The sequence below is a fragment of the Microbacterium pseudoresistens genome (genome assembly GCF_013409745.1).
GTDB classification, from domain to species: Bacteria; Actinomycetota; Actinomycetes; order Actinomycetales; family Microbacteriaceae; genus Microbacterium; species Microbacterium pseudoresistens.
The window spans coordinates 56,703-112,912 of record NZ_JACCBH010000001.1; the positions used below are offsets into that span (position 1 = coordinate 56,703).

The 56,210-nt window shown below is 70.4% G+C and carries 52 protein-coding genes and 2 riboswitches (2 of these 54 cut by a window edge); of the genes, 24 read left to right on the plus strand and 28 right to left on the minus strand.

What is annotated here, in order from left to right; genetic code table 11:
* Nucleotides 1–212 carry the final stretch of a phosphotransferase gene (locus BKA02_RS00275; protein WP_179430191.1) on the plus strand. Its footprint begins 1,171 nt before the window's first position, so only the last 212 of its 1,383 coding nucleotides appear in the window; the start codon falls outside the window, past its left edge; its stop codon occupies nt 210–212.
* Here BKA02_RS00275 and BKA02_RS00280 read toward each other — a convergent pair.
* Both BKA02_RS00280 and BKA02_RS00285 read right to left on the minus strand, forming a co-directional pair.
* Nucleotides 158–3,652, minus strand: coding sequence for an ATP-dependent helicase (locus BKA02_RS00280; RefSeq protein ID WP_179430193.1), 3,495 nt, complete (start codon nt 3,650–3,652; stop codon nt 158–160). The two genes, BKA02_RS00275 and BKA02_RS00280, sit on opposite strands and share 55 nt — an antisense overlap.
* Entirely contained in the window at nt 3,649–6,891 is a 3,243-nt protein-coding gene (locus BKA02_RS00285) for an ATP-dependent helicase (protein WP_179430195.1), read from the minus strand. Before BKA02_RS00285 ends, BKA02_RS00280 begins: the two co-directional genes overlap by 4 nt.
* Before the next feature lie 131 nt (nt 6,892–7,022).
* Between BKA02_RS00285 and BKA02_RS00290 the strand changes: the two genes are divergently transcribed.
* Both BKA02_RS00290 and BKA02_RS00295 read left to right on the plus strand, forming a co-directional pair.
* Nucleotides 7,023–7,247: a DUF3107 family protein gene (locus BKA02_RS00290; RefSeq protein ID WP_179430197.1), complete on the plus strand. Its 225-nt coding sequence runs from the start codon at nt 7,023–7,025 to the stop codon at nt 7,245–7,247.
* Between the two features lie 6 nt (nt 7,248–7,253).
* Nucleotides 7,254–7,541, plus strand: coding sequence for a hypothetical protein (locus tag BKA02_RS00295; RefSeq protein WP_179430199.1), 288 nt, complete (start codon nt 7,254–7,256; stop codon nt 7,539–7,541).
* Between the two features lie 36 nt (nt 7,542–7,577).
* Here the strand turns inward: BKA02_RS00295 and BKA02_RS00300 are convergent, their stop codons facing one another.
* A complete protein-coding gene (locus tag BKA02_RS00300; protein ID WP_179430201.1) occupies nt 7,578–8,288 on the minus strand; it encodes a ferritin-like fold-containing protein in 711 nt (236 codons plus the stop codon).
* Nucleotides 8,289–8,479: 191 nt separating this feature from the next.
* Here BKA02_RS00300 and BKA02_RS00305 point away from each other — a divergent pair, with 191 nt between their 5' ends.
* Entirely contained in the window at nt 8,480–9,994 is a 1,515-nt protein-coding gene (locus BKA02_RS00305) for a DEAD/DEAH box helicase (protein WP_179430203.1), read from the plus strand.
* Nucleotides 9,995–10,058: 64 nt separating this feature from the next.
* On the opposite strand, the gene BKA02_RS00310 is transcribed toward BKA02_RS00305, so the two are convergent.
* Entirely contained in the window at nt 10,059–10,946 is an 888-nt protein-coding gene (locus BKA02_RS00310) for a PHP domain-containing protein (protein ID WP_179430205.1), read from the minus strand.
* Nucleotides 10,947–11,036: 90 nt separating this feature from the next.
* On the opposite strand from BKA02_RS00310, the gene BKA02_RS00315 reads away from it, so the two are divergent.
* On the plus strand, nt 11,037–12,062 hold the full coding sequence (locus tag BKA02_RS00315; protein WP_179430207.1) for an endonuclease/exonuclease/phosphatase family protein: 1,026 nt from the start codon (nt 11,037–11,039) through the stop codon (nt 12,060–12,062).
* Between the two features lie 42 nt (nt 12,063–12,104).
* Here BKA02_RS00315 and BKA02_RS00320 read toward each other — a convergent pair whose 3' ends face one another.
* Nucleotides 12,105–12,494, minus strand: a complete 390-nt coding sequence (locus BKA02_RS00320; RefSeq protein WP_179430209.1) for a DUF3054 domain-containing protein — start codon at nt 12,492–12,494, stop codon at nt 12,105–12,107.
* A 62-nt stretch (nt 12,495–12,556) separates the two neighbouring features.
* On the opposite strand from BKA02_RS00320, the gene BKA02_RS00325 reads away from it, so the two are divergent.
* From BKA02_RS00325 to BKA02_RS00335, 3 genes are read left to right on the plus strand one after another with little or no spacing between them, the layout of a single operon-like run.
* Entirely contained in the window at nt 12,557–14,035 is a 1,479-nt protein-coding gene (locus BKA02_RS00325) for an aminopeptidase P family protein (protein ID WP_179430211.1), read from the plus strand.
* Nucleotides 14,036–14,044: 9 nt separating this feature from the next.
* The gene (locus tag BKA02_RS00330) at nt 14,045–14,947 is read left to right on the plus strand and encodes a phosphotransferase (protein ID WP_179430213.1); all 903 of its coding nucleotides are present in this window, start codon (nt 14,045–14,047) and stop codon (nt 14,945–14,947) included.
* Nucleotides 14,944–15,552 (plus strand): YdcF family protein, encoded by a 609-nt coding sequence (locus BKA02_RS00335; RefSeq protein ID WP_179430215.1) that lies wholly within the window; start codon nt 14,944–14,946, stop codon nt 15,550–15,552. Before BKA02_RS00330 ends, BKA02_RS00335 begins: the two co-directional genes overlap by 4 nt.
* A 39-nt stretch (nt 15,553–15,591) precedes the next feature.
* On the opposite strand, the gene BKA02_RS00340 is transcribed toward BKA02_RS00335, so the two are convergent.
* The gene (locus tag BKA02_RS00340; protein ID WP_179430217.1) at nt 15,592–16,287 is read right to left on the minus strand and encodes an alpha/beta hydrolase family protein; all 696 of its coding nucleotides are present in this window, start codon (nt 16,285–16,287) and stop codon (nt 15,592–15,594) included.
* Between the two features lie 10 nt (nt 16,288–16,297).
* Entirely contained in the window at nt 16,298–17,194 is an 897-nt protein-coding gene (locus BKA02_RS00345) for a YflT domain-containing protein (protein ID WP_179430219.1), read from the minus strand.
* Nucleotides 17,195–17,293: 99 nt separating this feature from the next.
* Between BKA02_RS00345 and BKA02_RS00350 the strand changes: the two genes are divergently transcribed.
* Genes BKA02_RS00350 through BKA02_RS00360 form a run of 3 tightly spaced genes read left to right on the plus strand, consistent with a single transcriptional unit; the run spans nt 17,294 to nt 20,252 of the window.
* Nucleotides 17,294–18,562, plus strand: coding sequence for a magnesium transporter MgtE N-terminal domain-containing protein (locus BKA02_RS00350; RefSeq protein WP_179430221.1), 1,269 nt, complete (start codon nt 17,294–17,296; stop codon nt 18,560–18,562).
* Nucleotides 18,562–19,089 (plus strand): DUF1003 domain-containing protein, encoded by a 528-nt coding sequence (locus BKA02_RS00355; RefSeq protein WP_179430223.1) that lies wholly within the window; start codon nt 18,562–18,564, stop codon nt 19,087–19,089. The genes BKA02_RS00350 and BKA02_RS00355 overlap by 1 nt, the downstream gene beginning before the upstream one ends.
* On the plus strand, nt 19,086–20,252 hold the full coding sequence (locus BKA02_RS00360; protein ID WP_179430225.1) for a P-loop NTPase: 1,167 nt from the start codon (nt 19,086–19,088) through the stop codon (nt 20,250–20,252). The genes BKA02_RS00355 and BKA02_RS00360 overlap by 4 nt, the downstream gene beginning before the upstream one ends.
* 2 nt (nt 20,253–20,254) lie before the next feature.
* Here BKA02_RS00360 and BKA02_RS00365 read toward each other — a convergent pair whose 3' ends face one another.
* On the minus strand, nt 20,255–20,626 hold the full coding sequence (locus tag BKA02_RS00365; RefSeq protein WP_179430227.1) for a twin-arginine translocase TatA/TatE family subunit: 372 nt from the start codon (nt 20,624–20,626) through the stop codon (nt 20,255–20,257).
* Between the two features lie 110 nt (nt 20,627–20,736).
* Here BKA02_RS00365 and BKA02_RS00370 point away from each other — a divergent pair, with 110 nt between their 5' ends.
* The gene (locus BKA02_RS00370) at nt 20,737–21,384 is read left to right on the plus strand and encodes an O-methyltransferase (protein WP_179430229.1); all 648 of its coding nucleotides are present in this window, start codon (nt 20,737–20,739) and stop codon (nt 21,382–21,384) included.
* Between the two features lie 58 nt (nt 21,385–21,442).
* Here BKA02_RS00370 and BKA02_RS00375 read toward each other — a convergent pair whose 3' ends face one another.
* The 3 genes from BKA02_RS00375 to dapE all read right to left on the minus strand — a co-directional run bounded on the left by BKA02_RS00375 (nt 21,443) and on the right by dapE (nt 23,995).
* A complete protein-coding gene (locus BKA02_RS00375; RefSeq protein WP_179430231.1) occupies nt 21,443–21,616 on the minus strand; it encodes a DUF3117 domain-containing protein in 174 nt (57 codons plus the stop codon).
* 74 nt (nt 21,617–21,690) lie between these two features.
* Nucleotides 21,691–22,899 carry a hypothetical protein gene (locus BKA02_RS00380; protein WP_179430233.1) on the minus strand — a complete coding sequence of 403 codons (1,209 nt, stop codon included), beginning with the start codon at nt 22,897–22,899 and terminating at the stop codon, nt 21,691–21,693.
* A 1-nt stretch (nt 22,900) separates the two neighbouring features.
* Complete coding sequence (gene dapE / locus BKA02_RS00385; protein ID WP_179430235.1) at nt 22,901–23,995, minus strand: succinyl-diaminopimelate desuccinylase; 1,095 nt, start codon at nt 23,993–23,995, stop codon at nt 22,901–22,903.
* A gap of 73 nt (nt 23,996–24,068) precedes the next feature.
* On the opposite strand from dapE, the gene dapD reads away from it, so the two are divergent.
* Nucleotides 24,069–25,010 carry a 2,3,4,5-tetrahydropyridine-2,6-dicarboxylate N-succinyltransferase gene (gene dapD, locus BKA02_RS00390; protein ID WP_179430237.1) on the plus strand — a complete coding sequence of 314 codons (942 nt, stop codon included), beginning with the start codon at nt 24,069–24,071 and terminating at the stop codon, nt 25,008–25,010.
* A gap of 209 nt (nt 25,011–25,219) precedes the next feature.
* The gene (locus tag BKA02_RS00395) at nt 25,220–26,566 is read left to right on the plus strand and encodes a DEAD/DEAH box helicase (RefSeq protein WP_246285943.1); all 1,347 of its coding nucleotides are present in this window, start codon (nt 25,220–25,222) and stop codon (nt 26,564–26,566) included.
* A gap of 6 nt (nt 26,567–26,572) precedes the next feature.
* On the opposite strand, the gene BKA02_RS00400 is transcribed toward BKA02_RS00395, so the two are convergent.
* From BKA02_RS00400 to BKA02_RS00425, 6 genes are all read right to left on the minus strand, one after another.
* The gene (locus BKA02_RS00400) at nt 26,573–27,868 is read right to left on the minus strand and encodes a citrate synthase (RefSeq protein WP_179430241.1); all 1,296 of its coding nucleotides are present in this window, start codon (nt 27,866–27,868) and stop codon (nt 26,573–26,575) included.
* A gap of 244 nt (nt 27,869–28,112) precedes the next feature.
* Nucleotides 28,113–29,222 (minus strand): succinyldiaminopimelate transaminase, encoded by a 1,110-nt coding sequence (gene dapC / locus BKA02_RS00405; protein WP_179430243.1) that lies wholly within the window; start codon nt 29,220–29,222, stop codon nt 28,113–28,115.
* A 3-nt stretch (nt 29,223–29,225) separates the two neighbouring features.
* Nucleotides 29,226–29,546: a ferredoxin gene (fdxA, locus tag BKA02_RS00410; RefSeq protein ID WP_179430245.1), complete on the minus strand. Its 321-nt coding sequence runs from the start codon at nt 29,544–29,546 to the stop codon at nt 29,226–29,228.
* A 9-nt stretch (nt 29,547–29,555) separates the two neighbouring features.
* Complete coding sequence (locus tag BKA02_RS00415) at nt 29,556–29,993, minus strand: histidinol dehydrogenase (protein WP_179430247.1); 438 nt, start codon at nt 29,991–29,993, stop codon at nt 29,556–29,558.
* A gap of 28 nt (nt 29,994–30,021) precedes the next feature.
* Nucleotides 30,022–30,336 (minus strand): AzlD domain-containing protein, encoded by a 315-nt coding sequence (locus tag BKA02_RS00420; RefSeq protein WP_179430249.1) that lies wholly within the window; start codon nt 30,334–30,336, stop codon nt 30,022–30,024.
* Nucleotides 30,333–31,085 carry an AzlC family ABC transporter permease gene (locus BKA02_RS00425; protein ID WP_179430251.1) on the minus strand — a complete coding sequence of 251 codons (753 nt, stop codon included), beginning with the start codon at nt 31,083–31,085 and terminating at the stop codon, nt 30,333–30,335. The genes BKA02_RS00420 and BKA02_RS00425 overlap by 4 nt, the downstream gene beginning before the upstream one ends.
* A 65-nt stretch (nt 31,086–31,150) precedes the next feature.
* On the opposite strand from BKA02_RS00425, the gene BKA02_RS00430 reads away from it, so the two are divergent.
* On the plus strand, nt 31,151–31,708 hold the full coding sequence (locus BKA02_RS00430; RefSeq protein WP_179430253.1) for a helix-turn-helix domain-containing protein: 558 nt from the start codon (nt 31,151–31,153) through the stop codon (nt 31,706–31,708).
* A 30-nt stretch (nt 31,709–31,738) separates the two neighbouring features.
* Here the strand turns inward: BKA02_RS00430 and typA are convergent, their stop codons facing one another.
* Nucleotides 31,739–33,649 (minus strand): translational GTPase TypA, encoded by a 1,911-nt coding sequence (typA, locus tag BKA02_RS00435; protein WP_179430255.1) that lies wholly within the window; start codon nt 33,647–33,649, stop codon nt 31,739–31,741.
* 138 nt (nt 33,650–33,787) lie between these two features.
* Between typA and BKA02_RS00440 the strand changes: the two genes are divergently transcribed.
* Nucleotides 33,788–34,582 carry a CPBP family intramembrane glutamic endopeptidase gene (locus BKA02_RS00440; protein ID WP_179430257.1) on the plus strand — a complete coding sequence of 265 codons (795 nt, stop codon included), beginning with the start codon at nt 33,788–33,790 and terminating at the stop codon, nt 34,580–34,582.
* Between the two features lie 120 nt (nt 34,583–34,702).
* Here BKA02_RS00440 and BKA02_RS00445 read toward each other — a convergent pair whose 3' ends face one another.
* The 9 genes from BKA02_RS00445 to gcvT form a co-directional block, all read right to left on the minus strand.
* Complete coding sequence (locus BKA02_RS00445) at nt 34,703–35,281, minus strand: PH domain-containing protein (protein WP_179430259.1); 579 nt, start codon at nt 35,279–35,281, stop codon at nt 34,703–34,705.
* Nucleotides 35,282–35,297: 16 nt separating this feature from the next.
* Nucleotides 35,298–35,846 (minus strand): PH domain-containing protein, encoded by a 549-nt coding sequence (locus BKA02_RS00450; RefSeq protein WP_179430261.1) that lies wholly within the window; start codon nt 35,844–35,846, stop codon nt 35,298–35,300.
* Nucleotides 35,843–37,495: an ABC transporter ATP-binding protein gene (locus BKA02_RS00455; protein ID WP_179430263.1), complete on the minus strand. Its 1,653-nt coding sequence runs from the start codon at nt 37,493–37,495 to the stop codon at nt 35,843–35,845. Before BKA02_RS00455 ends, BKA02_RS00450 begins: the two co-directional genes overlap by 4 nt.
* Nucleotides 37,492–38,436 carry an ABC transporter permease gene (locus BKA02_RS00460; RefSeq protein WP_179430265.1) on the minus strand — a complete coding sequence of 315 codons (945 nt, stop codon included), beginning with the start codon at nt 38,434–38,436 and terminating at the stop codon, nt 37,492–37,494. The genes BKA02_RS00455 and BKA02_RS00460 overlap by 4 nt, the downstream gene beginning before the upstream one ends.
* Complete coding sequence (locus BKA02_RS00465; RefSeq protein WP_179430267.1) at nt 38,423–39,355, minus strand: ABC transporter permease subunit; 933 nt, start codon at nt 39,353–39,355, stop codon at nt 38,423–38,425. The genes BKA02_RS00460 and BKA02_RS00465 overlap by 14 nt, the downstream gene beginning before the upstream one ends.
* Nucleotides 39,356–39,433: 78 nt before the next feature.
* Nucleotides 39,434–41,059: an ABC transporter substrate-binding protein gene (locus BKA02_RS00470; RefSeq protein WP_179430269.1), complete on the minus strand. Its 1,626-nt coding sequence runs from the start codon at nt 41,057–41,059 to the stop codon at nt 39,434–39,436.
* Between the two features lie 176 nt (nt 41,060–41,235).
* Nucleotides 41,236–44,100 (minus strand): aminomethyl-transferring glycine dehydrogenase, encoded by a 2,865-nt coding sequence (gene gcvP, locus BKA02_RS00475; RefSeq protein WP_218844600.1) that lies wholly within the window; start codon nt 44,098–44,100, stop codon nt 41,236–41,238.
* 56 nt (nt 44,101–44,156) lie between these two features.
* A complete protein-coding gene (gene gcvH / locus BKA02_RS00480; RefSeq protein WP_179430273.1) occupies nt 44,157–44,534 on the minus strand; it encodes a glycine cleavage system protein GcvH in 378 nt (125 codons plus the stop codon).
* Nucleotides 44,531–45,649 carry a glycine cleavage system aminomethyltransferase GcvT gene (gcvT, locus tag BKA02_RS00485; protein ID WP_179430275.1) on the minus strand — a complete coding sequence of 373 codons (1,119 nt, stop codon included), beginning with the start codon at nt 45,647–45,649 and terminating at the stop codon, nt 44,531–44,533. The genes gcvH and gcvT overlap by 4 nt, the downstream gene beginning before the upstream one ends.
* Nucleotides 45,650–45,703: 54 nt before the next feature.
* Nucleotides 45,704–45,802: riboswitch (glycine riboswitch) on the minus strand.
* A riboswitch (glycine riboswitch) is annotated at nt 45,803–45,896 on the minus strand.
* 111 nt (nt 45,897–46,007) lie between these two features.
* On the opposite strand from gcvT, the gene BKA02_RS00490 reads away from it, so the two are divergent.
* From BKA02_RS00490 to BKA02_RS00510, 5 genes are read left to right on the plus strand one after another with little or no spacing between them, the layout of a single operon-like run.
* A complete protein-coding gene (locus tag BKA02_RS00490) occupies nt 46,008–46,730 on the plus strand; it encodes an NUDIX hydrolase (protein WP_179430276.1) in 723 nt (240 codons plus the stop codon).
* A complete protein-coding gene (nadA, locus tag BKA02_RS00495) occupies nt 46,727–48,082 on the plus strand; it encodes a quinolinate synthase NadA (protein WP_179430278.1) in 1,356 nt (451 codons plus the stop codon). The genes BKA02_RS00490 and nadA overlap by 4 nt, the downstream gene beginning before the upstream one ends.
* Nucleotides 48,082–49,587, plus strand: a complete 1,506-nt coding sequence (gene nadB, locus BKA02_RS00500; RefSeq protein WP_246285944.1) for an L-aspartate oxidase — start codon at nt 48,082–48,084, stop codon at nt 49,585–49,587. The genes nadA and nadB overlap by 1 nt, the downstream gene beginning before the upstream one ends.
* On the plus strand, nt 49,584–50,435 hold the full coding sequence (gene nadC / locus BKA02_RS00505; RefSeq protein WP_179430280.1) for a carboxylating nicotinate-nucleotide diphosphorylase: 852 nt from the start codon (nt 49,584–49,586) through the stop codon (nt 50,433–50,435). Before nadB ends, nadC begins: the two co-directional genes overlap by 4 nt.
* Before the next feature lie 6 nt (nt 50,436–50,441).
* Nucleotides 50,442–51,602: a cysteine desulfurase family protein gene (locus tag BKA02_RS00510; protein WP_179430282.1), complete on the plus strand. Its 1,161-nt coding sequence runs from the start codon at nt 50,442–50,444 to the stop codon at nt 51,600–51,602.
* Between the two features lie 73 nt (nt 51,603–51,675).
* Here the strand turns inward: BKA02_RS00510 and BKA02_RS00515 are convergent, their stop codons facing one another.
* Nucleotides 51,676–53,721 carry an ABC transporter ATP-binding protein gene (locus BKA02_RS00515; protein ID WP_218844602.1) on the minus strand — a complete coding sequence of 682 codons (2,046 nt, stop codon included), beginning with the start codon at nt 53,719–53,721 and terminating at the stop codon, nt 51,676–51,678.
* Between the two features lie 184 nt (nt 53,722–53,905).
* Here BKA02_RS00515 and BKA02_RS00520 point away from each other — a divergent pair, with 184 nt between their 5' ends.
* The 3 genes from BKA02_RS00520 to BKA02_RS00530 all read left to right on the plus strand — a co-directional run.
* On the plus strand, nt 53,906–55,423 hold the full coding sequence (locus tag BKA02_RS00520; RefSeq protein WP_179430286.1) for an MDR family MFS transporter: 1,518 nt from the start codon (nt 53,906–53,908) through the stop codon (nt 55,421–55,423).
* A 297-nt stretch (nt 55,424–55,720) separates the two neighbouring features.
* Entirely contained in the window at nt 55,721–56,020 is a 300-nt protein-coding gene (locus BKA02_RS00525) for a Fe-S cluster assembly protein HesB (RefSeq protein ID WP_179430288.1), read from the plus strand.
* A 108-nt stretch (nt 56,021–56,128) separates the two neighbouring features.
* Nucleotides 56,129–56,210, plus strand: the 5' end (the start) of a protein-coding gene (locus BKA02_RS00530) for a hypothetical protein (RefSeq protein WP_179430290.1). Its footprint extends 569 nt past the window's final position; 82 of the gene's 651 nt are visible here — the first part of the coding sequence; its start codon is at nt 56,129–56,131; the stop codon falls past the right edge of the window.

Genomic DNA, 56,210 nt, shown 5'->3' on the forward strand with positions numbered 1-56,210 from the left:
GCGAGAGCGCGCTCGGCGATGCCGAAGCCTGGGAGGACCCGGATGCCACCGGCCCGATCGATCTGCCCCGTCCCGGGTCCGACGGCGCGCCCGACGAGCCGTCGACGACCGCTCCCGCCGGGGGCGAGCACGATCATGCCGCCGACGCGGAAGAGGCTCAGCGCGCCGCGCGCGCGGCGTTCCAGCGCTGGAGCAGTTCCTCCTCCGAGTAGCCGCGCTCGTCGCGGATGACGAGGTCGTCGGCGACGTAGTAGAGCGCGACGTCGATCTCATCCATCGGCACGCCGTGGCGACGGTGGTACGCGAGCCGGTACAGCGCGAGCTGCAGCATCCGTTCCTCGCGTTCGGCGGCCGTCGCCGGGGGACGCCCGGTCTTCCAGTCGACGATCTCGATCCGCCCGTCGCGATCGGCCCGTCGGTACACCGCATCGAGCTTGCAGATCACGATGCGACCGGCCCCGTCGTCACCGGGAAGGGCGAAGTCGATCTCGGTCTCCACGGCGATCGGTTGCAGCGACGCCCATTCCGATCGTTCGAAGATCGCGCGGAGCCGGTCGAGGTCGGCGGCGTCGTGCGCCGAGACCTCGTCGGCGGACGGGTCGTCGTCGAGCTCCCACAGCGCGTCGTCGGTCGATCCCCCCGCACCGATCAGACCGGACCGGTGCTCCACCCACGCGTGAAACAGCGTGCCCAGCCGGGTCTGGCGGTACGGACGCTCGGGCATGGGGCGCGCGAGCGAGCGCACCGTGCCCGTGAAGTCGGTCACGTAGTCCTTGAAGCGCGAGGCCGGCACGCGCGTGGGCGCGTCGAGCGCTTGTCCGCGACGCCGCGACTCCCGCTCGGCGAGGAGACACACCAGTTCGGGCGACGGATCCGCGGGCGCCCGGCCCTGCGCCGCGCGCACCGCGTCGGCGGCCGAGAGCACGCGAGACCGTCGCGCGCCGAGCGGATCCATCGGCCAGGAGCGGGTCAGCGCGGTGCCCTCGTACGGATTCTCGTGAGGATCCACGTCGGCGATCGGATTCAGACCCCACGCTTCGATGGCGTCGCGCAGGTAGGGGCTGGGCACGCGCGGCTTCTTCTGCCCGGCCCAGTGCGCACCGGAGAGCAACAGATCGTTGCGGGCGCGGGTGATGGCGACGTAGGCGAGGCGACGCTCCTCCTGGCGCTGATAGTCGCGATAGTCGTCGCGGAACCGGGTGAGGGCGCCGCCCGCCGGGTGCGCTTTCGTCTTGCCCGCCGCGAGCGCGTCGCGGGCAGCCTTGGCCCGTTTCGCCGGGTTTTCGCCGGCGGCGGCCATCGCCGCCTCCGGGTCCCAGTCGAAGCGCGGCAGCGCGTCCCGGTCGCCGCGCAGCGGGAAGGGCACGACGCCGAACCCGAACCAGCCGGCAGTGTCGCTCGCCCGGCCAGGCAGTTCGTCCTCCACGAGCCGGACGACCGCCACCGCATCCCATTCCAGCCCTTTCGAGCCGTGGATCGTGAGCAGCTGCACGACTCCGGGCTCGGGCGGCTCGGGGCGCGGCATGAGCTCGTCGGTGCTCTCCGCCTTGTCGAGCCAGGCCAGCAGGCTGCCGACCGTGCCTCGCTCGTCGGCGGAGAGGAAGGCACGCACCTCGTCGCCGAACGCGCGCAGCTGGGTGGCAGCGACCCGGGCGGAGCCGCGCGTCTCGTTCACGGCGAGCTCGATGTCCAGGCGCAGCTCCGACTCGATGAGTCGGAGCAGATCGGGAATGGGCTGACCCGCGGCTCGTCGAAGGCGCTCCAGCATCTCTCCCGCGTCGCGGATGCGCGCGCGCCCCTCGGGGCTGATCGCCTCGACGATCCGGTAGTCGTCGCGCACGGCGCGCACCACGTCGACGGCGTCGATGATCGACACGGCCTCGTCCGCGCCGCGCGACGAGCGCACTCGCGCACGCACCTCGTCGGGCAGCGGCGCGAAGGCGCCGTCCCGTTCGGACAGCGCGACGGCGAGGTCGTACAGCGCTGCCATGTCGCCGAGCCCCACCGCGAAGCGCGGGCCGACGAGCAGCCGGATGAGCGCGGATCCCGCGGTCGGGTCGTGGATGACGCGCAGCGTCGAGACGACGTCGACGACCTCGGGAGTCGAGAGCAGTCCGCCCAATCCCAGGATGCGGTGGGGCACGCCGCGGCGCGCCAGGGCCGCCGCGAAGGTCTGCATGTGCTTCTTCGCGCGGAACAGGATCGCCCCGGTGTGCGGGTCGGCCGGATCCGGACCGGACTCGTGCGCTGCGCGGACCCCCGCGAACCAGTCGGCGACCTGTTCGGCCTCGTCGTCGACAGTGAGCGGGAAGCGCACACCCACCCGGCCGTCGGCGGCGCCGGGACGCGGCTCCAGCTCCGGCACGTCCAGGCCGGGGCGATGCAGCGGGACGAGCACGCGGTTGGCGGCGTCGAGGATGCGCCGGTCGTTGCGCCAGCTCGTCATCAGGCTGAACATGCGCACCGCATCGAGGTCGCCGTCCGAGAACACGCGACGGAACGCATAGAGGTTGTCGGCGCTCGCGCCGCGCCATCCGTAGATCGACTGGTGCGGGTCCCCCACCGCCATCACGCTGCGGCCGTCCGCGTCGGCACCGCCGAACAGCGCCGCGAGGAACCGGGTCTGGATCACGGAGGTGTCCTGGTACTCGTCGAGCAGCACGACGCGGTGCTGCTCGCGCAGCTCGGCACGCACCGACGGGGCTGACTCGACGATGTCGAAGGCGCCCGAGACCTGGTCGGCGAAATCGAGCACTCCCCGGCGGTCCTTCTCGGCGATGTACTCGCGCACCAGTTCGACGAGCACGGGCATGGTGAGCAGATTCGTCGCGGCGGTCTCGACCGGCGCACTCGTGCGGTACGGCTCGAAGGCGTCGGCCTGGGCGGTGGTCAGCCGCACCATGGCGTCGAGGTCGACCCGGTGATCGAGCACGTCGGCCGCCAGGCGCTGCACGGCGTCGACCACCCCGCCGAACGAGCGGTCGATCTCTTCCAGACCCGGCAGATCCGCCCGGAGCACCACGGCGCGGGCGATCAGCCACGAGGCGGACTGGCTGAGCATCGCCATCTCCGGGTCGCGTCCAATCCGGGCCGCGTGCTCGCGCACGATGCCGTCGGCGAAGGCGTTGTAGGTGGACACCCGCGGGCGGCGGAGCAGTTCGTCCGCGCTGCGCGGCGTGCCCGGTGTCCATCCGGTGCCCAGGCGCGCGGCGAGTTCATCGAGCACTCGGGTGCGCACGAGGGTGCGCGGGGCGCCGGCGGCAGCCGCATCCACCCGCGCGAGCGCGCCGTCGGCGATGATCGCGGACAGGTGCGGAAGAAGGCCCCGGCGGTCGAACTCGTCGATGAGGGCGAGACGTGCGCCGATCCGCTCGGCCAGTTCGCCCGCGGCCTTGCGCGTGAACGTGAGCCCGAGGATCTCGTCACGCGCCACATGCCCGTTCGCGACGAGCCACACCACCCGGCCCGCCATCGTCTCGGTCTTTCCGCTTCCCGCGCCGGCGACGACGAGAGCGGGCCCCGGCGGCGCCTCGATCACCCGCTGCTGCGCCGTCGTGGGCGGGTGCTGGCCGAGGGCCGCCGCGATATCGGTCGCGGAGATGTCGTGCGACCCGTCCCAGAACGAGGCGGTCTGCGCATCGACGAGGCTCATGCGCTGGCCGCCGGGACGGTGTGGATGCGGCAGGCCGGCACCCAGTGCGGAGTGTCGGTGCAGTGCGTGTCGACCTGGGCGATGAAGGGGCTCGCCGCCATTCCGCGGCCGGCCTCGGCGACCCGGCGCAGGAACTCGCTCCTGGCCTCCGCGTCGAGGGTGTGCTGGTGGGCCACGCGGTACTCGCTCTTGCTCGTGGTCCGCGAGACGAGCACCAGGCGCGCGCCGGCCAGCCGATCCGCGTCCGCGCCCTCGATCAGCCCCAGCGCGACGGCGATCTGGTACGCCGCGAGCTGGGCGTGATCGCTCACGGCAGCCTCGGTCTCGGGCTCGTGCTTTCCCGTCTTCAGGTCGACGACGACCACACGCTCCCCCTCGTCGTCCGCGTCCGGGGCGTCGAGCATCGTCCGCCAGGTCTGCCCGCGCGCGTCGGCGTGCTCTCCGCTCCCGCGGGGGTACGCTTCGACGCGGTCGATGATCCCGCTGACGATCGCCGCGCCCGCCTGAGCCTCCTCGTCGGGCAGCGTCCGCGCCTCATCGATGTCGACCGCGAAGCGGAAGGGCGTCTCCGCCGCGATGACACGACCGCCCTCGTGCGCCACCTCGGCGAGGTAGCCGTGCAGCCGCTCGACCAGTGTGTCGGCGCGCTGGCGCTCCTTGCGGCCGACCCATTCCGCCTCGAAGTCGAGCTCCGGCCAGCGCTCGGCCACGATCGCCCGCATCGCCTCGAGGTCGCCGTCGGGGACGCGCTCCAGAGCCTCGTGAACGATCGTGCCGATCCCGGCCGACGGCGGCAACACGGTGTCTCCGCCGAGGGCGGAGACCGCCCAGTTCAGCCCGCACTCCTCGAAGGACTCCAGCTTCGACGGCGAGACCTTCACGCTCCTGTGCGCGAGGTCGCGCAGCGGCGCATCGCCACTCGGCTCGACCATCCCGTACCACTGCTCCGGCGCAGCGCCGGGAACCCCCTCTCGGGCCAGGATGGCGAGCTGCCCCGCCGCCTCGGCGCGCTGCTGCGGATCCGTCGACACGGTCAGCACGCGGCGGTGCCCGGCGACGAGTCCGCGCAGCGTGAGCGGATGCGCGCGGCGCCCCTCATCGAGCGGCTCGGGATCGGGGAGGAAGGCGAAGAACGGGCTCGGCGTGTGGTCGTCATCGTCCACGGCGGTGACCAGCAGCCGCTCTCGCGTGCGCGAGATCGCACGCACGAACAGCCGCAGCTCGTCGTGCAGGGCGGCTCGTCGCCGATCGACGGCGCCGTGCTCGTGCTCCGGCTCGCCCGCGCGCGCCGCCTCGATCGCTCCCGCGAGCCGCCAGGTCTCGAGCAGGCTCCCGCGCAGCCGCACGTTCGGCCACACGCCGTCCTGCACCCCGGCCACGACGACGGCGTCGAACTGCGTCCCCAGCGCGCCGGCCGGGGTCAGCAGCGTCACCAGCCCAGGGCGCTCCGGGGCCGACAGCGAATCCTCCGGGACCTCGCTGTCGAGCACGTCGTGGATGAACATCTCGGGCCCGTTCTCCGGTGCGCGCTCGACCGCGCGCTTGGCCGCGTCGAACAGGGCGACGAGGGCATCGAGCGCCTGCCCCGTCTGGGCGCCTCCGGGCCCCGCCGCCGTCTCGCGCCACACCGTCGCCAGCCGGCGCCCGTCGGGCCCGCGCGAGGCGTCCCACACCCGCCAGAGCAGGTCGTGGATCGTCTCGCCCCGCGCCGCGGCCGCGGCGACGTCGCGAAGAGTGGTGCCGAAGCGATCCGCCGTCCGCGCCTCCGCCGTGTCGAGGAGCGTCAGCTGCGCAGGCTCGGCGAGCGCATCGCGCAGCAGCTCGCGGGCCGGGCGCGCACCGCCCTCGGCGAGATGCCGATGCCGGAGCCGGGCCCTGAGCCGACGCAGACCGATGCCGTCGAGTCCGCCGAACGGCGTGCGCAGCGCCTCGGCGAGCGCATCCGGCTCCCGTTCGGCGGGGGGCGTCAGCGCGAGACGCACGATGCCGAGGATCTCGCGCACCACGCCCTCGTCGCCCAGCGGCTTCTGCACTCCGGCGGCGCGCGTGGGCACCTCTCGGGCCGCGAGCTCGACCGCCAGCTGCGTCACCTGGCGCGTGTCGTGGGCGATGACGGCCATGCGGTCCCACGGCACGCCGTGCACGAGGTGCCATTCGCGCAGGGCGCCGGCGATGCGATCGATCTCCTCGTGCGGCGAGCCGGCATGGCAGACGGCGATCGGCGGGTCTGCGGGGCCGGACTCCGCGGCGGATCCGGAGGCCCCCGCCGCGAGCATCGGGGCGCGGCGGTGCTCCACCCTGCCTCCGGCGCCGATCGCCTGGGTCACGGTGCGCGTCAGCGCCGTCAGGGCCGCGTTCTGGCGGTGCGGTTCGTCGAGCACGTGCACCTCGCCCAACATGGCGGCCAGGCGGGCGAACAGTTCCGGCGCCGCGCCACGGAACGCGCCGGAGGAGATGTCGGGGTCGCCATAGGCGACGACGGCGACCCCGCGTGCACGCAGTGCCGCGACGACGGCCAGTCCGCCTGCCGTGAGCTCCTGCGCATCGTCGACGAGCACGGCCCGCAGCCGGCCGAGAGGTCCGAGGCGCGCGGGGCCGGCCGAGCGCAGGATCGCGGCGGACTCCGCGAGCAGATCGGCGGCGTCGCGGTGCGTCGAGCGGGCTCCGTCGAGAACGCGGCGGTAGTCGCGGATGAACGAGGCCACCGCCTGCCATGCCGGGCGCGGGGATCGGCTCAGCTCGGCGGGCGAGACGCCCAGCTCGGTGCACTCCGAGAGGAAGGCGCGCAGCTCGGAGCGGAACACGCGAGACGAACGGACCGGAGCGGCGAGATCGTCGGGCCAGCGCGATGCGCCGTGCTCCTCGTCGATCGCATCGCCGGCAAGGATATCGCCGAGCAGGCGGTCCTGATCGGCGCCGGTCAGCAGCGCGGGCGGCTCCTGCCCGTCGGCCACCATCGCGCCGCGGACCACCTGGAACGCGAAGGATCCGAGCGACCGCGCCAGTGGCCCGGGAGTGGCCGACTCGATCCGGACGCCCAGCACATCCCGCAGCGCGGTCGCTGCCTGCCTGCTGGGGGTGAGCACGAGCAGCTCATCGGGCGGGAGGCCCGCACCGATCAGCCGGGCCACTCGTTCGACGAGAGCATGGGTCTTGCCCGTGCCGGGGCCGCCGATCACCGTGCCCGAGGCCGCCACGGGGAGCAGGACGGCGTCGCGCTGTCGGAGGTCTTCGGGCATGTCGTCCACGCTATCCGCCGCGGCCGACATCGCTCTCCGCGAACGCGGCGCATTCGGGGCCGCGCCCCGGTCTCCGTGTCACCCGCCCGCGATAGAGTTGCCGGAGTCATCGACCTGCAAGGAGTGCACGCGTGGAAATCCGCATCGGCATCATCAACACCGGCCGCGAACTGAGCTTCGAGACCAGCACCGGCGCCGACGAGGTGCGCAGCCAGGTCACCGCCGCACTCGACCAGAACGCCAGCCACGTCACGTTCTCGGACGTCAAGGGCAACTCGTACATCGTCCCCACCGCCAACCTCGGCTACGTCGAACTCGGCACCGAGGAATCGCGTCGCGTGGGCTTCGTGGCCTGACCGGCGATGTACATCCTCCTGGCGCTCATCGCCGCGTGCGCCCTCGGCGTCGCGGTGCACTATCTCATGCGCGGCCGTGAGCTGCGCGGGGTCGCGCTCGTGCCCGCCGTATCGACGGCGGTCGCGGCGGCCGGCTACGCGATCGGGCAGTGGGCGGGCCTCGGCGAAGACAACGCATGGCTCTGGCTGATCTCGGTCGGCGGCGGCATCGTGGCCGGCGTGGTCGTCGCGGTCGCCGTCAGCACCGCGCGCGCCCGGTCCGATGAACGGCTCAGGGCGTCGCTGGGCATCTGAGCCCGGAACGGCAGAGGACCAGACGAGGGCTCCGCGTCAGGACGCCAGACCCATCGCGTCCATCCGGCGCGCGTGGGCGCCCATGAGCTCGGCGAAGACCGGCTCGAGCTGCTCGTCGTCCTCTCCCGGCCGGCTCTCGCGCAGCGCCGCGCGTGCGACGAGCAGCGTGTCGCCGACGAGGCGGCGCCCCCACATCGACAGGAGGGATCGCCACTCCTCGTCGCTGGAGATCGTCGCCTGGATGATGTCGACGATCTCGTCGCGCTGCACGTCGGCGCCGAGGATCGCCACGACGCGGGCGCCGATGTCTCCATAGCTCGACGCCAGGGCGCAGTAGAAGTCGTCGAGCATGCCCGACGTGAGATGCACGGCGAGCAGCGTCTCACGCGGGCGCACACCGATCGTCTTGCCGCGGAACGCGTCGAGCTGTTCGCGGAACGGCAGCATCACGTCGGTGGGGTCGCCGGAGCGCTCGCGGATGATCGCGACGATGCCGCGATGCTTGTCGAGCGCGGCCCCCGCGGCGCGCGAGAGCGCCTCCTTCTCGGCGAGCTCGGGCGTCGCGCGGATGAGCCGGGTCAGCGTCTCGAAATATCCCAGCTGCAGGTACGCAGCCTGGCCGAGGAAGGTGTCGAGTTCGGGGGCGAGCTCGGCGAAGTCGACGCGCGTCGCACCGCCCTCGTCCCCGCGCGAGCGCAACGTGAACGTCCGCGACGGCTTCTTGCGCTGCCAGAACCACCTCACCACCCGCTCAGCCTACTCGGGAGGCCTGGGCGCCGCGGAGCATCCCGGAACGGCTGGGGGACGGCTCTCCGGTAGGCTGGGGATGCTCCGGCATCGGATCGGGGCCCCGCGCCTGTGCATGGAGAAACGGCGTGGATCCATCATCGAGGCGGGCCCCTCGATCCTCGACGGGCCGCCGGACAGGCAGTACTGCAGTGACGACTTTCGCCGAACTCGGCATCGATCAGGACATCGTCGACGCCCTCGCGGCCAAGGGCATCGTGGACGCGTTCCCCATCCAGGAGCAGACGATCCCGCTGGGCCTTCCCGGTCAGGACATCATCGGCCAGGCCAAGACCGGCACCGGCAAGACCTTCGGATTCGGCATCCCCGTCGTGCAGCGCCTCGGCCTGAACCCGGAGCCCGGCGTGAAGGCGCTCATCGTCGTGCCGACCCGCGAGCTCGCTGTGCAGGTGTACGAAGACATCGACCTGCTCACCTCAGGCCGCTCGACCAGCGTGGTCGCCATCTACGGAGGCAAGGCGTACGAGGGCCAGATCGAGCAGCTCAAGGCTGGCGCGCAGATCGTCGTCGGCACCCCTGGTCGCCTCATCGACCTCGCCGGCCAGCGTCTGCTCGACCTCTCGCACGCGACAGAGGTCGTGCTCGACGAGGCCGACAAGATGCTCGATCTCGGCTTCCTCCCCGACATCGAGAAGATCTTCGCCAAGGTTCCCGCGATCCGCCACACGCAGCTGTTCTCGGCGACGATGCCCGGCCCGATCGTCACACTCGCGCGCCGCTTCATGTCGAGCCCGATCCACATCCGCGCGAACGACCCCGACGAGGGGCTCACGCAGGCGAACATCCGCCATCTCGTGTACCGGGCGCACTCGCTCGACAAGGACGAGGTCATCTCGCGCATCCTGCAGGCCGAGGGCCGCGGCAAGACCGTGATCTTCACCCGCACCAAGCGCGCCGCGCAGCGTCTGGTGGACGAGCTCGGCGACCGCGGTTTCAGCGTCGGCGGCGTGCACGGCGACATGGGCCAGGAGCAGCGCGAGCGCTCGATGGCCGCGTTCAAGGCGGGTAAGCGCGACGTGCTCGTCGCCACCGACGTCGCCGCCCGCGGCATCGACGTCGACGACGTCACGCACGTGATCAACCACACCATCCCCGACGATGAGAAGACCTACCTGCACCGCGCGGGGCGCACGGGCCGTGCGGGCAAGACGGGCATCGCCGTGACGTTCGTGGACTGGGAGGACCTGCACAAGTGGGCCCTCATCAACCGCGCACTCGACTTCGGCCAGCCCGAGCCGATCGAGACCTACTCGTCGAGCCCGCACCTGTACACCGACCTCGACATCCCCGAGGGCACCAAGGGCCGGCTGAACACGGCTCCCAAGACGCAGAGCACCAAGACCCGCCGTCCGGAGAAGGCCGCCGACGCCGCGGAGAAGCAGGGAGATGGAGGAACGACTCGCCGCCGTCGCCGCCGTCGCCGCGCGGAAGATGCCGAGCACGTCGGCGCGAGCTTCGTCGAGGGATCCGACAAGGGCTCTTCCGACGACGCGCAGAACGCCGCCGACCGGGATGCCGACGGGGCCGGCACGCACGACGGCCAGGGCGCCGAGCACCACGACGGCAAGTCGGCTCCTCAGCGCCGCCGCCGACGTCGCCGTCGCGGCAACGGGTCAGGCGCGGCCGGGGCCCCCGCCGGAGCCTGAGCCTCGCGAAAGCGCTGAACCTCGCGGAGACAGGGTCATCGCGAACCCGGCCGCACCGGGTCGCTCAGCCGTAGACCGGTGAGCTCCCCCGCCCGCGGTCGATGATCCGTTGCACCATCTCGTCGTCGGTCGTGTTCTCACCCGGCAGGTTGGGCTTGCCCGTGCCGTGGTAATCGCTGGATCCGGTGATGATGAGGTCGTGCTCGGCGGCGAAGGAGCGCAGCCGGCGCTTGCCCGCGGCGGTGTTCTCACGGTGCTCGATCTCGACGCCGCCCAGGCCCGCCTCGACGAGGTCGGTGAACAGCCGCTCCGATCCGCTGGCTCGCCCGGAGGTGAGGGGATGCGCGATCACCGCCACGCCGCCCGCGGCGACCACCAGCCGCACGGCGTCGCGCGGATCCGGCGCGTAGTGAGGCTCGTAGTATCCCGCCCTCGGGTGCAGGATGCCGTCGAAGGCCTCGCTCCGATCGGCGACGATCCCGCGGGCGACGAGCGCGTCGGCGATGTGCGGGCGGCCGATCGTCGCATCCCCCGTGGTCTGCGCGAGCACGTCGTCCCAGCTGAGCGCGTGGTCGCGAGAGATGCTGCGGACGATCCGTTCGGCGCGCCCGGCCCGGTCGTCGCGGATGCGGGCGAGCTCACGTCCGAGCGCGTCATCGGCCGGATCGAAGAGATATGCCAGCACGTGCACGCTTCGCCAGCCGTCGCGCGTGGACAGCTCCATGCCGGGGATGAGCGTCATCCCGAGTCGGCGCGTGGCGCCGGCCGCCTCATCCCATCCGCTCGTCGTGTCGTGATCGGTCAGCGCCATGGTGCGAACACCCGCCTCGAAAGCCGACTGCACGACGTCGGCCGGGGTCTGCGTGCCGTCCGAACGGTTCGAGTGCAGGTGCAGATCGCTCGGCCCGTGAAAGCGCCGCCGCGCCGTCGTACTCCCCGCCACGGTGTCCATGACTCCCGAGCGTAGCGAGCCCGACGCTCCCGGCGTGTCCATCACGCCGGGCCAGATCCCTCACAGGCGGCTCGCCTAGGCTCGGGGGCGATGTTTCGGCTGCTGGGAGTACTCGTCACCGTGCTGTTCGCGATCGGCACGGCGATTGTCACGTGGCCGCAGTTCTTCCATCTCGAGCAGACCTTCCCGGTCACTCAGCTCGTGGCATCGCGAGGGCTGCTGGTGCTCGGCTACCTGGCCGTCTTCGTGCTCGCCCTGCTTCTGCTCTTCGCCCGGCCGCTGCGCGGGTTCGCGGCCTCGATCGCGATCGTGGCCCTGCTTGGCGCCGGGGCGTCGATCGCCGTGTCGATGATGCGCGGAGTCGACGCCGGCGCACTGCCCGACAAGAGCGAGGGCAGCGTGCGCGTGCTGTCGTGGAACACGTCGGGCGAGGCCGTCACGGCGGACGAGATCGCCCGGACGATCCTCGACGAAGGCGCCGATATCGTGACCCTTCCCGAGACGAATGAACAGGTCGGCGAGCAGATCGCGCTGCAGCTGCGCGAGCAGGGGCACCCGATGTGGGTGCACCACGTGCAGTTCCGGCCCGACGTCGAGCGCGGGCCGGACTCGTGGCAGACCACGATCCTCATCTCCCCCGAGCTCGGCGACTACTCGGTGATCGAGGCATCGGCCGACGGATCGAGCAACACCAGCTCGGTGCCCAGCGCCGTGGTCATGCCCGTCGATGGCGAGGGACCGACGGTGGTGGCTGTGCACGCCGTGGCCCCTCGGCCCGACGACATGGGCGGCTGGCGCGACGATCTGCGCTGGATCGCGGATCAATGCCCCGGAGGGAATGTGATCCTCGCCGGGGACTTCAACGCCACCCTCGATCACATGGCGGGGCTGGGCGTCGACGGAGGCGACATGGGCGCCTGCCTGGACGCCGCCTCGCGGTCGAGTGCAGGAGCGATCGGCACGTGGCCGACGAACATGCCCGAGCTCATCGGAGCCCCCATCGACCATGTCATGGCCACGGCGCAGTGGCGGGCGGCCGGGTCGCGCGTGCTCCCCGCATCCGGAGACGGCAGCGATCACCGCGCGCTCGTCGTGCAGCTCGAGCCCGCGGACTGAGGGTGCGGGCTGACCGACTCGGGTCGATTCCGTCGAAACGACTCAGCGGCGCATTCGGACGATGAGCGCGGCGATGAGCCGCCAGCCCACGAGCAGCAGCAGAAGCGTCAGCGTGGCGACGATGACGAACGGCAAGGCCGCTCCGGCGCCGGAGAGCAGTCGCAGCAGCATGCCGCCCGCGACCGTGACGACCCAGACGGGGATACCGGTGCGAACGGGTGATGCCGGAGCGCGCCAGGCCAGCGACAGGAGCCATCCGGCGGCGAGTGCGGCGAGGAATGGCCATGCCGTCTGCAGCACACCGGCCGGATCGAGCGCCTCCGCGTGACTGGCGCGGCCGATCGTGGCGAAGACGATCACGAGCACGGCGTCGAGGAGGCAGGCGAGCGCGATGCGACTCGCCGCAGGGCGGGGGCGGATGTCTTCACTCATGTCGCCCCGACCCTATCCCTTCCGCCCCGCCGCGGGAGAGCGGATGGTGAGACAATCGGAGGATGAGCACGGGAGAACGCGACACGATCGCCACAGACACCGCCGAGCCGCAGTCCGCCGCCGAGTCGACCGCCGAGACGGCCGGAGCCGACAAGCCCGCCACGACGAGCACGAACCGGCGCCAGCCCTTCCCGCAGGGGTTCCTCGACACGATCTCGGAGGGGTGGGCCGAGCGCCCGGAGTCGTTGCCGGCGGCTCGTGCGCAGGCCCCCTACGCTGCCGCGCGCCGTGCGAAGCTCTCGGCCGCGTTCCCCGGTAAGCGCCTTGTGATCCCGGCTGGATCGTACAAGCAGCGCAGCAACGACACCGACTATCCGTTCCGCGCCCACTCCGCCTTCGCGCACCTCACCGGATGGGCGACCGAGGCCGAGCCCGATTCGATGCTCGTGTTCGAGCCGACCTCGTCCGACGCCGACGGCGAGAGTCACGAGGTGACCCTGTACTTCCGCGAGCGCGCCGACCGCACCACGAGCGAGTTCTACTCGGATGCGACGATCGGCGAGTTCTGGATCGGCCCGCGCCCGTCGCTGGCCGGCGTCGCCGCCGATCTCGCGATCGCCACGGCGCACCTCGACGATTTCGCCGCAACGGACGGCGACCTCGTCGTCGGCGCGGATGACGACCTCACCCGGTTCGTGTCCGAGCTGCGCCTGGTGAAGGACGAGTTCGAGATCGCCGAGATGCGCGGCGCCGTGGCCGTGACGGCCGCGGGTTTCGACGACATCATCCGCGATCTCCCGCGCGCCGTCGCGCATCCGCGCGGTGAGCGCATCGTGGAAGGCGTGTTCCATCAGCGCGCCCGCAGCGACGGCAACTGGGAGGGGTACGACACCATCGCCGCGGCCGGACCGCACGCGTGCTACCTGCACTGGACCCGCAACGACGGCGCCGTGCTCCCCGGCGACCTCATCCTCATCGACGCCGGCGCCGAGGCCGACAGCCTCTACACCGCCGACATCACGCGTACCCTGCCCGTGTCGGGAACGTTCACCGAAGTGCAGCGTCGCGTCTACGAGACCGTGCGCGAGGCCGCGGACTCCGCTTTCTCCGCCGCACGCCCCGGCGTGAAGTTCCGCGAGGTGCACGAGGCCGCGATGCGGGTGCTCGCGACGCGCACCGCGGAATGGGGGATCCTGCCCGTGACCGCCGAGGAGGCGTTGGACGCCGACAAGGGCGGCCAGCACCGCCGCTACATGGTGCACGGCACGAGTCACCACCTCGGGATCGACGTGCACGACTGCGCACAGGCGCGTCGCGAGATGTACTACGACGGCATCCTCGAGCCCGGCATGGTGTTCACGATCGAGCCGGGACTGTACTTCCAGATCGACGACCTCACCGTGCCCGAGGAATTGCGCGGCATCGGCGTGCGCATCGAGGACGACATCCTCATGACCGCCGACGGACCGGTGAACCTCTCGGCGGACATTCCGCGCACGGCCGACGACGTCGAGGCGTGGATGGCGCGGCTGCAGGGCTGAGCCCCCGCCGTGCACCCGGACCAGCTCGCACTCGATCAGGAGACAGCCGCGGCACTGATCCGGTCGGTGCTGCCCGGGACGTCGCTCCGCGACGTGCGCGCCTTGTCCACGACGGGAACGGAGAATGCGCTGTTCCGCATCGGCGCCGACCTCGTCGCGCGCTTTCCGCTGCGGCCCGCCGAAGAGGATGCGGTGCGTCGAGAAGCCGACGCGCTGAACGCGTTCGCGGCACGATGCCCCGTGAACGCGCCTCGGGGCGTCGCGGTGGGCGCACCGTCCGACGCGTACCCCTCATGGTGGTCGGTGCAGACCTGGGTGGAGGGCGAGCATCCCGAAGGGACCGGGCCCGAGCCTCTTCTCGCCGACGATCTGGCCGATCTCATCGTCGCATTGCGCGCAGTCGACACCGGCGGCCGAGTGTTCGACCGACGCGGCCGCGGCGGCACTCTGCCCACCCACGACGAGTGGGTGGGCGAATGTCTGGCACAGAGCACTGGCCTGTTCGACGTCGGGCATGCGCGGGCGCTGTGGGAGGTGCTGCGCACGCTGCCGGATCCGACTCACGACGCGATGTCGCACCGCGACCTGACGCCGTTCAATCTGCTCGTCTCAGGACAGTCCGGCAGGCATCGTCTGGCGGGCGTCCTCGACGGCGGTGCATTCGGCCCTGCGGATCCGGCGCTCGACCTGGTCGCCGCCTGGCATCTGTTCGAGGCGGGCGATCGCCGGCGGCTCCGCACGCGCCTGGGCTCCGATGACCGGGAGTGGCGTCGCGGCGCGGCGTGGGCGTTGCAGCAGGCGCTCGGGCTGGGCTGGTATTACGCCAAGACGAACCCGCCGATGTCGCAGCTGGGACTGCGCACGATGGGCCGACTGCTCACCGATCCCGAGTTGAGGAGGCTGACGGCATGAGGCCCCGCGCAATCACACGTGCCGGCCTGGCATCGGTCGTCGCGGCCGTCGGTCTCGTCGCCTGGGCCGAGTGGGTCGATGCGCGCAGCAGCCGGCGGATGCTCGGCACCGGCGCACGAGGGCGTCACGACGCGCTGCGGAGGGAGGCGGTCGTCGTGCTCGGGTACGGCAACCGCGGACCGCGGGCGAACCTCATCAATCGCTTCCGCGTGCGGGCCGGTCTCCGCTCGATCGATCCGGCTGCCGAGAGCACCCTCGTGCTGTGCGGCGGCACCGTCGAGGGCCCGGAGCCGGAGGCCGTGATCCTCGCACGCTTCGCCCGCGACGAGTGCGGCTACACCGGAGCGCTCGTGCTCGAAACGGAGAGCCGGTCGACGTGGCAGAACATCCGCAACGCGATCCCCCTCATCGAGGATGCCGACGCGATCAAGATCGTCTCCAACGCGCCGCACGCCCTCGTCGGCCGCGAGTATCTGCACCGGTTGCGCCCCGACCTCGCCGCACGCCTTGTCGCCGGCGAAGAGCACCGCCTCGGCGAGGTCGTTCCGATCAAGATCGTCGCGGCCCTGCGGATGCTGTGGTTCCGCCTGAGATCGCGGGACTGAGAAGTCTCTCGCTTCCGTCGGCCCATTCACCCTCGGCCTTCAACCGACGACGTCGCGGATGAAGGACGAGACCGTCGGCGCGAGAGACGCGCCGACCTCGGCGGGCGGGCGCTTTGCCCCCTTCACCTCGAACGAGTGCCCGCCGCCCTCGAACCATTCGATCCGGGCATCCTGGCACGACGCCACCGCGTCTTCGAACTGCGACAGCGGCTGGATGAACGGGTCGTCGGTGCCCTCGACGAACAGCTGCGGCACCGCGACGACCGGGAGGTGCTCTACGCGCGGCTTCTCGGGCTTTCCGGGGGGATGCAGCGGGTAGCCGAGGTACACGAGCGCATCGACGGGCATGCCCTCGGCCACGGCCATCGACGCCATCCGGCCGCCGTACGACTTGCCGCAGGCGATCACCCGCCCCGCACTGCGCTCGCGGATCGACTCGATCACCGCCCGCCAGGCGAGCACGGCGTGTGCCGCGGGCCCGGGCATGCGACGCCCGGCTTCCGCATAGGGGAAGTTGAACCGGAGCGTGGCGAAGCCCTCCGCGCGCAGTGCGGCGGCGAAGCCCGCGAGGAACGGATGATCCATGCGCGCCCCCGCGCCGTGCGCGACCGCGACGACGGACGCGGACGCGTCGCCGCCGGAAGGCGCGCCGAACACAGCAGACACCTCGACGGCGCCGGCCGGCAGCGGAACGCGAACAGTCAGCAGCTCTTCGTCGGTCGCAGGAGACTTCATGCGACCGAGCTCACGCGCGCGAGGAGGACTCGCCGTCGGCGTGCGGCCCGTCGGCGCCGGACGATGCATCGCCTGTCGACGCGTCACCGCTCGACGGTGCGTCAGCCGTTCCCCCGTCGGCCGAGGGCTTCCCCGTCGCGGGTTCTTCACGCGCCGGCTCTTCGGAGACGTCGGCGGCAGGAGCCGTCGCCGCCGCTTCCGCAGCCGGGATCGTCGGCGGAGGCGGCGGTGCCGCAGGCACGCGCTCGCCGTAGCGCGGCGGTTCGGTATCGCTCGACGCCGCGGCCGGTGCCGTCGCACCATCGGTCCGAGCCTGTGCTGTCGCGCCATCGGTCCTGGCCTGTGTCGGCGCGCCCGCTGCCTGCGTCGATCCGGCGGGAAGACGCTCACCGTACCGGGGCGGCTCGTCATCGGCGGGGACCGGGCGCGCGGCCGGCGGTGGCGCCGTGCGGCCCAGCGCCTGACGCGCCTTCGACAGCGAGCTCGGCATCACCGTCACCTCGTAGTGGTCGGCGGAGAGCTGTGTGACGCTCGCGTAGTCGCGGCGCCGACGCACGATCGCGTATGTGACCAGGCTCATGATCATGCCGACGGCGACGCCGACGAAGAGCACACCGACGAACGTCTGAATCGGAGCCGCGGGGTTGCCGAACACGAAGAACGCCGCCAGCAGCAGACCGATGAGCACGCCGTTGATCGCGCCGGAACGCGCCGCGGCCGCGTAGCCCAGACGGCCCGTGACCCGTTCGATCGTGCGCACGCCGATTCCGACGATCGCGATCTCCCGCGCGGGGATCTCGGCCGTGATGAGCGTGGACACGAGCTTCTGCGCGGCCTCGTACTCGCGCATCGACGCGATCGTCTCACCGATCTCGTCGGCGCCGGCAGGACGGTTCATCAGGCTCATGATGCCATTGTCCCACGCACGACTCCGGGCCGGCCGGACGCGGCGGGCGGGCCGACATCCGCCGCGTCCTCCCCGGTGCCGGACACTACGCTGGGGTACATGAGCACACAGCGGGTTTTCGTCGCGCGCCTGGCCGGGTGCGCCGTGTTCGACCCCGCAGGCGACCGGCTCGGAAAAGTCCGGGATGTCGTCGTCGTGTATCGAAATACCGCCGCGCCGCGCGTGATCGGTCTCGTGTGCGAGATCCCGGGCCGGCGCCAGGTGTTCCTGTCGATCGGGCGGGTCACCTCGATCAGAACGGGCCAGGTCATCACGACCGGCCTGATGAACGTGCGCCGCTTCAAGCCGCGCAACGGCGAGGTGCGCGTGATGGCGCAACTGATCGGGCGACGCGTGGACTTCACCGATGGATCGGGGACGGCGGTCATCGAAGACGTCGCGATCGAGCCCAACCGGCTCGGCGAATGGTCGGTCGGGCAGCTCTTCCTGCGCAAGCCCAAGACGAGCGCCTCACCGTTCGCGAAAGGACCGACGACGTTCTCCGCGTGGGACGAGGTGCGCGAGCAGCAGCGTCCCGGAGAGGCGCAGTCGGCCGAGCAGCTGGTGGCGACCTTCTCCGAGCTGCGCCCCGCCGACCTCGCCAACACGCTGCTCGATCTGCCTCAGCAGCGCCGTATCGAGGTGGCCGAGGGGCTTCCCGACGAGCGCCTCGCCGATGCGCTCGAAGAGATGCCGGAAGACGAGCAGATGCACATCCTCGACCGTCTCGGCGACGAGCGCGCGGCCGACATCCTCGATCAGATGGAGCCCGACGACGCCGCCGACCTGCTCGCGCAGCTGCCCAAGGGGCGCCTGGAGCAGCTGCTCGGGCTCATGGAGCCCGACGAGGCGCAGGATGTGCGGATGCTGCTGCGCTATAGCCCCGACACCGCGGGCGGCCTGATGACGCCCGAGCCGATCGTGCTGTCGGCGGATGCGACCGTCGCCGAGGCGCTCGCGCTCATCCGCCGCCACGAGCTGCACCCGGCCCTGGCGGCCGCCGTGTTCCTCACGCTGCCCCCGTTCGAGACGCCCACGGGGCGCCTTCTCGGCGTCGTTCACTTCCAGCGCATGCTGCGCTACCCGCCGCATGAGCGCCTGGGCGCCATCGTCGACGACTCGCTCGAGCCCGTGCCGGTGACCGCGTCGGCCGCCGAAGTCGCCCGCATGCTGGCCAGCTACGACCTCGTCTCGCTGCCTGTCGTCGATCAGGCGCATCGCCTGGTGGGGGCGATCAGCGTCGACGACGTGCTCGACTACCTGTTGCCCGAGGACTGGCGCTCGCACGACGCGGATGAGGATCTTCCCACCGTCGGGGCCGCAGGATGATGGCCCGGCAGAACGCGGCGGCCGGCTTCGACGCCCCCCGTCGCGGAGGGTCGGTGCGGCCGCGCTCGTCGTACTCCCGCGATCGCTTCGGGCGCTTCACCGAGTGGGTGGCACGTGCCATGGGCACCCCGATGTTCCTCGTGCTGCTCACTGTCTTCTGCGCGCTCTGGCTGGCATGGAACACGATGATGCCGGAGTCGTGGCGCTTCGACAGCGCGGCCAACGGCTTCACCGCGCTCACCCTCATGCTCTCGCTGCAGGCGTCGTACGCCGCCCCGCTCATCCTGCTCGCGCAGAACAGGCAGGACGACCGCGACCGCGTGCAGATCGAACAGGATCGCCAGCGCTCCGAGCGCAACCTCGCCGACACCGAGTACCTCGCTCGCGAGATCGTGGCGCTGCGGATGGCCCTGGAGGAGAGCAACGCCCAGGCCGTCACCCGTGAGACGCTGCGGCACGAGCTCAAGAGCGCGCTGTCGGAGCTGCACGAGGAGTCGCGCGAGCAGAACGCGCCGGAGCAATCGTGACAAGTGCCGAAGCGCCCTCGGCCGAGGCCGTGCGGCGGGCCGTGGGCGCCGTCGTCGACCCGGAGCTGCGTCGCCCGCTCGCCGAGCTCGACATGCTCCGCGAGATCGCCGTGACCGACTCGCCCGACGGCCATGTCGCCCGCGTCGGCATCGCTCTGACGATCGTCGGATGCCCGGCTGCGACCCGCATCGAGAACGATGTCCGCGCCGCCGCGGCATCCGTACCAGGCATCGCCGGCGTCGACGTGCGGGTGGGCGTGATGACCCCGGAGGAGCGCCGTGCCCTCACCGAGAGGCTGCGCGGTGGACGCGCCGCGCGCACGCTGCCGTTCGGCCCGGACTCCCTCACCCGCGTGATCGCCGTGACCAGCGGCAAGGGCGGGGTCGGCAAATCATCGGTCACCGCCAACCTCGCCGTCGCGCTCGCCGCCCGAGGACTGCGCATCGGCCTGATCGACGCCGATGTGCACGGCTTCTCGATCCCGGCGCTGCTCGGCATGGTGCACGACGGCCGCGCCCCTCAGCCCACCCGCATCGACGACCTCATGCTGCCGCCGATCGCCTTCGACGTGAAGACGATCTCCATCGGGATGTTCCTCCGCGACGGAGAAGCCGTCGTCGCCTGGCGCGGCCCGATGCTGCATCGCACGGTGCAGCAGTTCCTCACCGATGTGCACTTCGGCGACCTCGACATCCTGCTCATCGACATGCCCCCTGGGACCGGCGACATCGCCATCTCACTGGGCCAGCTGCTCCCCCATGCCGAGGTCCTCGTCGTGACCACCCCGCAGGAAGCGGCCGCCGAGGTCGCCATCCGCAGCGGCCTGGTGGCGCGGCAGACGGGCCAGCGCATCATCGGGGTCGTGGAGAACATGACGGCAATGACGATGCCCGATGGCACGATGCTGAACCTGTTCGGCGCCGGCGGCGGCGCGGCTGTGGCAGAGGCGCTCACGGCCGCGGCGCCCGACGCGGATCCGGTCGCCGTCCTCGCCTCGATCCCACTCAGCTCCGCGCTGCGCGTGGGGGGCGACGACGGCGATCCGGTCGTGCTCGCGCATCCCGACGACCCGGCATCACGGGCGATCCAGTCGCTCGCCGATGCCGTGGAACACCGCGGCCGCGGATTGGCGGGGCGCTCGTTGTCGGTCACCCCGCGCTGAGGTCAGGTCGCCTCAGGATCGAACGGCGGCGGCTCCTCGGCACTGAACTCCTTCGGCGGCGCGGATGCCGGCTTCGCCGCGAGCGCGGCCGGCGCCTTCACCGCGGGCTTCGCCGGTGCCTCCTCGATCAGGGCATCGCGGATAATCCGGCGCGGGTCGTACTGGCGGGGGTCGAGCTTGCGCCAGTCGAGCTCGTCGATCTCGGGGCCCACCTCGTCGCGCATGCGCTGCTTGGCGCCGCGCATGTACTCGCCCGCGTTGCGCACGAAGCGCGCGAACTGCTCCGCATAGCGCGGCAGCTTCTCAGGGCCGATGATGAAAGCGGCGATCACCCCGATCAGCAGCAGCTTCTCGAAGGTGATGCCGAAGAACATGTCATAAGGCTACCGCCGCGCCTGCCGTTCTCGCGCACTCCGAACGCTTACTCTGGAGAACGTCTCCCGCGCCCGCCCTCCCCCACGTGCGGAGAGACCCGGAGAGGATCATGAGCGAGCAGGATGCCAACGCACGCTACGTGCGCGAGGTCGTCGTCGAGCCCGACGCGATCGCCCGCGCCCGTGCGCACGCCGTCGAACTCGGCGCCACCCCGCTGAGCGCCGCCATCGGGGCGCAGTGCGCCGTGCTCGCCGCGGCGACCGGAGCCAGGAGCATGGTCGAGATCGGCACGGGCGCCGGGGTCTCGGGTCTGTGGCTGCTGCGCGGCGCACCGAAGGCCGTGCTCACCTCGATCGACAACGAGCCCGAGCACCTCGCCGCCGCCCGCACGGCATTCCACGACGCGGGCATCGCTCCGACGCGCGCGCGGTTCATCACCGGCCGCGCCGCCGATGTGCTGCCGAGGATGAACGAGGCCGCCTACGACATCGTGCTCGTCGACGCCGATCCGGAGAACGTCATCGAGTACGTCGAGCACGGTCTGCGCCTGGTCCGCACCGGCGGCACCGTGCTGGTGCCCCGCGTGCTCGCCGGAGGCCGGGTGGCCGACCCCGTGCAGCGCGACGCCGTCACGGCGGCGTACCGCTCCCTCATCCAGGAGACCCAGCGGTCGACGGCGGTGCTCGTCGCACTGTCGTCGACCGGCGAGGGTCTGCTGCAGCTGACCAGCATCGCCGACGCCTCCGACGGAACGTAGACGTGTGGAGGGGCTGCGGTTCGGCGAACCGCAGCCCCTTCGTACTTCATTCGGCGTGTCAGGCCGCGTCGACGACGGCACCCAGCACGTCGTGAAGCTCCTTCGCCTCGGCGTCGTTCACGGAGACGACCAGTCGGCCGCCGCCCTCGAGGGGAACACGGACGATGATCAGCCGCCCCTCCTTCACGGCCTCCATGGGTCCGTCGCCGGTCCTCGGCTTCATCGCTGCCATCGCGGTGCTCCCTTTCCTCGGTGGTCTCCCCCACCATTGTATAGAGGCGCGGGGGTCACTCGTCGCGGGCGGTGTCAGGGCACCCGCCAGAACGTGTCTCCCATGGCGTAGACGTTCCAGATCCAGAGCCACTGCAGAGCCAGTCCGAGCGCGAGCACGCCGACGCGCAGCATCCGCGTCGCACGCGCGCTCCCCCGCGGCGCGGCCACCGCTCCCCAGAGCGGGCTCAGCGGAACCAGCAGGCGCAGCGTGGAGGACTGCGGGAAGAACACGGCCAGCAGGTACAGGGCGTAACTCGCCGACCACAGTCGCAGCTCGGGCCCGAGCCGCCGCACGCCCGGACCGCGCAAGAGCACCCCGCCGAACCCGGCCACGAGCAGCACCAGCACGACCACGCCCAGCCACGGCGGCAGGCCCCAGAAGGCGAACCAGAACTGCGCGGCCGAGACCCAGCCTTCGAAGGGCAGGAACCCGGTCGTCTCACCCGTGCTCCAGTTGCGCCGCCACGCCAGCTCGGTCTCCAGGTACGCCCCGGGATCGCCCGTGACGATCCCGGCGATGACCTGCCAGGCGAAGCCGACCGCGACGGCGAGTGCACCCAGCGCGAAGAAGTGAACGATCTCCCGGCTCGAGAGCGGGTCGGTTCGGCGACGCCACCAGCGCAGCGCGAGGACGAGCCCCAGCATCAGGGCGAAGGCGAGCACTCCCGGTCGCACGAACCCCATGACGGGGATGATCGCGTAGAGCAGCCCGTACCGGCGTCGGACGAGCGCGTCGAGGCCGAGGAAGAGCAGCAGCAGGAAGGCCGATTCCGCATAGCCCACTTGGAAAAGGGCGCCCAGAGGGCCGGCGGCGAAGAAGACGACCGCCCAGAACGCCGCGATGCGGCCGGTCCGCGGCGCGAGCAGTCGGAACAGCACGAGGCAGGCGAGGTAGCCGCACAGCAGCGACACGATCACGGCGCCCACACCCCAGCTGCCGAAGAGCGATCCCACGGCGTTCGATGCCCAGGCGTACAGCGGCATGAACGCCCAGGCGTTCTCCCCCACGCCCTGCGCCGTCGTCGGCAGGGTGCTCGGATAGCCGTTCACGGCGATGTACCAGTACCACTGGGCGTCCCATCCGAGCGAGAGATCCCCGACCGTCGCCGCGGCGCCGAACCGCGAGCCCGCCGTGGATGCCGACGCCGCGGCGACCAGCATCAGCGCCGTGACCGCCCGTGCGGTCACGTACACGAGCGCGATCGACAGGGCGCGGGGCATCCGCACGAGCGCGCGTGTCATCTCAGGCTCCCGCTGCGCCGCCCGTGCCGCCGGTCAGCCAGGCGCGGAGCCCCTCCTCGACGGCGATGATCTGCGCCAGCGGCACGCGCTCCTCGTCGTGGTGGGCCAGGTGCGGGTCGCCGGGACCGTAGTTGACCGCCGGGATGCCCAGCGCCGAGAATCGAGCGACATCCGTCCAGCCGTACTTGGGTCGGGGCGTCGCGCCCACGGCGGCGACGAAGCCCTGTGCGAGCGGCGCATCCAACCCGGGTCGGGCGCCGGCCGAGGCATCCGTCACCTCGACGGGAAAGCCCGAGAACACGCTGCGCACGTGCTCCACGGCCTGCTCGACGCTCTTGCTCGGGGCGAAGCGGTAGTTGACCTCCACCTCGCAGGCGTCGGGGATGACGTTTCCCGCGATGCCGCCGGTGATGCGCACGGCGTTGAGCCCTTCGCGGTAGACGAGCCCGTCGACCTCCACATCGCGCGGACGGTACTCGGCCAGCCGGGCGAGGATCGGTGCGGCACCGTGGATGGCGTTCTCGCCGATCCAGGCCCTGGCGCTGTGCGCGCGCACGCCGCTCGTGCGCACGACCACGCGCAGGGTGCCGTTGCAGCCGCCCTCGACCTCGCCGTCACTGGGCTCACCGAGGATGGCGAAGTCTCCGGTCAACAGCTCGGGATGCTCCGCGGCGAGCAGCCCGAGCCCGTTGCGCGAGGCCGCGACCTCCTCGTTGTCGTACCAGATCCAGGTGACGTCCAGCGCGGGATCGGCGAGCTCGACGGCGAGCTTGAGCTGCACGGCGACGCCGGCCTTCATGTCGACGGTGCCGCGCCCCCACAGGTGTTCGACGCCGTCGACGAGGACGTCGCGTGTGGGCACGTTGCCGTTGATGGGGACGGTGTCGATGTGCCCTGCGATCACGGCGCGCCGGTCTCTGCCGAGCTCCGTGCGAGCCACGATCGTGTTCCCGTGGCGGGTCACGCGGAGGTGCTGGTGCCCCGCGACGGCGTTCTCGATGAGGTCGGCCAGCACGGCCTCCTCACCCGAGACGCTGGGAACATCGCAGATCGCCCTGGTGAGCTCGACGGCGGAGAGGGTGGGATCGAGCGGCATGCGAACCAGCCTATGACCTCGGCACCTGTGGAACGGTCCGAGTGCCCCTCCGCGCTTCGGTAGCGTGGAGGGCATGAGCGACGCGCGCACCGCATGGGGTATCGGCCTGACCACGATCGCCGGAGACGGCACCGTCCTGGACGCCTGGTATCCGCAGGTGGGGCTCGGCGCGCTGCCCGAGAGCGACACCGCCGAGCTGGAGACGCAGACCGGGCCCGACGAGCGCCGCAACGTGCGCGTGGAGCTTGTGACGCTCCGGATCGACCTGGACGCTCCTGCCGCCTCGACCGCCGACGCGTACCTGCGCCTGCACGCCCTATCGCACCTGCTCGTGCGGCCGAACGAGGTGAACCTCGACGGCATCTTCTCCCACCTGCCGATCGTCGCCTGGACCAACGCCGGGCCGATGCACCCGGCCGATGCGAACCGCCTGCAGGCGCGGATGCGCCGCGACAGCATCCAGGTGCAGGGGCTCGACAAGTTCCCGCGCCTCACCGACTACCTCCAGCCCGAGGGCGTGCGCATCGCGGATGCGTCGCGCGTGCGCCTGGGCGCACACCTGGCCCCCGGCACGACCGTCATGCACGAGGGCTTCGTGAACTTCAACGCCGGAACCCTCGGCCCCGTCATGGTCGAGGGCCGCATCTCGCAGGGCGTCGTCGTCGGCGCGAACAGCGACATCGGCGGCGGGGCCTCGATCATGGGCACGCTGTCGGGTGGCGGCACCGTGCGGGTCTCCATCGGCGAGCGCACTCTGCTCGGCGCGAACGCCGGTCTGGGGATCGCCCTCGGCGACGACTGCATCGTCGAGGCGGGACTGTATGTGACCGCGGGATCGAAGGTCGTCCTCGTCGACGGGCCGAAGACCGCCGACGGCGGACGCCGCACGGTCAAGGCCGCAGAGCTGTCGGGCGAGAACGGGCTGCTGTTCCTGCGCAACTCCGTCACGGGAGCCGTCGAGGCCCGCCGTCGCACAGGGGCCGGTGTCGCGCTCAACGAGGCGCTGCACGCCTGATATCCGCCCCTGCCCGACGCTCGCCCTGCGAGCATGCAGGTTCGTCGACGCGAGCACTGCTAGGCTCGGGGGGTTGCCTCACGGCAGCTGCGTCGTCGTCACGGGTCTTCCCTGACCGCATCCCCTGTTGGCGTTTCGAACGGCGAAATCTGCGCACATCCGTGCGTTCGCCCACCCAACGATCTCAGGCGCTCCGCGCCACCTGGAGTATGACCATGCCTTCCTTCCTCGAACTCGGCGTGCCCGCACGCCTGGCCGACGTCCTCGCCGCAGACGGCAAGACCGAGGCCTTCGCCATCCAGCGCGACACCCTGCCCGACTCGCTCGCCGGACGCGACCTGCTCGGCCGCGGTCGCACCGGCAGCGGCAAGACCATCGCGTTCGCGCTCCCCCTGGTGGCGCGCCTGGCCGACTCGGCCCGCAGGACCCGGCCCCAGCATCCGCGCGGCCTCGTGCTCGCACCCACCCGTGAGCTCGCGACCCAGATCGCCGCGACCGTGCGCCCGCTCGCCGAGGCGGCGGGCCTGCGCGTCACCACCGTGTTCGGCGGTGTGAGCCAGCGTCCGCAGGAGCAGGCACTGCGCGGCGGCGTCGACATCGTCGTCGCCTGCCCCGGCCGGCTGGAAGACCTCATGAAGCAAAAGCTCGTCTTCCTCGACGCCGTCGAGGTGGCCGTGCTCGACGAGGCCGACCACATGGCCGACCTCGGCTTCCTCCCCGGCGTCACCCGCATCCTCGCGGCCACGCCTCCCGGCGGGCAGCGCCTCCTGTTCAGCGCCACGCTGGATCGCGGCATCGACACGCTCGCCAAGCGATTCCTGTCGAAGCCCGTCAGCCACGAGGTCGACGAGGCGAGCGTTCCGGTCGGCGAGATGACGCACCGGGTGCTCCTCGCCGACGACGCAGACCGCAAGAAGACCCTCGTGCACGATCTCGCCTCCGGCACCGGTCGGCGCATCCTGTTCACGCGCACCAAGCACCAGGCGAAGAAGCTCGCCAAGCAGCTGACCTCGTCGGGCATCCCCGCCGTCGACCTGCACGGCAACCTGTCGCAGAATGCCCGTGAGCGCAACCTCGGCGCGTTCTCGTCCGACCCCGCCGACGGCGGCGTGCGCGTGCTCGTCGCCACCGACGTCGCCGCCCGCGGCGTGCACGTCGACGACGTCGACCTCGTCGTGCACGTCGACCCGCCCGTCGAGCACAAGGCGTATCTGCACCGCTCCGGTCGCACCGCGCGCGCCGGCGCTGCCGGAACCGTCGTGACCGTCGTGCTACCCGAGCAGCGTCGCGATGTGAAGGATCTGCTGCGCAAGGCGAAGATCAGCGCTCCGCTGGAGCCGGCGACCGCGGATGCCGTCGAGGTGCTCGTCGGCGAGCGCGCGCCGCATGTGAAGCCTGCCCCGCCGCAGCAACAGGTTCGTCAGCAGCCGAAGAAGGCCGGGCCCGCCGCAGGTGCTCCCCGCTCGGGCGATGCCTCCCGGCGGCGGCGCCGCCGTCGTCCGCAGGGCGGCCAGGGGCAGCAGCAGGGCCGCCCTGCCCGCACCGGCGGCCGCTGAGCCCGTTCAGCGGGTCGGGAACGACCGTTCCGGGGAGCCCGTGTACAGCTGCTGCGGACGGCCGATCTTCGTCTGCGGATCCAGTTGCAGCTCGCGCCACTGGGCGAGCCAGCCGGGCAGGCGCCCGATCGCGAACAGCACGGTGAACATGCGCGTGGGGAAGCCCATCGCCTTGTAGATGACCCCGGTGTAGAAGTCGACATTCGGGTAGAGGCGACGTTCCTGGAAGTACTCGTCGGCGAGCGCGATCTCCTCGAGCTCCTTGGCGAGATCCAGCAGCGGATCGGTGACGCCCAGCTCGGCGAGCACCTCGTCGGCGGCCTCTTTGACGAGCTTGGCACGCGGGTCGTAGTTCTTGTAGACCCGGTGGCCGAAGCCCATGAGCTTGACGCCCTCCTCCTTGTTCTTGACTCGCTCGACGAAGCGCTGCACGCTCTGACCCGACTCGCGGATCTGGGCGAGCATCGTGAGCACGGCCTCGTTCGCCCCACCGTGCAGGGGTCCCGAGAGCGCCTGGATGCCGGCGGAGATGGAGGCGAACTGGTTGGCGCCGGTCGAGCCGACCAGTCGCACGGTGGAGGTCGAGGCGTTCTGCTCGTGATCCTCGTGCAGGATCAGCAGCAGCTCGAGCGCCTTCGACATGACGGGGTTGATCTCGTAGGGCTCGGAGAGCACGCCGAAGTTGAGTTTGAGGAAGTTGTCGACGAAGCTCAGCGAGTTGTCGGGGTACAGGAACGCCTGCCCGACGCTCTTCTTGTGCGCGTAGGCGGCGATGACCGGGAGCTTGGCGAGCATCCGCACGGTGTTGAGCTCGACGTGCTCCGGATTGTGCGGGTCGGACTCGTGCTCGTAATAGGTCGACAACGCGGCGACGGCCGAGGAGAGCACCGACATGGGATGCGCGTTGTGCGGCAGGGCCGAGAAGAAGCGCTTGAGGTCTTCGTGCAGCAGGGTGTGCCGGCGGATGCGGTCGTCGAAGTCGGCCAGTTCGGAGGCTGAGGGCAGCTCGCCGTAGATGAGCAGCCAGGCGGCCTCGAGGTATGTGCAGTTCTTCGCCACCTGCTCGATCGGATAACCGCGATAGCGCAGGATCCCCTCATCGCCGTCGATGAAGGTGATGTTCGACTTCGTCGATGCGGTGTTGACGAATCCGTAGTCGAGTCCTGTGAAGCCGGTCTGCTTCGTCAGCGTCGAGAAGTCGATGCTGTTGGCGCCCGCTGTGCCGCGAACGACCGGGAACTCCGCAGCGGTCTCGCCGATCGTGAGAGTGGCCTTCGTCTGCTGGTCTCCCGCTGCACTCACGTGGACCTCCTTGTACGTGTACGCGACCGTGGTCGGTCGCATTCGTCCGGTTCGTCGAATTGATCGAGGGCGATGCACGGCTCGAGCGCCTGGCCGGGTCACGACCGAATCGCCTTTACAGCCTAGTCGTCAGATCAGCCAACTGTGACATCCGCCAAGGGTTCACCGTAGTGCCCTGCGGAAAGCTACAGTTACGGCGTGCGCAGTCTCGATCCGCACCACCCCGGTGACGAGCTCGATGCGCCTACGGCGCGGCGTGCAGACGGCGCGCCCCCTCGGCGATGCGCTCCAGGGGCGCCGTCAGCGCGAGACGCACGTGCTGCGCGGCATCCGGGCCGTAGAAGGGTCCTGGACCGGCGAGGATGCCCAGACCGGCGAGTCGGTCCATCGACTCCCAGGCGTCTCCGCCCTCGGTGGCCCACAGATACAGCCCCGCTTCAGAGCCGTCGATGCGGAACCCGGCGGCCTCGAGCGCCGGGCGCAGCAGATCGCGGCGGGCGCGATACAGCTCCTTCTGCGCCGCGACGTGCTCGTCGTCGCCCAGGGCGACGACCATGGCCTGCTGCACCGGCGCAGGCATCATGAGTCCGAGATGCTTGCGGGCGGCCAGCAGGTCGGCGATGATCCGCGAGCAGCCGGCGACGAACGCGGCACGGTAGCCGGCGAGGTTCGACTGCTTGCTCAACGAGTACACGCTCAGCAGGTTGCTCCGGCTTCCCCCTGTCACACGAGGATCGAGCACGGAAGGCACGGGCTCCGTCGCCCAGAGCCCGTCCCAGCCGAGCTCGGCGTAGCACTCGTCGCTGGCGAGAACCGCACCCAGCTCTCGGGCGCGACGCACCGCCGCGGCGAGTTCGTCGACGGTCCAGGTGCGACCGTCGGGGTTGCCCGGGCTGTTGATCCAGACGAGCTTGGTGCCCTCGGGCCAGTCCGCCGGGTCGTCCGCGGCGACCGCCACGGCCCCCACGACGCGCGCTCCGACCTCGTACGTCGGATAGGCGACCCGCGGGAAGACGACGATGTCGCCGTCCCCGAGGCCGAGCAGCGTCGGAAGCAGCGCGACGAGTTCTTTCGACCCGACGGTCGGAAGCACGTTGTCGATCGTGAGGTCGGGCACTCCCCTGCGGCGGGCGTACCAGGCGACGATCGCTTCGCGCAGCGCCGGAGTGCCGATGTTCTGCGGGTACGCATGCGCATCGGTCGCCTCGGCCAGCGCGCGCCTGATGACTTCAGGCGTCGGGTCCACCGGAGAGCCGATCGAGAGATCGACGAGACCCTGCGGATGCTGCGCCGCACGCTCACGGAACGGGACGACGGCATCCCATGGGTAGTCGGCGAGATCTCTGACCCCCACGCCCTACTCCCCTTGGGGTGGGAGGGCGGCGATGATGGGGTGGTCGTGGGCGATGACGCCGACCTTGGCGGCGCCTCCGGGGGAGCCGATCTCGTCGAAGAACTCCACGTTCGCCTTGTAGTAGTCCTGCCACTCCTCGGGCAGGTCGTCTTCGTAATAGATCGCCTCGACCGGGCACACCGGCTCGCACGCCCCGCAGTCCACGCACTCATCCGGATGGATGTACAACGACCGCTCACCCTCGTAGATGCAGTCCACGGGACACTCGTCGACGCAGGCACGATCCTTCACATCGACGCACGGCAGAGCAATCACATACGTCACCGCTCCAGTCTACGACCGCGGGGCCGTCTCGTCGCGCACGCTCACGGTCTCATCGGCGGCGGCGTCGGATCCGGCGATCACGGTGCGCGGCAGCCGGGAGAGGTCGGGCCAGGCGATGACGACCAGCGCGATCCCCGCCACGAGATAGCCCCAGATCTGTCCGAGCAGATCGTTCTGCACGAGCACCGATCCCCCGGGGCCGCGCCCCGAGACGATCACGACGGTCCCCAGCATGCCGAGCCCGGCCGCCAGCGTCGCCCAGCGGTCGCGCGTCAGGGAGCGCACCGCGATGAGAAACGCGGCGCAGCCGATCGCGCCGACGACCATCCCGGCGGGGAACCAGCCGATCATCACGCTGTGGCCGATCGTCGCCGCCACACCGAAGACACCGCCGACGATCAGCACTCCGACCCACGACAGCACCCGGGCGATCCAGTTCTCACGCACCCGTCGAGATTACCCGCGTCGGCTGTGCTCAGGCCGCCAGCCCCGCCAGGCGCAGCAGCGCCGCCGTCGCCGCCGCCGCGACCACCACGACGAGGAATGACTGCCTGAGCCACAAGAGCCCTGCGGCCACGAGGATCGCGGGCAGACGCGCGTCGATGACGATCGCCTGCCCGTCGCCGAACGTCTGCACACCCACGAGCGCGGCCAGCAGTCCGACCGCCAGCAGATCGGTGATGCGCGCGGGGCGCGGCGCCTCCAGCACCGAGGCGGGCACGAGGTAGCCCATGCCTTTGAGCGCGAGGCACAGCGCGGCGGCGACGAGGATCCCGGCCCAGAGCGTCATGCGCGTTCCCCCTCGATCCGTCGACGGCCCGGAGCGCCGGACGAGAACCAGTCGAACCAGCCGACGAGGATCGCCACGACGGCGGCGACGAGGACGGGCAGACCGGGGATGAGCACCGGGGTCAGCGCGGTGGCCACGACGGCGGCGGCGATCCCGACGACGATGGCCTGGCGCTTCTTCAGCCGCGGCCACAGCAGCGCGAGGAAGGCCGCCGCCGCCGCGGCGTCAAGCCCCCAGGCCCTGGGGTCGCCCAGGACATCGCCCAGCAGCGCGCCGATCAGGGTGGTGGCGTTCCAGCCGAGGAAGATCCCGACGCCGGTGACCCAGAACCCGAGCCGGCGCAGCCGCGGGTCGTCCTGCGAGATGGCGACGGCCGTGGATTCGTCGATCGTGACGTGCACGGCGGCGAGACGTCGCCAGAACCCTCGACCGATGATCGGCGACATCCGCATGCCGTAGGCGACGTTGCGCACGCCCAGCAGCACGGCGGAGGCGATCGCGGCGGGCAGTGCCGCCACTCCCCCCGCCGCCACGACGCCGACGAAGGCGAACTGCGATCCGCCCGTGAACATGAGCAGGCTGAGCACGCACGCCTGCCAGACGTCCAGTCCCGCAGCCACGGCGAGCGCACCGAAGGAGACGCCGTAGGCGCTCGTCGCGATCGCAACCCCCAGCCCCTCGCGCCGGACCTCGTTCCCGGCCGGCCGCGCCGCGGCGCCGCGGAGGACCGTTCGATCGGATGAACGCATGATCATCATTCTGAACAACTCGCGAAGAGCAGTCAAGATGAACGATCGTTTGGAATACTGAACGCATGGCAGATCTGCGCACCCGCATCGCCCACGCCCTGCGCCGCGAGCGCGAGGCCGCAGGGCTCTCCGTCTCGGAGCTCGCCCGCCGGGCGGGCGTGTCCAAAGCCACCGTGTCGCAGTTGGAGGGCGGCGCGGCCAATCCCAGTGTCGAGACGCTGTGGGCGCTGGGCGACGCTCTGAGCATCCCCTTCGCCGATCTCGTCGACCAGCCCGTCGAGGAATCGCGGCTGGTCCGCATCACCGACCTCGCAGGCGTGCCGCAGGTGCCCTCGTCGGATGCGCCGTACTCGGCGACGCTGCTCTCGGCGAGCCCCCCGTCGGCCCGGCGCGATCTGTACCTGATCCAGGCGGAGCCCGGAGAGCCGCGGCGCTCGCTCCCGCACCGCGGCGGCACCACCGAGCATGTCGTGCTCGTGGCGGGATCCGCTCTCGTCGGAACGCCGGACGCCCCCGAACGTCTCTCCCCCGGCGACTACCTCAGCTATCGCGGCGACGCGCCGCACGTGTTCGAGGCGCTCGAGCCGGGAACCGTCGCCGTGCTCGTCTCCGAACAGCGCTGAGCCCCGTCGGAGGCGTGCGGTCGCGCCGGATCAGGCGTTGGCGTCCTGACGCTTCAGACGCGCGGTCTCGCGGGCGCGGATCGTCTGATCCAGCGTCACCTTGCGGATGCGCACCTTCTCGGGGGTGACCTCGACGCATTCGTCGTCGCGGGCGAACTCGAGGCTCTCCTCCAGCGACAGGGTGCGCGGCGGGGTCATCGACTCGAACGTATCGGCCGTGGAGGAGCGCATGTTCGTGAGCTTCTTCTCCTTGGTGATGTTCACGTCCATGTCGTCGCTGCGCGAGTTCTCGCCGATCACCATGCCCTCGTAGACCTCTTCGGTCGGCTGCACGAAGAACGTCATGCGCTCCTGCAGTGCGATGATCGCGAAGGGCGTGACGACACCGGAGCGGTCGGCCACGATCGAGCCGTTCTGACGGGTCACGATGTGCCCGGCCCACGGCTCGTATCCGTGCGAGATCGCGTTGGCGATGCCCGTGCCGCGCGTGGTGGTGAGGAACTCTGTGCGGAAGCCGATGAGGCCGCGCGAGGGGACGACGAACTCCATGCGCACCCAGCCGGTGCCGTGGTTGATCATGTTGTCCATGCGGCCCTTGCGGGTGGCCAGCAGCTGGGTGATCGCGCCGAGGTACTCCTCGGGAGCGTCGATCGTCAGGTGCTCGAACGGCTCGTGCACCTTGCCGTCGATCTGCTTGGTGACCACCTGGGGCTTGCCCACCGTGAGCTCGAAGCCCTCGCGCCGCATGTTCTCCACGAGGATGGCCAGCGCCAGCTCGCCGCGGCCCTGCACCTCCCAGGCATCCGGACGGCCGATCTCGACGACCTTGAGCGAGACGTTTCCGATGAGCTCGCGGTCGAGGCGATCCTTCACCATGCGCGCGGTGAGCTTGTGCCCCTTGACCTTGCCGACCAGCGGCGAGGTGTTGGTGCCGATCGTCATCGAGATCGCGGGGTCGTCGACCGTGATGGCCGGCAGCGGGCGCACGTCCTCCGGGTCGGCGATCGTCTCGCCGATGGTGATCTCCTCGATGCCGGCGATGGCGACGATGTCGCCCGGCGCAGCGCTCTCGGCGGGGTAGCGCTCCAGGGCGCGGGTCTTCAGCAGCTCGGTGATCCGGGCGTTCGCGTGCGTGCCGTCGTGGCGCACCCAGGCGACGGTCTGGCCCTTCTTCAGCGTGCCGTTGAAGACGCGTAGCAGTGCCAGGCGGCCCAGGAACGGGCTGGAGTCGAGGTTGGTGACCCACGCCTGCAACGGCGCCTCGTCGTCGTAGGACGGGGCCGGGATGTGCTCGAGGATGGCCTCGAACAGCGGCTCGAGGTCTTCGCTGTCGGGCAGGGAGCCGTTGGCGGGGCGGGTGCGCGACGCGGCGCCCGCGCGGCCCGAGGCGTAGACGACCGGCACGTCGAGCAGGGCGTCGACATCCAGGTCGGGAACGTCGTCGACGAGGTCGGACGCGAGGCCGAGCAGCAGATCGTGCGCCTCCTCCTCCACCTCGGCGATGCGCGCATCCGGCCGGTCGGTCTTGTTGACGAGCAGGATGACGGGGAGCTTCGCCTCCAGCGCCTTGCGCAGCACGAAGCGGGTCTGCGGCAGCGGCCCCTCGGAGGCGTCGACGAGCAGCACGACGCCATCGACCATCGACAGGCCGCGCTCGACCTCGCCGCCGAAGTCGGCGTGACCGGGGGTGTCGATGACGTTGATCGTCACCGGCACGTCGGTGTGCGCACCGTTGTAGGTGATCGCCGTGTTCTTGGCGAGGATCGTGATGCCCTTCTCGCGCTCGAGGTCGTTCGAGTCCATCGCGCGCTCGTCCACGTGCGCGTGCTCGCCGAACGAGCCGGTCTGGCGCAGCATCGCATCCACCAGCGTGGTCTTGCCGTGATCGACGTGCGCGACGATCGCGACGTTGCGGAGATCGGAACGGAGGGCGTGCGCCATGCAGGGAGTCCTATGCAGAGAAGTGGGGTGCGCCGGGAATCCGACGTTCCAGGATAGCGCAGGCCACGGACCCATTCCTGAAATCCGCCCGTCCGCGCCGTGGCGGCATCCCGAGACGGCCCGCGTACGATCGGTCGGATGAGGATCACTCTCCCGCCCGCACCTCTCGATGCGCCCTCGCGCGGGCGGCTGTGGTGGGAGATCGCGATCGTGCTCGCCCTCGGACTCGGACAGTCCGCCGTGTACGCGATCGCGCAGTTGGCGTACCGTCTCACGAGCGAAACACCGCTCGGGCAGCAGACCGCGACGCTCAACCCCGCCCGCAGCGACCGCGAACTGTTCGACCTGCTCTACCAGGTGTTCGGCATCGCGTTCTCACTCGTGCCGGTGCTCCTCGTCTGCTTCCTGCTCTGGCAGTCCTCTCGCCCGCACCTGGCTCCTCTGGGCCTGGACGGGCACCGGATCGGTCGCGACGCGGTGCGAGGAATCGGCCTCGTGCTGGCCATCGGCATCCCGGGACTGGGCCTGTACCTCCTCGGACGGATGACGGGCCTGTTCGTCGCCGTCGACCCCGGCGCGCAGTCCGCGTACTGGTGGTCGGTGCCCGTGCTGCTCCTCGCGGCGGCACGGGCCTCGCTGCAGGAGGAGGTGGTCGTGCTCGGTTACCTGTTCGCACGGCTCCGCCAGCTGGGCTGGGGGCCCTGGGCGATCGTCCTCGCGACGAGCATCCTGCGCGCCAGCTATCACCTCTACCAGGGTCCGGGAGCGTTCATCGGCAACCTGGCGATGGGGCTGCTCTTCGGATTCCTCTTCCTGCGCACCGGCCGGCTGCTGCCGTTCCTCGTCGCGCACTTCCTCATCGATGCCGCCGTGTTCGTCGGCTACCCCTGGGCCGCCACGATGTGGCCGGCTCTCTTCGGCCTCCCCGCCTGACGCCGCCCGCCCCTGTCCGCGAGCCGCCACCCCTGTCTGCGAGAGGGCAACTACCTTCCGGAACAGCGGCATCGATCCGAGGGCTCGGGACGCAGTTGTCGTTTTGCGGGGAGGGGAGGATCAGCGGGTCGCGAGGACGGCGGCGAGGGCGCCCGCGGCGATCACCGCGAGGGCGATGAGCGCAGGGGCGTCCCACGTCCGACGGATCGGGGCGTCGGGGCCCGCGCCCGCGGCGCCGGGCGGCGCATCGACGGCACGCTCCCAGGCACTGCGGATCGTCGAGAGCGACTGCAGGCTCGTCGGCACGCGAATCGCGCCGTCGCTGCGGGCGGTCTGCCGTGGCGGGCGGGCGCGGCCCGGACCGCCCCAGCACGACAGCCGACGACCGTCGTCGAAGGCGAACTCGAGCTGCCACTTCAGATCGATGTCCGAGACCCGGCACCAGCCGAACCGTGTGATCCGCAGCATATTTCGCACCACCGCACCGTCGGCGTCGATCCGCACGGACGACACGACGGCGAACTCGTAGACGACCCACAGCACCAGCAGCACCCACGGCGCGTACAGGAGCATCCGCAGCCAGCCGCCGTGCACCACCGCGTCGCCGAGCAGGTAGACCGACACGGCCGCGCACACCGCCAGCAGCACGATTCCGGAGGTCGACCGATACGTGTAGGAGGCGCTGGTCGGTCCGGTCATCGTTCGCTCCTCACGTTCACCGGGTGAGGAGAACGGCCACGGCCGCCCACGCGACGAGGATCACGAGCACGACGATCGCCCAGACATCCCACGACCGTTCGACCGGCGCATCCGGCGCCGACGCGGCGGCATTGCGCAGGCGATGCAGTGTCGCCAGGCCGTTGTCGGGCTCCTCATCCTGCTCTTTCGTGCGTCCTGGACCGAGCCGGCGCGGGCGTGAATGCGCGGGCCCGCCGAAACAGCGCACGACAGCGCCGTCATCGAGCGTGAACTCGACCTGCCACCGGATGCCGATGCGTGCCACGCGCGACCACGGCATCCAGGTGCGCCGCAGCAGGTTCTGCACGCGCGCCCCCGCCGCATCGGCGCGGATGTCCGAGGCGATGCCCGTGACGTACACGCCCCACAGCAACAGCAGCGGCCACGGCGCGATCAGCAACGCATTGCCTGCCCCCGAGCGCACGACGGCGTCGACGAGCACGAGGACGACACCGACGACGGTGATGCCGAGCAGCATCGCACTGCCGGTGACCCGGAAGACGCGCGGGGGCCGCGCCGCCGTCATCCGGCGACGCCGCCCAGCGGCAGATCGGCACCGGGGATCGCATCCAGCAGCCGCCGGGTGTACTCCTCCTGCGGGTTGTCGAAGATGGAATCCACCGTGCCCTGCTCGACGATGCGACCCTTCTCCATCACGCACACGTAGTCCGCCGCGACACGAACGACCGCGAGGTCGTGCGTGATGAACAGGTACGTCAGCCCGAGCTCCTCCTGCAACTCGGAGAGCAGACGCAGGATCTGGTCCTGCACGAGCACGTCGAGCGCGGAGACGGCCTCATCGAGCACGACGATGTCGGGCTTGAGCGCGAGGGCGCGGGCGATGGCGACGCGCTGGCGCTGGCCGCCGGAGAGCTCGTTCGGGTAACGCCAGGCCAGCTCGCGCGGCAGCGCGACCTGATCGAGCAGTTCGAGGGAGCGCTGGTGCTGCTCCTCTCGGCTCCCGATGCCGTGCACCTGCAGCGGCTCGGAGATGAGGTTGCCGATGCTGCGCAACGGGTCCAGGGATCCGTACGGATCCTGGAACACCGGCTGCATGCGCCGTCGCAAGCGGAACACCTCGGCCCGCGACATCGTGCTCGTCGGCTGCCCATCGATGAGGATCTCGCCGTCGGTCGGCTTCTCGAGCTGCAGCACCATCTTCGCCACGGTCGACTTGCCCGAACCGGACTCGCCGACGAGCGCGAGCGTCTTGCCGCGCGGGATCGCGAACGACACCGTGTCGACGGCGCGGAACGGCTCGCGCCGGAATCCCCCCGTACGGATGGAGAAGTCCTTCACGAGATCACGAACCTCGACGACCGGAGCGGCGGCCTCCTCGACCGGAACCTGCTCTGCGTGCTCGGTGAGGCCGATGCGCTTGGAGGCGAGGCTCGGGGCGGCGGCCACGAGGCGCTGCGTGTACGGATGCTGCGGGTCGCGCAGGATCTCGGCGCTCGGGCCCGCCTCGACGATCTCGCCCTGGTTCATCACGAGGATGCGGTCGGCGCGCTCGGCGGCCAGCCCCAGGTCGTGCGTGATGAGCAGCACCGACGTGCCGCGCTCGCTGGTGAGCGAGGCGAGGTGATCGAGGATGACCCGCTGGACGGTGACGTCCAGCGCGCTCGTGGGCTCGTCGGCGATGAGCAGGCGCGGATCGGCGGCCAGGCCGATACCGATCAGCGCGCGCTGGCGCATGCCGCCGGAGAACTGGTGAGGGAATTGGTGCATGCGGCGCGCGGCGTCGTGCAGTCCCGCCTGGACGAGCACCTCCACCGCCCGGTCATGCACCTGCTTGCGACCCTGCGCCAGTCCGTTCGCCCGAACGGCCTCCTTGACCTGGAAGCCGATCGACCATACCGGGTTGAGGTTCGACATCGGGTCCTGCGGCACGTAGCCGATCTCGCGGCCGCGGATCCGCTCCATCTCGCGGCGGCTGGCCTCGGTCAGCTCACGGCCGTCGAGCGAGATGCTGCCACCGGTGACCTGACCGGTGCCCGGCAGCAGATCGATGATGGCCGCGGCCGTCGTCGACTTCCCGGATCCGGACTCGCCGACGATGGCGAGCGTCTCGCCCTCGAGGATGTCGAAGCTCACGCCGTGCAGCACTTCGCGCGTCGTCTTGCCGCTGCGGAAGGCGACCGTGAGGTCGCGCACGCTCAGCAGGGTGTTGCTCATCGCTGGGCCCTCGCCTTCGGGTCGACGGCATCGCGCAGCAGCTCGCCGAGAGTGATGAATGCCAGCACCGTGACGGTGAGCGCGAGCGACGGCCAGAACAGCGCCATGGGCGCCGTGCGGATGCTCGTCTGCGCCTGGCTGATGTCGTTGCCCCACGACATGGTGCTGCCGCCGAGGCCGACGCCGAGGAACGACAGCACCGACTCCGCCACGATCGCGGAGCCGAGGCTCAGTGTCGCCACGACGATGACGGGCGCCATCGCATTCGGCAGCACGTGCGAGAGCAGGGTGCGGAGACGTGAGAGCCCCACGGCTTCGGAGCCCATCACGAAGTCGGCCTGCTTCACGCGCAGCACCTCGGCGCGCATGATCCTCGCCGTGGAGGCCCACGCGAACCCGCCGATGGCGAGTGCGAGGACGATCTCATTGCGCACCGGCATCACCGACATCACCACGATCGCCGCGATGATGTAGGGGATCGTGAAGAAGATGTCGCCGATGCGCGACAGCAGCGAGTCGAGCCAGCCGCCGTAGAAGCCCGCGAAGGCGCCCATGATGATGCCGATCACGGTGCTGATCACCGTGGCCAGCAGACCGACGACGACCGACGTCCGCGTTCCCCAGATCACACGGGAGTACACGTCGCACCCCTGGCGGGTGAACCCGAGCGGGTGCCCGGCCGCGGGACCGCCGTTGCTGTTGGCCAGCGAGCATCCGTTGTTCGGAGCCACATTGGTGAACAACCCGGGCCAGAGGGAGACGAGGATGATGAGCAGTACGAATGCCGCCGATATCCAGAACAGCGGCCGGCTGCGCAGGTCGCGCCAGGCGTCCAGCCAGAGGTTGCTGCGCTTGGCGTCGACGCGGACGACGTCGACGGGCACGGATGTCGTGTCGACGGGGGCGACGTAATGCTCCATCGGCGCGTCAGGACGAGACATAACGGATCCTCGGGTCGAGCAGGCCGTAGATGAGATCCACGACGATATTGATCAGGACGTACACGACGACGAACACCGTGACGAACGAGACGACCGTCGGGTTCTCGCCCCGGATGATCGCCTGATACAGGGTGTTTCCCACGCCGGGCACGTTGAAGATGCCCTCCGTGACGGTGGCGCCCACCATCAGGATCCCGAAGACGGTGCCGAGATCGGTGACCATCGGGATGAGCGAGTTGCGCAGCACGTGCACGGGGATGACCCGACGCCGCGGAAGGCCCTTGCTGTAGGCGGTGCGCACCCAGTCCTGGTTCAGCGTCTCGATGGTCGAGGACCGCGTCAGACGCATGGTCGTCGCGTACACGCTGAAGCCGAGCACGAGGGCGGGCAACCAGAGATCGCCCCAGTCGTTGCGCGCACCCACGGTCGGTCGGAACCAGCCGAGTTGGACCGCGAGGAAGTATTGCGCGAGGAACGACAGCACGAAGATCGGCAGCGCGAGGAAGATCAGTGCGACGACGAGCATCGAGTTGTCGAAGATCCCGCCCTTGCGCAGGGCCGAGAACAGGCCGATCACGATTGCGAGGACGAACGAGATCGCCACCGCCATGACCGCGAGACGCAGCGTGACGGGGAAGGTCCTGGCGAGGATCTCGATGACCGGCTGTCCGGAGAAGCTGATGCCGAAGTCCAGGCGGAAGATGCCGGTGATGTAGTAGAAGTACTGGACGATGAACGGTTCATCGAGGTGGTACTGCGCCCGCAGGCGCTCGAGCAGAGCCGGGTTCGGCTGACGGTCTCCGAACAGCGCGGCGATCTGATCGCCCGGCATCGCGAAGACCATGAAGTAGATCAGCAGGGTGGCGCCAAGGAACACCGGAATCGCCTGCAGAATCCGTTTGAGGATGTAGGTGGTCACCCTCGACCTCCCTTCGAGAAGAACAACACACAGGACGACGAGGCGATGGTGTGCACCATCGCCTCGTCGTCCGTCGGCTCAGCCGACCTTGGTGATCTGCTCGTAGAGCGGCACCGAGTTCCAACCGAACTCGACGTTGTCGACCGTGTCAGCGTATCCGCCGACGACGTTCGAGTACCACAGCGGCGTGGCCGGGAGGTCCTTCAGCAGGACTTCCTGAGCCTTCTGGAAGAGGCTGTTGGCCTCATCCGCGTCGGTCGCCGAGATGCCCTCGGAGAGGTACTTGTCGAAGTCGGCGCTCGAGTAGTCGCCATCGTTCGAGCCCGCGTTGGTGGCGTACAGCGGTCCGAGGAAGTTGTACAGACCGGGGTAGTCGGCCTGCCAACCCGTGCGGAACGCGGTCTGGATCGTACGGTCCGTGACCTGTCCGCGCAGCTCGGCGAAGGTCGGGTACGGAGCGCCCGAGGCGTCGATGCCGAGGGTGTTCTTGATCGAGTTCACCGTCGCGTCGACCCAGGCCTGGTGGCCGCCGTCGGCGTTGTAAGCGATCTGGAACGAACCGTCCCAGGGGCTGATGGCGTCGGCCTGAGCCCACAGCTCCTTGGCCTTGTCTGGGTTGTAGGCCAGGACGTCGGCGCCCTCGAGCGAGTCGGACCAGCCGTCGATCACCGGGGAGGTGAAGTCGCTGGCCGGGGTGCGGGTGCCCTGGAAGATCACGTCGGTGATCTCCTCGCGGTTGATCGCCATCGACAGCGCCTGACGGCGGAGGTTGCCCTCCTCGCCGCTGAAGTGCGGCAGGCGCTCGGGGATGGTGAACGACTGGAAGATCGCGGCCGGCTGGTTCACCGCGCGGTCGCCCAGGTCGGACTCGAAGGTCTCGAAGGCCGAGTCGGGGATGGCATCGAGCACGTCGAGCTCGCCGGCGAGCAGGTCCGCGTAAGCGGCATCCTGCGACGCGTAGAACTTGATGTCGACACCGCCGTTGGCCGGCGTGCGAGGACCGTCGTAGTCGGGGTTCGTGACGAGGTCGATGCCGACATCGTGCTGCCAGGCGCCGTCGCCGCTGAGCATGTACGGGCCGTTGCCGATCGGGTTCTCGCCGAAGGCGTCCATGTCGTCGAAGGCGACGTCGGGCAGCGGGAAGTAGGCCGAGTAGCCCAGGCGCTGCGCGAAGTCGGACGCCGGCTTGTTCAGCGCGATCGTGAACGTGTAGTCGTCGACCTGCTCGAGGCCGGTGAGCTCGGAGTCCGCGTCGTAGCTGAAGCCCTCGATGTCCTCGAAGAAGTAGCTGGAGAGCTGCTCGTTCGAAGCGAGTGCACCGTAGTTCCACGCCTTGATGAAGTTGTCGGCGGTGACCTCTTCACCGTCGGTGAACTTCAGGCCCTCGCGGATCTTGACCGTGAGGTGCTGCGGGTCGTCGACCGTGATGTCCTCGGCGACGTCGTTGTAGACCGAGCCGTCTGCGGCGTAGCCGATGAGGCCCGAGAACATCGCGTCGAGGATCTTGCCGCCACCGGTCTCGTTGGTGTTGGTCGGGATCAGCGGGTTCTGCGGCTCGGAGCCGTTGACCGAGATGATGGCCTCGGCGTCGCCTCCACCGGTGTCACCGGAACCGGAGTCGGTACCGCTGGCGCAACCTGCGAGCGAGAGGGTTCCCGCCGCGAGGAGCGCCAAGCCCGAAAGGGCGATTCTGTTGCGCTTCACTTGTGTCCTCCTGTGGACGTAGACAGCAATCTGCGCGCTCTCCATCGAACGCGTAGGGATATCAGAGGGTAACCCGCCCGCGCCCGCTTGGCGAAACGATCAGGCCAACCGTTACACACACTTTACGCAGGACGGCTTCCTTTTCCGCGCGCTCTCCCCGCGAGCATCCGCCGAACTCACGCGAACGCCTCGATCGGAGGGCATGCGCACACGAGGTTGCGGTCGCCGTACGCCTGGTCGATCCGGCGCACCGGCGGCCAGTACTTGTCGGTCACCAGCGAGGCGACCGGATACGCCGCATCCTCGCGCGTGTACGCGTGCGTCCACTCCCCCGCGATGAGCGAGGCGGCGGTGTGCGGGGCGTTCACGAGCGGGTTGTCGGCGGCGGGCCAGCGTCCCGATGCGACCGCATCGGCTTCTTCCCGGATGCGGATCATCGCCTCCACGAACCGGTCGAGCTCGCCGAGGTCTTCCGACTCGGTGGGCTCGACCATGAGCGTGCCCGCGACGGGGAACGACATGGTCGGCGCGTGGAACCCGTAGTCGATGAGGCGCTTGGCGACATCGTCGACCGTGATGCCTGTGGCCTCCTTGAGCGGACGCAGGTCGAGGATGCATTCGTGCGCCACCCGCCCCGTCTCGCCCGTGTACAGCACCGGATAGTGCTTCTCGAGCCGGGCGGCGACGTAGTTGGCGGCGAGCACGGCAGCTCCTGTCGCCTCGCGCAGCCCATCGGCGCCCATCATCCGCACGTACGCCCAGGAGATGGGCAGCACGCCCGCCGAACCGTACGGAGCGGCTGAGACCGGCCCGCCTTCGAAGACGAATCCGCCGGCGTGCTCGGCCCGCTGCGCCTGAGGATGCCCCGGCAGGAACGGAGCGAGGTGCGCCTTCGCAGCGACGGGGCCGATGCCGGGGCCTCCCCCGCCGTGCGGGATCGCGAAGGTCTTGTGCAGGTTGAGGTGCGACACATCGCCACCGAGGTCGCCGAAGCGGGCGTGGCCGAGCAGCGCGTTGAGGTTGGCGCCATCGATGTAGACCTGCCCGCCCGCCTCGTGCACGGCGGCGGTGATCTCGAGCACGTCGTGCTCGTACACCCCGTGAGTGGACGGGTAGGTGATCATGAGCGCGGCGATCTCCTCCGCGTGGGCGGCGATCTTCGCGCGCAGGTCGTCGAGGTCGACGTTGCCGCGCTCATCCGTGGCGACCACGACCACCTTCATGCCCGCCAGCACCGCGGAGGCGGCGTTGGTGCCGTGCGCGGACGACGGGATGAGGCACACCGTGCGTTGTTCGTCTCCGCGCGCGAGGTGGTAGCCGCGGATGGCCAGAAGCCCTGCCAGCTCGCCCTGCGAGCCGGCATTGGGCTGGAGCGAGACGGCGTCGTAGCCGGTGACGTCGGCCAGCCATCCCTCGAGCTGGTCGATCATGGCCAATGAGCCCTGCACGTCCTCCGCCGGGGCGAAGGGGTGCAGCTGGGCGAACTCCGGCCAGGTGATCGCGGCCATCTCGGTGGCGGCGTTGAGCTTCATCGTGCACGAGCCCAACGGGATCATGCCGCGATCCAGCGCGTAGTCGCGGTCTGCGAGCGTCTTCAGGTAGCGCATCATCGCGGTCTCCGAGCGGTGCCGGTGGAAGACCGGGTGCGTGAGGTAGTCGTCCGTGCGGAGAAGCGCGTCGGGCACACCGGACAGCGGTGTGCCGCCGGCGAGGTCGACGGGACGATCGTGCACCGCCTCATCGGACTCGGGCCGTGCGTCATCGGCGGCCAGCGCCCATGCCACCGCGCCGAGCTCCTCCGCGGTCGTCGTCTCGTCGACGGAGATCCCGACCGCGGTGCCGCCGTCCAGCAGATGAAGCAGGATTCCGCGGTCGTGCGCACGGCGGACCGCAGCGGCGCCGTCTCCCGGCGTCACGACCTTGATCGTGTCGAAGAAAGAATCGTGCGCGAGCCCCTGCGCCATGCCGAACTCCCGCAAGCGCACCACCAGCGCGTCGGCCTTGCGCGCCACATCCTCGGCGATCCGTCGCAGCCCGTCGGGCCCGTGGTACACGGCATACATCGATGCCATCACTGCCAGTAGCACCTGCGCGGTGCAGATGTTCGAGGTGGCCTTCTCACGGCGGATGTGCTGCTCGCGCGTCTGCAGCGAGAGCCGGTACGCGGGTCGGCCGTCGGCATCCACGGAGACGCCCACCAGGCGTCCCGGCAGCTGGCGCTCCAGGCCCTGACGCACCGCCATGTACCCGGCGTGCGGGCCGCCGAAGGCCATCGGCACGCCGAAGCGCTGGGTGGTGCCCACGGCCACATCCGCGCCCAGGGACCCGGGCGAGGCGATGAGGGTGAGCGCCAGCAGGTCGGCCGCCACGACGGCCAGGCCACCGGCGAGATGCGCGGCGTCGATAACCGCGGACGGATCCCAGACGAGCCCGGATGCACCCGGGTACTGCACGAACACGCCGAACAGCTCCTCGGGCAACTCCTCGCCGCCGGCGATATCGCGCTCGACGAGGTCGATCCCCACCGCCGCCGCGCGCGTGGCGAGCAGGGCCTTCGTCTGCGGCAGTGCATCCGCGTCGACCACGAACACGTCGCTCTTGGCCTTGGAGGCCCGGCGGGCCAGCAGCATCCCCTCGGCGACGGCAGTCGACTCGTCGAGCATCGAGGCGTTGGCGGTGCTGAGCCCGGTGAGGTCGGACACCATCGTCTGGAAGTTGATCAGCGCCTCCAGCCGACCCTGCGAGATCTCCGGCTGGTACGGCGTGTACGCCGTGTACCAGGACGGGTTCTCCAGCACGCCGCGCTGGATCACGCTGGGCGTGATCGTGCCGTAGTAGCCGAGTCCGATCATGGGACGGCGCACGCTGTTGCGCGCGGCGAGCGTACGCAGCTCGGCGAGCGCCTCGGTCTCCGTCGCCGCGATCGGCAGCGAGGAGGCGAGGGGGACGGTGGGACGGATCGTGGCGGGAACGGCCTCGCGCATGAGCGCGTCAATAGGATCGTCCTCGGCATCGGGGGTGATGCCGATGGCGGAGAGCATCGTGCGCTGCGCCTCCGCGGTCGTCCCGATGTGGCGGTGGGCGAACGCGGTCACGCTCAACCCTCCGTGATCGCGACGTAGGCGTCGCGGTCGAGCAGCGCATCGGCGGCGCCCTCGGCGACCTCGATCTTCACGAGCCAGCCGCTCTCGAAGGGCGCGGAGTTGACGAGCGAGGGGTCGTCGACGACAGCGTCGTTGACCTCCACGATCGTGCCGTCCAGCGGGGCGTACAGCTCGCCCACCGACTTGGTCGACTCGATCTCGCCGACCACGGCGTTCGCGGTCACGGCCGTGCCGACGGCGGGCAGCTCGACGAACACCACGTCGCCGAGCTTGTCGGCGGCGTAATCGGTGATGCCCACGGTGGCGGTGGTGCCGTCGACGGCGACCCACTCGTGCTCTTCGGTGTAGCGCAGGCTGTTCAGATCGGTCATTTCTTCCTCCGGTAGAAAGGCAGGTCGGTCACGACGGCGGGGATCCTCGTTCCGCGCACGTCGAGGAAAAGCGGGGTGGCGCCATCGGAGACGGCGGGGTCGACGAAGGCCATCGCGATCGGGTGGCCGAGGGTGGGACTCAGCGCCCCGCTCGTGATCTCGCCGACGATCGTGCCGTCATCGATGACGACGGGATAGCCCGCGCGCCCGGCGCGTCGACCCTCGGCGGCGAGGCCGATGAGCATGCGGGCGTCAGCGGCGAGGGCCGGCGCGTCCTTGCCGACGAAGCTCGCCTTGTCGGCTACGACGACGCGGCCCAGGCCCGCCTGCGCGGGCGCCGTCTCGAGCGAGAGCTCGTGCCCGTACAGCGGCATGCCCGCTTCCAGACGCAGGGTATCGCGGGCGGCGAGCCCCGCCGGGACGATCCCGTGCGGCTCGCCCGCGGCGAGCACGGCATCCCAGAGTGCGGGCGCGTCTGCGGAGCGCACGAGCAGCTCGAAGCCGTCTTCCCCGGTGTAGCCGGTGCGTGCGATGAACAGCGGCTCACCGTGGTAGCGCGCGGATGCCCAGGCGTAGTACTTCTGCTCCGCCCACGGGATACTCACCTCGGTGATGCCCTCGACGGCCGAGGCGATCTCCTCCGCGCGCGGGCCCTGGACGGCCAGCAGCGCGTAGTCGTCGGAGACGTCGGCCACGGTGACATCGAACCCCGTGGCGCGCTCGGTGAGTGCTGCGCGCACGGCATCCCGGTTTCCGGCGTTGGAGATGATGAGGAACGCATCCTCCTGCAGGCGGTACACGATCACGTCGTCGACGATGCCGCCGCGCTCGGTGAGCAGCAGCGAGTACTTCGCCTTGCCCTCGGCGAGCGCCGAGAGGCGCCCGGCGAGGGCATAGTCCAGATACGTCGCTGCGCCGGCACCGGTGATCTCGAACTCGGCCATGTGCGAGATGTCGAAAAGCCCGGCCGCCTCGCGCACGGCGTGGTGCTCGGCGAGGTCGGAGGTGTAGCGCACCGGCATCTGCCAGCCGCCGAAGTCCGTGAAGGCTGCTCCGAGCGCTTCGTGCCGTTCGCGCAACGGCGTGTATCGGGGGGCCTGCTGGACCGATGTCATGGAGTTCTCCCGCTGTCGTCGGAAGGATGCCGTACGAGATGCACGGTATCCGAGAACTCCCCCTCTGTCATGGGCCTGAGAGTTTCGCCCTGATCGGGCTTTCACCATCGGCGGATCTCGTTCGCTTCGCTCGAGATCGCTTTCCAGAGCGGCCTGACCTGCGCGGTAGGGGTACCTGAGAGATTGGCGGGGAGGCTTGCTCCTTCGGTGTCCGGCTGCCTTCGCCGGACTCTCCCGCACGGGTCTGCGGCCTGTGTTCGATTGTGCCCTCAGCATATCGGCTCGACGGGGAGCGGTGCACGGGAGTTGGACTTCGGGTAACGATGACCATAAGATGACCTCGGAGGTTAGAGTCACCATGACCAGAAGTGAGCGGGGCAGGATTCGCGTGGCGGTGTCCACGGTGATCCTCACGATGCGACGCGACCGGGGGGCGACTCCGCGCGTCGCGCTCCCCCTCGTGCGCCGCACCCGCGATCCGTTCCGCGGCGACTGGGCCCTGCCCGGCGGCTGGCTCGACGAGCAGGAGAGCCTGGAGGAGGCCGCGGCGCGCACCTTGGCCGAGACGACCGGTCTGGCGCCCAGCTACCTCGAGCAGCTCTACGCCTTCGGCGCCGTGCGTCGCTCGCCCTCGCGGGTCGTCTCGGTCGTGTACTGGGCGCTCCTGCGCGCCGATGAGGTCGACGCACAGAGCGCCGCGTTCGAGGCCAGCGGCACCGCCCCCGACAATGTCGCCTGGAACGATGCCGAATCGCTGCCGACGCTCGCCTTCGATCACAACCGGATCGTGGAGTACGCCCTGTGGCGGTTGCGCAACAAGGCCGGATACAGCCGTGTCGCCCAGGGCTTCCTGCCGCCGGCGTTCACTCTGGCCGACCTCCGCGAGGCGTACGAGACGATCCTCGGCCGGCGCCTGGACCCCGCCAACTTCCGCCGGCAGGTGGAGGCCGCGGGCAATCTCATCCCCACCGACGAGTTCCGCACGGGCAGCCACCGCCCGGCGCGGCTGTACCGCCACAACACCGATGTCGCGCTGGCCGATCGAGGCCCGCTCTCCCCCGAGGAAACGAGGACGCCATGACCACGCTCTTCCCGCACCCCTCGCTCGCCGACGCGATCGACCCCTCGGTCGACCACGCCATTCAGGCGATCGTCTCCGGCGCATCCACCGACGACACGTGCAGCACCGACCTCGCCGCCGGCCCCTGGAACTTCGACACCCGCCCCGGATACGGGCCCGGCTCCTCGATGGGCGATGTGATCCCCGTGGGCGCGCCGCGTCAGGGCGAGCTGCCGCAGGAGTACCGCGACGCCGATGAAGACGAGCTGCATGCGCGTATCGCGGCGGCCAAGGAGACCCTCGGCGACCGCGTGATCGTCATGGGCCACTTCTACCAGCGCGACGAGGTCGTGCAGCACGCCGACTACGTGGGCGACTCGTTCCAGCTCGCCACCGCGGCGAAGGAGCACGGCCGTGCAGAGGCGATCGTGTTCTGCGGTGTACACTTCATGGCCGAGACCGCGGACCTGCTCTCCGGTGCCGACCAAGCCGTGATCCTGCCGAACCTGGCCGCCGGCTGCTCGATGGCAGACATGGCCGACATCGACCAGGTCGAGGAGTGCTGGGAGCAGTTGGCCGATGTGCTCGGCCCCCTCGACGTACCGGATGCCGACGGTCGCGTTCCGGTGATCCCGGTCACCTACATGAACTCCTCGGCGGCGATCAAGGGCTTCGTAGGCCGCCACGGCGGGATCGTGTGCACCTCGTCGAACGCCCGCACCGTGCTGGAGTGGGCCTTCGCCCGGGGACGCCGCGTGCTCTTCTTCCCCGACCAGCACCTGGGCCGCAACACTGCCAAAGGCATGGGCGTCGCGCTGGAGCAGATGCCGATGTGGAACCCCCGTCGGCCGCTCGGCGGCAACGACGCCGACGCACTCGTCAACTCGCAGGTGATCCTCTGGCACGGCTTCTGCTCCGTGCACCGCCGCTTCACCGTCGATCAGATCGACCAGGCCCGCGCGGAGCATCCGGGGGTGCGCGTGATCGTGCATCCGGAGTGCCCGATGGAGGTCGTCGATGCCGCCGACGAAGCCGGGTCCACCGACTACATTCGAAAGGCGATCGCCGCAGCGACCGAGCCGACGACCTTCGCGGTGGGCACCGAGATCAACCTCGTGCGGCGGCTGGCCGCCCAGTACCCGCAGCATGAGATCTTCTGCCTCGATCCCGTCGTCTGCCCGTGCTCGACGATGTACCGCATCCACCCCGGCTACCTCGCCTGGGTGCTGGAAGAGCTCGTGGCCGGGCGCACGCCCAACCGCATCACGGTGCCCGCCGACGTGGCCGACCCCGCGCGTCTTGCCCTGGAGCGGATGCTCGCCGCCCGGCCGCCGGCGGCGGCATCGACTCCGGCGCAGGTCGAGACGCGCTGATGAAGGTCCTCATCGTCGGCGGCGGCATCGCGGGACTCACCGCGGCACTGCACGCCCGCGAGTCCGGACACGACACGACCCTGATCGTGAAGGGCACGCTCGGCGACGGCTCCACCCGCCTCGCGCAGGGCGGCATCGCCGGCGCGCACGGAGAGGGCGACTCCCCCGCGGCCCACGCCGAAGACACCCTGGCGGCGGGCGCGGGACTGTGCGACCCGGACGCCGTCGACGTGCTCGTGAACGCCGCAGCGGAGCGGATCGCCGAGCTCGTCGCCCGCGGCGTCGCGTTCGACCGGGACTCGGAGAAGCGCCTGCTGCTCGGCCGTGAGGCCGCGCACAGCGCGGCGCGCATCGCGCACGCCGGCGGGGACGCGACCGGAGCCGCGATCTCGCACGCCCTCGTCGACGCGGTGCGCCGTGCCGACATCTCCGTCTCCGAGCACGCCTTCCTCGTCGATGTGCTGACGGACCCGGGGGGCGCGTGCGGCGCTCTCCTGCTCATCGACGGCGCGAGGCGCGACGTCTCCGCCGACGCCGTCATCCTCGCCACCGGCGGGGCAGGGCAGCTGTTCGCGCACACGACGAATCCGGCCGAGATCACCGGCGACGGCATCGCCGCCGCCCTGCGCGCGGGCGCCGTGGTGCGCGATCTGGAGTTCGTGCAGTTCCACCCCACGATCCTCGTCGCACCAGGGCCGGCGTTCCTCGTCTCGGAAGCCGTGCGCGGCGACGGCGCCGTGCTCGTCGACGCCGACGGCCGACGTTTCATGCTCGATGAGCATCCGGAGGCGGAGCTCGCCCCGCGCGACGTCGTCGCCAGGGCCGTGGCGCGGCACGCATCCGCGCAGGATGCTCCCGTGCGGCTCGACGCCACCGGTCTCGGCGCCGAGCTCCTCGCCGCGCGCTTCCCCACGATCGACCGGGTCACGCGCGAGCGCGGGTTCGACTGGGCGCGCGACCCCATTCCGGTCACCCCTGCCGCGCACTACCTGATGGGCGGTGTCGCCACCGATCTCAACGGACGCAGCACCGTGCCGGGCCTGTTCGCCGTCGGCGAGGTCGCCCGCACGGGAGTGCACGGCGCGAACCGGCTGGCCTCGAACTCGCTGCTCGAAGGAGCCGTCTTCGCCGCCCGTGCCGTCGCTGCGCTCGAGGAACCGCGTCGCCGCGGGGTCATCGCCCCGGCCGCCGTGCGAGCAGGCACCCGGGAGCATCCCGTCGTCTTCGACACCGCTCTTGACCCGCACGTATTCTCCCGTGCCGCGCTGCAGGAGCTGATGTGGGCGCACGCCGGGCTCCTGCGCACCGCCGACGGGCTCGCCGCGGCTCTGTCGACCGTGCGGGCGTGGCGCTCGAGCCGCCCGGCGCCGCGCACCGTCGCCGAGCACGAGGATGCGAACCTGCTCGCGCTGGCCGAAGAAGTCACGACGGCGGCACTGGCCCGTCCCGCCTCGGTCGGGGCGCACCATCTCGACACCCACCCCGCCCTGATCGGAGTCGCATGATCACGCCCGCCGTTCTGCACCGCGTCGTCGGAGCCGCTCTCGAAGAAGACGCCCCGTGGGGCGATGTCACCAGCACCGCTCTGCTGCCCGCCGATGCCGTCGCCACGGCCGACCTCGTCGCGCGAGAGCCGGGCGTCTTCAGCGGCGGAGAGGTGTTCGCGACGGCGTTCGGACTCACCGATCCGTCGATCGCGGTCGATCTGCACTTCGCCGACGGCGATGCGTTCTCGCCCGGCGACGTGCTCGCCACGGTCACCGGACCCGCCCGCGGGGTGCTGACCGCCGAGCGCATCGGCCTGAACTTCGTCCAACGGATGAGCGGCATCGCCACACTCACGGCCGCGTACGTCGCGGCCATGGCCGGCACGCGTGCGCGCATCGCCGATACGCGCAAGACCACGCCGGGCCTTCGTGCCTTCGAGCGGCACGCCGTCACCAGCGGCGGCGGCCGTAATCACCGCTTCTCCCTGTCGGATGCCGTGATGGCCAAAGACAACCACCTCGCCGTCCTGCAGCGCGACGGCGCGGATCTGGCCTCGGCGCTGCGCGACGCCATCGCGACCCTCCCCCACACCACGCATGTCGTCGTCGAGGTCGACCGCCCCGATCAGATCCCCGCCGTGCTCGACGGCGGAGCGAACACGGTGCTGCTCGACAACTTCTCGCTCGACGACCTGCGGTCCGCGGTCGCGCTCATCGGCGACCGCGCCGTCGTCGAGGCATCCGGCGGCGTGAACCTCGACACCGTGCGCGGCATCGCCGAGACCGGCGTCGACGTCATCTCGGTCGGGGCGCTCACCCACTCGGCACGGTCTGTCGATCTGGGCCTGGATGTGCGGATCGACTGACCAGCCATGACCGCGCCGCTCTACCTCGATCACGCCGCGACCTCGCCGGTGCGCGCCGAGGTGCTCACTGCGATGGCGCCGTTCCTCGCACGGGAGTACGGCAACCCCTCGAGCCATCACACGATCGGCGAGGCCGCGGCAGGTGCCCTCGCCGACGCTCGCGCACGAGTCGCCGCCGTACTGGGTGCACGCACGAGCGAGGTGATCTTCACTGCGGGCGGAACCGAGGCCGACAACCTCGCGATCAAGGGCATCGTCCTGCCCGCGCTCGCCCGGGGCCGGAACCACGTGATCACGACAGCGATCGAACACGAGGCGATCCTCGAATCGGTGGCGTACCTCGAACGCTTCCACGACGTGTCCTCGACGATCCTGCCCGTCGACGCGGCCGGCCGCGTGAGCCCCGACGATCTGCGGGTGGCGCTCCGCCCCGAGACCGCCCTGGTGTCGTTCGGGCACGCGAACAACGAGATCGGCACGGTGCAAGACGCACCTGCGCTCATCGCCGTCGCCCGTGAGGCCGGTGTTGCCGTGCACGTCGATGCCGTCCAGTCGGCGGGCTGGCTGCCCCTCGACGACCTCGGTGCGGATGCCGTCGCCGTCGCCGGTCACAAGCTCGGCGCCCCCAAGGGCACCGGTGCCCTGATCGTGCGCGGACGCGTTCCGCTGGAGCCGCTCCTGCACGGCGGCGGCCAGGAGCGCGGCCGTCGCTCCGGCACCGAGAACGTCGCAGGCGCCGTGGCTCTCGCCACCGCCCTCGAGCTCGCCGAGTCGGAACGCGCGCAGGCGACGTCGCGGGTGGGCGCCGAGACGGCACGATTCATCCGCGCCGTCCTCGCCGCGCTCCCGCAGTCGGCGCTCACCGGCGCACCGGAGATCGACGATCCCGGGCACCGGCTCCCAGGAACGGCGAGCTTCACGTTCGCGGGAACCTCGGGCGAAGCCGTGCTGCTGGAACTCGAGCGCCGCGGCGTGGTCTCCTCCAGCGGGTCGGCGTGCGCCGCGGGCAGCGACGATCCCTCACCCGTGCTCCTCGCCTGCGGCATCGCTCCGCAGATCGCTCAGACCTCGGTGCGGTTCACGACCGGGCGCACCGGGCTTCCCGGCGACACCCCGGAACGCCTCGCCGCGCTCGTGACCGACGCCGTGCGCGCCGTCAGCGGATAGCCTGAGCATCCGATTCCGATGAACCCTCCGATTCCGATGGACTCCGAAGGCAGGCGACGATGACGGGCGCGTGCTACGGCTGCACCCAGTCATCGCCGGGCGTCGTCCCGGTGCGGAACACCTGAGCCGCGAACCGCGCCGCGACGAACCCTTCGGCGAGCGCGTCGACAGCGTGTCCGCCCTGCGGATCGTCCGGCGCGCGATCAGCTCGGCGATCCGGCATCGGCATCGGCTCGTCTCCCGCCGCATCGAGCACGCGCGAGGCGGAGATCTGCTGAGCCGCGAGATCGGCGTACAGCCCCTCTGCGGCGAGCAGCTCGGCGTGGGTTCCCGACTCGACGATGCGCCCGGCATCCACGACGTGGATGACGTCTGCCCCGATGATCGTGGACAGCCGATGCGCGATCGACAGCGTCGTGCGCCCCCTGGAGACCTGATCGATCGCCTCCTGCACGACGCGCTCCGACACCGTGTCCAGCGCGCTCGTCGCCTCGTCGAGGAGCAGGACAGGCGGATCCTTCAGCAGCACCCGTGCGATGGCGATGCGCTGCTTCTCACCGCCCGACAAGCGGTAGCCGCGTTCACCGACGACGGTGTCGTATCCGAGCTCGAAGCCCTCGATGATGTGATGGATGTTCGCCGAACGACACGCTTCGGCGATCTGCTCATCCGTCGCGTCGGGCTTGGCGTAGCGCAGGTTCTCGCGGATCGTCGCGTGGAACAGGTACGTCTCCTGCGACACGATGCCGATGTCGTCGATGACCGATTCGAGGGTGAGGTCGCGAAGGTCGGCTCCGGCGAAGCGCACGACGCCCGACGTCGCCTCGTACAGGCGCGGCGCGAGGTACAGGATGGTCGTCTTGCCCGCACCCGACGGGCCCACGAAGGCGACGTGCTGTCCGGGCTCAGCGACGAAGGAGACGCCGTCGAGCGTGGGCCGCGCGTCCGGCGAGGCGTCGGGATACCGGAAGCGCACGTCGTCGAACTCGATGCGTCCGCGGGGCCCCGGTGCCTCCGATACGTCGATCGCCCCGGGGCGCTCCTGGATCTGGGGCACGAGATCGAGGTACTCGAAGATGCGCGCGAACAGCGCTCGCGAGGTCTGCACCTCCAGCGCGACGCGCATCATACCGACGAGCGGTGCGAGCAGGCGCGCCTGCACGGTGGTGAACGCGACGATGGTTCCCGCCGTGATCCCCCCCTCGGTGCCGCCGGTCATCAGCATCCCCGCAACGAGATAGATGACGGCGGGCACGGCCGACATGATGACGCTGACCACGGCGAAGAACCCCTGGCCGCTCATCGCACGCTTGATCTGCAGACGCACCTGGTTGGAGTTCTCGGCCTGGTATCGCTGGGACTCCGTCCGCTGCCGATTGAACGACTTCGACAGCAGGATGCCCGATACGCTCAGCGTCTCCTGCGTGATGCTCGTCAGCTCCGACAACGACTCCTGCGTCTGCCCGGCGATGCGCGCCCGCACCTGACCGACCCGGCGCTGCACGAGCACGAGCACCGGCATGATCACGACAGCGATCAGCGTGAGCCGCCAGTCGATGAGGATCATCGCCACGAGCGAGGCGATGACCGTGACGACGTTGCCGAGGATGCTCGTGACAGTCGAGGTGAGCACCCCCGAGACCCCGCCGACGTCGTTCTGCAGGCGCGATTGGATGACGCCGGTCTTGGTGCGGGTGAAGAATCCGAGCTCCATGGCCTGCAGATGCTCGAACAGCCGCACGCGCAGATCGCCGGTGACCGCGTTGCCGACCGTCGAGGTGAGCCACGTCTGCACCACGCCCAGCGCCGCGGAGAGCAGGAACAGGCCGATCATCACCGAGACGAGCACGATGAGCAGGTTCATCACGGGTCCGCCGGACGGCGGGAACAACGCCTCGTCGAAGACGCGTTGCACGATCAGCGGGGGGATCACGCCCAGCGCGGCGAGCAGCATCACGAGCAGGCCGGTGACGACGATGCGCCCGAGGTAGGGACGGAACAGGGCGACGACGCGCCGCCCGAGCCCGTCCACGCGCGGGGCTTCGGCGTTGCGCTTGCGCTGCGCCGCCTCGTCCACTCCGCGCAGTCCGCCCCCGCCGCCCGCTCGCCCGCCGCCCATGCTCATCCCGTCAGCGTAGTCCGGGGGTACCGACGCCCCGCGATCCGCCCTCCGGATCGGGAATGCCGTGTCGCCGCCGTCGGTTAGGCTGTAACGCTTCCCCCCCTTTCACACATCGTTCTTTCACACATCGTTCCGTCGATACCGCCTCCGCCAGCTCCACCGACTCCGACCGAGGTCATCCATGTCTGCCGTCGACACCGGCTCCCCGTCCACCGGCCCTGTCCAGATCGCCTCCGCCGACGCCGGCGTATCCGCCACGACCACGGATGCGCCCGAGATCCCCCGCGCCTCGATGCGCGTCATCTGGCTGCTGCTCGTAGCCGCCTTCGTCGCGATCCTCAACGAGACGACGATGGGCATCGCGATCCCGCATCTCAACGTCGACCTCGGCCTTCCTCCCGAGCTCGGCCAGTGGATGACGAGCGCGTTCATGCTGACCATGGCCGTCGTGATCCCGACGACCGGCTTCCTGCTGCAGCGGTTCAGCACCCGGCAGATCTTCCTCAGCGCGATGACGGCGTTCACCCTTGGCACGCTCGTGTGCCTCATCGCCCCCGGCTTCACCGTGCTGCTCATCGGTCGGGTGGTGCAGGCGGCGGGCACAGGCGTCATGCTGCCGCTGCTGATGACCACGATCATGAACGTCGTTCCCGCGCACTCGCGCGGTCGGATGATGGGCCGCGTCGGCCTCGTCATCTCGCTCGCGCCGGCGATCGGCCCGACCCTGGCCGGTGCGGTGCTCGACGCGCTGAACTGGCGCTGGCTGTTCGCCATCGTGCTGCCGATCGCCCTGGTCGCGCTCGCCATCGGCGCGAAGTGGATGACCAACCTCGGCGAGACCACGACGGCGCCGATCGATGTGCTCTCGATCATCCTGTCGGCACTCGGCTTCGGCGGGATCGTGTTCGGCCTCAGCCAGTTCGGCGGCGAGGGCGGCGATGGTCCGATCACCGGCGCCATCGCGCTCGCAGGCGGTGCGGTTGCGCTGGCGCTGTTCGTCTGGCGACAGCTCGTGCTGCAGCGCATCGACGACGCTCTGCTGGATCTGCGCGTCTTCCGTTCGATCAACTTCACGATCTCCGTCGTCATGATGACGGTGCTCGCGCTGTCGATGTTCGGCACGCTCACCCTGCTGCCCCAGTACCTGCAGAACGTGGTGCTGCTGAACGCGCTCGAGTCCGGCCTCATCCTGCTGCCGGGCTCGGTGCTGATGGGTGTTCTCGCCCCGCTGATGGGGCGCGTCTACGACGCCAGGGGTCCTCGAGTGCTCCTCATCCCGGGCACCGTGCTCGTCTCGGCCGCGCTCTTCTTCTACTCCACCGTCACCGAGCACACGCCCTGGTGGATGCTGATGATCGTGCAGACCTTCATGTCGGTGGGCTTGGCGATGTCGTTCACACCGCTGTTCTCGGCGTCGCTGGGGTCTCTGCAGCGCCGGTTCTACTCACACGGATCAGCCGTGCTGAACACGCTGCAGCAGGTCGGCGGCGCCGCCGGCGTCGCGCTGCTCACGGTGGCGTACTCGACGGTGCTTCACGCCGGGGAGCACGCGGGCCTGGAGACTCCTGTGGCCGGTGCCCCGGGCGCGCGCCTCGCTTTCCTCATCGCGGCCGTCATCTCGCTGCTCGTGGTCGTGCTGGCCTTCTTCGTGCGCCGACCCGATGAGCCCGAAGAGGGCGCTGCCTCGCACGGGCACTGATCCGGCAGCGGACGAAGGCCGACGGCGGAGAGTCAGTCGACGGCGGGTGCGCTGCAGCAGCCGTCGACACCGCAGCAGGATGCTTCGGACGTCTCGGCGAGCGGAATGAGGTTCTGTGCCGGAACGACCGGCTGAGTCGACGATGCAGACATGGCGTTCATCGTACGCCCGCTCCGGAGCATCAGGTGAGAAGACCCTCAGAATTCCCCGACTCGGCTTGAAGCGTCCTTCCGGAGCAGGCATCGTGGCCCGGACATGACCGCAGCCGCGGCATGTCCGCCACCGGAAGGAGCTCTTGTGCTCGCCCTGACCGACAACGCCAGCGCTATCGTGACCACGCTCGTCAGCCGTCAGACCGACGCCGACGACGCCGGACTGCGCATCCGCACGGCAGAGGCCGAGGGCCCTGCCGGTGAGCAGCGGCTCGCCGTCGACATCGCCGAGACACCCGAGCCGCAGGATCAGATCGTCGAACGCTCCGGCGCGCGCGTCTTCCTCGAGGAGGGCGCCGCGATCGCCCTGGACGACAAGGTTCTCGATGCCGGGGTCGACGAGGAGGGCGCCGTGTCGTTCTCCGTCCTCCCCCAACCGCTCTGACGCCGCACGACCGACACGACTCGAGGATGTCCCCGAGCGCAGTTCCCTGCCCGGGGGCATTCTCGCGTCAGCACATCGACTTATGCCGGGCCCTGCTAGTGTCGCCCCATGCCTCAGCACAAGTCTTTCCTGGCCCCCTCCGCTCTCGTGCTCGTGGCGATCGCAGGCGTTCTCGTCGGCTGCGCCCCGA

Bases quoted from the DNA above. Each gene is read 5' to 3' on its own strand.
- BKA02_RS00320 (WP_179430209.1), bottom strand. From the start codon at position 12,494: ATGAGTGAAGACATCCGCCCCCGCCCTGCGGCGAGTCGCATCGCGCTC.
- BKA02_RS00380 (WP_179430233.1), bottom strand. From the start codon at position 22,899: ATGACACGCGCGCTCGTGCGGATGCCCCGCGCCCTGTCGATCGCGCTC.
- BKA02_RS00375 (WP_179430231.1), bottom strand. From the start codon at position 21,616: ATGGCAGCGATGAAGCCGAGGACCGGCGACGGACCCATGGAGGCCGTG.
- BKA02_RS00445 (WP_179430259.1), bottom strand. From the start codon at position 35,281: ATGACCGGACCGACCAGCGCCTCCTACACGTATCGGTCGACCTCCGGA.
- BKA02_RS00460 (WP_179430265.1), bottom strand. From the start codon at position 38,436: ATGTCTCGTCCTGACGCGCCGATGGAGCATTACGTCGCCCCCGTCGAC.
- BKA02_RS00440 (WP_179430257.1), top strand. From the start codon at position 33,788: ATGAGGATCACTCTCCCGCCCGCACCTCTCGATGCGCCCTCGCGCGGG.
- gcvH (WP_179430273.1), bottom strand. From the start codon at position 44,534: ATGACCGATCTGAACAGCCTGCGCTACACCGAAGAGCACGAGTGGGTC.
- BKA02_RS00455 (WP_179430263.1), bottom strand. From the start codon at position 37,495: ATGAGCAACACCCTGCTGAGCGTGCGCGACCTCACGGTCGCCTTCCGC.
- BKA02_RS00420 (WP_179430249.1), bottom strand. From the start codon at position 30,336: ATGACGCTCTGGGCCGGGATCCTCGTCGCCGCCGCGCTGTGCCTCGCG.
- BKA02_RS00285 (WP_179430195.1), bottom strand. From the start codon at position 6,891: ATGCCCGAAGACCTCCGACAGCGCGACGCCGTCCTGCTCCCCGTGGCG.
- BKA02_RS00325 (WP_179430211.1), top strand. From the start codon at position 12,557: ATGAGCACGGGAGAACGCGACACGATCGCCACAGACACCGCCGAGCCG.
- BKA02_RS00280 (WP_179430193.1), bottom strand. From the start codon at position 3,652: ATGAGCCTCGTCGATGCGCAGACCGCCTCGTTCTGGGACGGGTCGCAC.
- gcvT (WP_179430275.1), bottom strand. From the start codon at position 45,649: ATGACATCGGTCCAGCAGGCCCCCCGATACACGCCGTTGCGCGAACGG.
- BKA02_RS00340 (WP_179430217.1), bottom strand. From the start codon at position 16,287: ATGAAGTCTCCTGCGACCGACGAAGAGCTGCTGACTGTTCGCGTTCCG.
- BKA02_RS00335 (WP_179430215.1), top strand. From the start codon at position 14,944: ATGAGGCCCCGCGCAATCACACGTGCCGGCCTGGCATCGGTCGTCGCG.
- nadB (WP_246285944.1), top strand. From the start codon at position 48,082: ATGAAGGTCCTCATCGTCGGCGGCGGCATCGCGGGACTCACCGCGGCA.
- BKA02_RS00370 (WP_179430229.1), top strand. From the start codon at position 20,737: ATGAGCGAGCAGGATGCCAACGCACGCTACGTGCGCGAGGTCGTCGTC.
- BKA02_RS00315 (WP_179430207.1), top strand. From the start codon at position 11,037: ATGTTTCGGCTGCTGGGAGTACTCGTCACCGTGCTGTTCGCGATCGGC.
- BKA02_RS00425 (WP_179430251.1), bottom strand. From the start codon at position 31,085: ATGCGTTCATCCGATCGAACGGTCCTCCGCGGCGCCGCGGCGCGGCCG.
- BKA02_RS00515 (WP_218844602.1), bottom strand. From the start codon at position 53,721: ATGGGCGGCGGGCGAGCGGGCGGCGGGGGCGGACTGCGCGGAGTGGAC.
- BKA02_RS00355 (WP_179430223.1), top strand. From the start codon at position 18,562: ATGGCCCGGCAGAACGCGGCGGCCGGCTTCGACGCCCCCCGTCGCGGA.
- BKA02_RS00365 (WP_179430227.1), bottom strand. From the start codon at position 20,626: ATGTTCTTCGGCATCACCTTCGAGAAGCTGCTGCTGATCGGGGTGATC.
- dapD (WP_179430237.1), top strand. From the start codon at position 24,069: ATGAGCGACGCGCGCACCGCATGGGGTATCGGCCTGACCACGATCGCC.
- dapE (WP_179430235.1), bottom strand. From the start codon at position 23,995: ATGCCGCTCGATCCCACCCTCTCCGCCGTCGAGCTCACCAGGGCGATC.
- gcvP (WP_218844600.1), bottom strand. From the start codon at position 44,100: ATGCTCTCCGCCATCGGCATCACCCCCGATGCCGAGGACGATCCTATT.
- BKA02_RS00295 (WP_179430199.1), top strand. From the start codon at position 7,254: ATGTACATCCTCCTGGCGCTCATCGCCGCGTGCGCCCTCGGCGTCGCG.
- nadA (WP_179430278.1), top strand. From the start codon at position 46,727: ATGACCACGCTCTTCCCGCACCCCTCGCTCGCCGACGCGATCGACCCC.
- typA (WP_179430255.1), bottom strand. From the start codon at position 33,649: ATGGCGCACGCCCTCCGTTCCGATCTCCGCAACGTCGCGATCGTCGCG.
- BKA02_RS00520 (WP_179430286.1), top strand. From the start codon at position 53,906: ATGTCTGCCGTCGACACCGGCTCCCCGTCCACCGGCCCTGTCCAGATC.
- nadC (WP_179430280.1), top strand. From the start codon at position 49,584: ATGATCACGCCCGCCGTTCTGCACCGCGTCGTCGGAGCCGCTCTCGAA.
- BKA02_RS00350 (WP_179430221.1), top strand. From the start codon at position 17,294: ATGAGCACACAGCGGGTTTTCGTCGCGCGCCTGGCCGGGTGCGCCGTG.
- BKA02_RS00430 (WP_179430253.1), top strand. From the start codon at position 31,151: ATGGCAGATCTGCGCACCCGCATCGCCCACGCCCTGCGCCGCGAGCGC.
- BKA02_RS00490 (WP_179430276.1), top strand. From the start codon at position 46,008: ATGACCAGAAGTGAGCGGGGCAGGATTCGCGTGGCGGTGTCCACGGTG.
- BKA02_RS00310 (WP_179430205.1), bottom strand. From the start codon at position 10,946: ATGGACACCGTGGCGGGGAGTACGACGGCGCGGCGGCGCTTTCACGGG.
- BKA02_RS00450 (WP_179430261.1), bottom strand. From the start codon at position 35,846: ATGACGGCGGCGCGGCCCCCGCGCGTCTTCCGGGTCACCGGCAGTGCG.
- BKA02_RS00395 (WP_246285943.1), top strand. From the start codon at position 25,220: ATGACCATGCCTTCCTTCCTCGAACTCGGCGTGCCCGCACGCCTGGCC.
- BKA02_RS00510 (WP_179430282.1), top strand. From the start codon at position 50,442: ATGACCGCGCCGCTCTACCTCGATCACGCCGCGACCTCGCCGGTGCGC.
- BKA02_RS00345 (WP_179430219.1), bottom strand. From the start codon at position 17,194: ATGAGCCTGATGAACCGTCCTGCCGGCGCCGACGAGATCGGTGAGACG.